Annotated in this window: 49 protein-coding genes (1 of these 49 running past the window's edge); 39 read left to right on the top strand and 10 right to left on the bottom strand. The window is 62.9% G+C overall.

Going from position 1 to position 57671, the window contains the following annotated elements; genetic code table 11:
• From VEZ38_RS00990 to VEZ38_RS00965, 6 genes are all read left to right on the top strand, one after another.
• On the top strand, positions 1-102 hold the final stretch of the coding sequence (locus tag VEZ38_RS00990; protein WP_324891036.1) for an NAD(P)H-binding protein. It extends 597 nt beyond the left edge of the window; the window shows 102 of its 699 coding nt (coding positions 598-699); the start codon falls outside the window, past its left edge; the stop codon is at positions 100-102.
• A gap of 40 nt (positions 103-142) precedes the next feature.
• The gene (locus tag VEZ38_RS00985; protein WP_324891034.1) at positions 143-397 is read left to right on the top strand and encodes a hypothetical protein; all 255 of its coding nucleotides are present in this window, start codon (positions 143-145) and stop codon (positions 395-397) included.
• 23 nt (positions 398-420) lie between these two features.
• Complete coding sequence (locus tag VEZ38_RS00980) at positions 421-1233, top strand: AraC family transcriptional regulator (RefSeq protein WP_324891032.1); 813 nt, start codon at positions 421-423, stop codon at positions 1231-1233.
• A gap of 84 nt (positions 1234-1317) precedes the next feature.
• A complete protein-coding gene (locus VEZ38_RS00975) occupies positions 1318-2211 on the top strand; it encodes a phytanoyl-CoA dioxygenase family protein (protein ID WP_324891030.1) in 894 nt (297 codons plus the stop codon).
• 78 nt (positions 2212-2289) lie between these two features.
• Positions 2290-3093, top strand: coding sequence for a phytanoyl-CoA dioxygenase family protein (locus VEZ38_RS00970; protein ID WP_324891028.1), 804 nt, complete (start codon positions 2290-2292; stop codon positions 3091-3093).
• Positions 3094-3117: 24 nt separating this feature from the next.
• Complete coding sequence (locus VEZ38_RS00965; RefSeq protein WP_324891026.1) at positions 3118-4143, top strand: GntR family transcriptional regulator; 1026 nt, start codon at positions 3118-3120, stop codon at positions 4141-4143.
• 88 nt (positions 4144-4231) lie between these two features.
• On the opposite strand, the gene VEZ38_RS00960 is transcribed toward VEZ38_RS00965, so the two are convergent.
• From VEZ38_RS00960 to VEZ38_RS00930, 7 genes are all read right to left on the bottom strand, one after another.
• On the bottom strand, positions 4232-4996 hold the full coding sequence (locus VEZ38_RS00960) for an SIS domain-containing protein (RefSeq protein ID WP_324891024.1): 765 nt from the start codon (positions 4994-4996) through the stop codon (positions 4232-4234).
• Positions 4993-5727: a sugar isomerase domain-containing protein gene (locus tag VEZ38_RS00955; RefSeq protein ID WP_324891022.1), complete on the bottom strand. Its 735-nt coding sequence runs from the start codon at positions 5725-5727 to the stop codon at positions 4993-4995. Before VEZ38_RS00955 ends, VEZ38_RS00960 begins: the two co-directional genes overlap by 4 nt.
• Positions 5728-5729: 2 nt before the next feature.
• On the bottom strand, positions 5730-6479 hold the full coding sequence (locus VEZ38_RS00950; protein ID WP_324891020.1) for a helix-turn-helix domain-containing protein: 750 nt from the start codon (positions 6477-6479) through the stop codon (positions 5730-5732).
• Positions 6480-6492: 13 nt separating this feature from the next.
• The gene (locus VEZ38_RS00945; protein WP_324891018.1) at positions 6493-8412 is read right to left on the bottom strand and encodes a sensor histidine kinase; all 1920 of its coding nucleotides are present in this window, start codon (positions 8410-8412) and stop codon (positions 6493-6495) included.
• A 45-nt stretch (positions 8413-8457) separates the two neighbouring features.
• Positions 8458-9291, bottom strand: coding sequence for a carbohydrate ABC transporter permease (locus VEZ38_RS00940; RefSeq protein WP_324891016.1), 834 nt, complete (start codon positions 9289-9291; stop codon positions 8458-8460).
• Complete coding sequence (locus VEZ38_RS00935; protein ID WP_324891014.1) at positions 9288-10178, bottom strand: sugar ABC transporter permease; 891 nt, start codon at positions 10176-10178, stop codon at positions 9288-9290. The genes VEZ38_RS00940 and VEZ38_RS00935 overlap by 4 nt, the downstream gene beginning before the upstream one ends.
• 99 nt (positions 10179-10277) lie before the next feature.
• Positions 10278-11612, bottom strand: a complete 1335-nt coding sequence (locus VEZ38_RS00930) for an ABC transporter substrate-binding protein (RefSeq protein ID WP_324891011.1) — start codon at positions 11610-11612, stop codon at positions 10278-10280.
• Between the two features lie 270 nt (positions 11613-11882).
• On the opposite strand from VEZ38_RS00930, the gene VEZ38_RS00925 reads away from it, so the two are divergent.
• Genes VEZ38_RS00925 through VEZ38_RS00895 form a run of 7 tightly spaced genes read left to right on the top strand, consistent with a single transcriptional unit; the run spans position 11883 to position 24597 of the window.
• Entirely contained in the window at positions 11883-13640 is a 1758-nt protein-coding gene (locus tag VEZ38_RS00925; protein WP_324891010.1) for a DUF4091 domain-containing protein, read from the top strand.
• A complete protein-coding gene (locus tag VEZ38_RS00920) occupies positions 13637-15745 on the top strand; it encodes a hypothetical protein (protein WP_324891008.1) in 2109 nt (702 codons plus the stop codon). The genes VEZ38_RS00925 and VEZ38_RS00920 overlap by 4 nt, the downstream gene beginning before the upstream one ends.
• Before the next feature lie 4 nt (positions 15746-15749).
• On the top strand, positions 15750-18065 hold the full coding sequence (locus VEZ38_RS00915) for a glycosyl hydrolase family 95 catalytic domain-containing protein (RefSeq protein WP_324891006.1): 2316 nt from the start codon (positions 15750-15752) through the stop codon (positions 18063-18065).
• Entirely contained in the window at positions 18062-19318 is a 1257-nt protein-coding gene (locus VEZ38_RS00910) for a Gfo/Idh/MocA family oxidoreductase (RefSeq protein ID WP_324891005.1), read from the top strand. Before VEZ38_RS00915 ends, VEZ38_RS00910 begins: the two co-directional genes overlap by 4 nt.
• Positions 19315-21222, top strand: coding sequence for a DUF4838 domain-containing protein (locus VEZ38_RS00905; RefSeq protein ID WP_324891003.1), 1908 nt, complete (start codon positions 19315-19317; stop codon positions 21220-21222). The genes VEZ38_RS00910 and VEZ38_RS00905 overlap by 4 nt, the downstream gene beginning before the upstream one ends.
• Positions 21197-22279: an N-acetylglucosamine kinase gene (locus VEZ38_RS00900; RefSeq protein WP_324891001.1), complete on the top strand. Its 1083-nt coding sequence runs from the start codon at positions 21197-21199 to the stop codon at positions 22277-22279. Before VEZ38_RS00905 ends, VEZ38_RS00900 begins: the two co-directional genes overlap by 26 nt.
• Before the next feature lie 23 nt (positions 22280-22302).
• Positions 22303-24597 carry a glycosyl hydrolase family 95 catalytic domain-containing protein gene (locus VEZ38_RS00895; RefSeq protein WP_324890999.1) on the top strand — a complete coding sequence of 765 codons (2295 nt, stop codon included), beginning with the start codon at positions 22303-22305 and terminating at the stop codon, positions 24595-24597.
• 53 nt (positions 24598-24650) lie between these two features.
• Here the strand turns inward: VEZ38_RS00895 and VEZ38_RS00890 are convergent, their stop codons facing one another.
• Positions 24651-24959 (bottom strand): hypothetical protein, encoded by a 309-nt coding sequence (locus VEZ38_RS00890; RefSeq protein ID WP_324890997.1) that lies wholly within the window; start codon positions 24957-24959, stop codon positions 24651-24653.
• Positions 24931-25545, bottom strand: a complete 615-nt coding sequence (locus tag VEZ38_RS00885; protein WP_324891063.1) for a DUF3990 domain-containing protein — start codon at positions 25543-25545, stop codon at positions 24931-24933. Before VEZ38_RS00885 ends, VEZ38_RS00890 begins: the two co-directional genes overlap by 29 nt.
• 550 nt (positions 25546-26095) lie before the next feature.
• Between VEZ38_RS00885 and VEZ38_RS00880 the strand changes: the two genes are divergently transcribed.
• From VEZ38_RS00880 to VEZ38_RS00755, 26 genes are all read left to right on the top strand, one after another.
• Entirely contained in the window at positions 26096-27715 is a 1620-nt protein-coding gene (locus VEZ38_RS00880) for an extracellular solute-binding protein (RefSeq protein ID WP_324890995.1), read from the top strand.
• 123 nt (positions 27716-27838) lie between these two features.
• Entirely contained in the window at positions 27839-28810 is a 972-nt protein-coding gene (locus VEZ38_RS00875) for an ABC transporter permease (RefSeq protein WP_324890994.1), read from the top strand.
• A gap of 13 nt (positions 28811-28823) precedes the next feature.
• Complete coding sequence (locus tag VEZ38_RS00870) at positions 28824-29696, top strand: carbohydrate ABC transporter permease (protein WP_324890992.1); 873 nt, start codon at positions 28824-28826, stop codon at positions 29694-29696.
• Between the two features lie 77 nt (positions 29697-29773).
• On the top strand, positions 29774-31606 hold the full coding sequence (locus VEZ38_RS00865; protein ID WP_324890990.1) for a PrpR N-terminal domain-containing protein: 1833 nt from the start codon (positions 29774-29776) through the stop codon (positions 31604-31606).
• A gap of 157 nt (positions 31607-31763) precedes the next feature.
• Positions 31764-32450, top strand: a complete 687-nt coding sequence (locus tag VEZ38_RS00860; RefSeq protein ID WP_324890987.1) for an SGNH/GDSL hydrolase family protein — start codon at positions 31764-31766, stop codon at positions 32448-32450.
• Positions 32447-33244 carry an HpcH/HpaI aldolase family protein gene (locus VEZ38_RS00855; RefSeq protein ID WP_324890985.1) on the top strand — a complete coding sequence of 266 codons (798 nt, stop codon included), beginning with the start codon at positions 32447-32449 and terminating at the stop codon, positions 33242-33244. Before VEZ38_RS00860 ends, VEZ38_RS00855 begins: the two co-directional genes overlap by 4 nt.
• Entirely contained in the window at positions 33234-34163 is a 930-nt protein-coding gene (locus VEZ38_RS00850; protein WP_324890983.1) for a dihydrodipicolinate synthase family protein, read from the top strand. Before VEZ38_RS00855 ends, VEZ38_RS00850 begins: the two co-directional genes overlap by 11 nt.
• Positions 34160-35239: a M42 family metallopeptidase gene (locus VEZ38_RS00845; RefSeq protein ID WP_414694633.1), complete on the top strand. Its 1080-nt coding sequence runs from the start codon at positions 34160-34162 to the stop codon at positions 35237-35239. Before VEZ38_RS00850 ends, VEZ38_RS00845 begins: the two co-directional genes overlap by 4 nt.
• Before the next feature lie 70 nt (positions 35240-35309).
• On the top strand, positions 35310-36581 hold the full coding sequence (locus VEZ38_RS00840; protein ID WP_324890978.1) for a four-carbon acid sugar kinase family protein: 1272 nt from the start codon (positions 35310-35312) through the stop codon (positions 36579-36581).
• Entirely contained in the window at positions 36578-37660 is a 1083-nt protein-coding gene (pdxA, locus tag VEZ38_RS00835; RefSeq protein ID WP_324890976.1) for a 4-hydroxythreonine-4-phosphate dehydrogenase PdxA, read from the top strand. Before VEZ38_RS00840 ends, pdxA begins: the two co-directional genes overlap by 4 nt.
• Positions 37638-38834 carry an iron-containing alcohol dehydrogenase gene (locus VEZ38_RS00830; RefSeq protein WP_324890974.1) on the top strand — a complete coding sequence of 399 codons (1197 nt, stop codon included), beginning with the start codon at positions 37638-37640 and terminating at the stop codon, positions 38832-38834. The genes pdxA and VEZ38_RS00830 overlap by 23 nt, the downstream gene beginning before the upstream one ends.
• 58 nt (positions 38835-38892) lie before the next feature.
• Entirely contained in the window at positions 38893-39789 is an 897-nt protein-coding gene (gene dapA / locus VEZ38_RS00825; protein WP_324890972.1) for a 4-hydroxy-tetrahydrodipicolinate synthase, read from the top strand.
• A 23-nt stretch (positions 39790-39812) separates the two neighbouring features.
• The gene (locus VEZ38_RS00820; RefSeq protein ID WP_324890970.1) at positions 39813-40901 is read left to right on the top strand and encodes a sialidase family protein; all 1089 of its coding nucleotides are present in this window, start codon (positions 39813-39815) and stop codon (positions 40899-40901) included.
• 15 nt (positions 40902-40916) lie between these two features.
• Positions 40917-42089, top strand: coding sequence for an N-acetylglucosamine-6-phosphate deacetylase (nagA, locus tag VEZ38_RS00815; protein WP_324890968.1), 1173 nt, complete (start codon positions 40917-40919; stop codon positions 42087-42089).
• Between the two features lie 19 nt (positions 42090-42108).
• Positions 42109-43239 carry an alanine dehydrogenase gene (gene ald, locus VEZ38_RS00810; protein WP_324890966.1) on the top strand — a complete coding sequence of 377 codons (1131 nt, stop codon included), beginning with the start codon at positions 42109-42111 and terminating at the stop codon, positions 43237-43239.
• Between the two features lie 286 nt (positions 43240-43525).
• Positions 43526-45418 (top strand): sensor histidine kinase, encoded by a 1893-nt coding sequence (locus tag VEZ38_RS00805; protein WP_324890964.1) that lies wholly within the window; start codon positions 43526-43528, stop codon positions 45416-45418.
• Entirely contained in the window at positions 45408-47021 is a 1614-nt protein-coding gene (locus tag VEZ38_RS00800) for a helix-turn-helix domain-containing protein (RefSeq protein ID WP_324890962.1), read from the top strand. Before VEZ38_RS00805 ends, VEZ38_RS00800 begins: the two co-directional genes overlap by 11 nt.
• Positions 47021-48313 (top strand): extracellular solute-binding protein, encoded by a 1293-nt coding sequence (locus tag VEZ38_RS00795; RefSeq protein ID WP_324890960.1) that lies wholly within the window; start codon positions 47021-47023, stop codon positions 48311-48313. Before VEZ38_RS00800 ends, VEZ38_RS00795 begins: the two co-directional genes overlap by 1 nt.
• Positions 48314-48342: 29 nt before the next feature.
• Positions 48343-49191 (top strand): stalk domain-containing protein, encoded by an 849-nt coding sequence (locus VEZ38_RS00790; protein ID WP_324890958.1) that lies wholly within the window; start codon positions 48343-48345, stop codon positions 49189-49191.
• Between the two features lie 243 nt (positions 49192-49434).
• Positions 49435-49575, top strand: a complete 141-nt coding sequence (locus VEZ38_RS00785; protein ID WP_324890956.1) for a hypothetical protein — start codon at positions 49435-49437, stop codon at positions 49573-49575.
• A 35-nt stretch (positions 49576-49610) separates the two neighbouring features.
• A complete protein-coding gene (locus tag VEZ38_RS00780) occupies positions 49611-50972 on the top strand; it encodes an extracellular solute-binding protein (RefSeq protein WP_324890954.1) in 1362 nt (453 codons plus the stop codon).
• A 97-nt stretch (positions 50973-51069) separates the two neighbouring features.
• The gene (locus VEZ38_RS00775; protein WP_324890952.1) at positions 51070-51966 is read left to right on the top strand and encodes a sugar ABC transporter permease; all 897 of its coding nucleotides are present in this window, start codon (positions 51070-51072) and stop codon (positions 51964-51966) included.
• Between the two features lie 23 nt (positions 51967-51989).
• Positions 51990-52820: a carbohydrate ABC transporter permease gene (locus tag VEZ38_RS00770; RefSeq protein ID WP_324890950.1), complete on the top strand. Its 831-nt coding sequence runs from the start codon at positions 51990-51992 to the stop codon at positions 52818-52820.
• Positions 52821-52847: 27 nt separating this feature from the next.
• Positions 52848-54584 carry a glycoside hydrolase family 66 protein gene (locus VEZ38_RS00765; RefSeq protein ID WP_324890948.1) on the top strand — a complete coding sequence of 579 codons (1737 nt, stop codon included), beginning with the start codon at positions 52848-52850 and terminating at the stop codon, positions 54582-54584.
• Between the two features lie 877 nt (positions 54585-55461).
• Positions 55462-56412 (top strand): WYL domain-containing protein, encoded by a 951-nt coding sequence (locus VEZ38_RS00760; RefSeq protein ID WP_324890946.1) that lies wholly within the window; start codon positions 55462-55464, stop codon positions 56410-56412.
• A 56-nt stretch (positions 56413-56468) separates the two neighbouring features.
• Positions 56469-57377 carry a hypothetical protein gene (locus tag VEZ38_RS00755; protein WP_324890944.1) on the top strand — a complete coding sequence of 303 codons (909 nt, stop codon included), beginning with the start codon at positions 56469-56471 and terminating at the stop codon, positions 57375-57377.
• Between the two features lie 18 nt (positions 57378-57395).
• Here VEZ38_RS00755 and VEZ38_RS00750 read toward each other — a convergent pair.
• Positions 57396-57671: hypothetical protein (locus tag VEZ38_RS00750; protein WP_324890942.1), on the bottom strand; the 276-nt coding region annotated here is incomplete at its 5' end.

Below are 57671 nucleotides of genomic sequence, written 5' to 3'. Positions count from 1 at the left end.
GACGACGTCGCGGCGGTCATGGTGCGCGTCGCGCAGATGTTCCTGCCGGGGACGCATGTGTACGAGAACGACCAACTGCATCGGATGGCGCCGAACTCTTAGGGCGTCGAGAAGGGAAACGGTACGCAAAGGAGGGAAATCATTGGCTCGAACGTTCAAAGCGGAAGGGCGGCGGATCGCGAAGGGGGTGCGCCTCGCGTTCGTCGTCGTCGCGATGCTGCTGTACGGCTACGCGTTCCCGGAGCTGGACCGCAAATATTTGACGGCGATGCTCGCCGCCGGCTGGATCTCCGCCGAGCTCGCGGCCTGGTGGTGGGTGCGCCGCCGCCGCGTCTCGAGGTCCGCGCGCAGCCCGGCCGGCGGTCGCGGCCGCGAGACGCGGGGGCGCGGAATTTGATAGGAGCGAGGGACGAAGCGCGAATGCCGATGCGAATCAGGAGCTTCATAGGAACGCATGACAGCGAGTGGGAGGACGAGCGGTTATACGCGCACGCGAGCCACGAGCTGACGATGATATTGGAAGGAAGCGGGCGGTTTCGGACGGAGCGCGGAGAGACCGCCGTCGAGAGCGGCCGCGTGCTCGCTATCCGTCCGGGCACCCTGCATTCCTTCCACGCCGTCACGCCGATCCGCTTCGGCGTCATCTTGGCGGACGGGGTCGCCGGGGCGGCGCTCCAGCGGTTCGAGGCGCTGCTCGGCGGCAAGCCGTACGCCGATTTGCGGCTGTCGCCCGCCCACAAGACGCAATACGAAACGCTGTTCCGCCTCTGGCTGCGCGATTTGACGTCGCCGGCTAAGGATCCGGATACGGCGTATTCGGCGTGGCTGCAGCTGTTTCTCGTCTTTCTGTCCGAGCACGGGGACGCCGGCGCGGAGGTGCTGTCCGTCGCCCGGGCGGCGGACTATATTCGCGAGCGGCTGCCCGAGCCGCTGTCGGTGGCGAGGCTCGCCCGGATGAGCGGGTTGAGCGAGGACGGGTTTCGGAAGCATTTTCTGAAAACGTACGGCATGACGCCGAAGCAATACCAGCAGCGGTGCAGGGTCGCCGAAGCGCAATGGATGCTGAGCTCGACGACGCGCAGCGTTCAAGAGGTGGGCGAGGCGGTCGGCTTCGCGACGATCCATGCCTTCTCGGCTTGGTTCAAGAAGGAGCTCGGGGTTTCGCCCAAGGAATGGAAGGCGTCGCTTCGGCTCAACCGGCCGGACGGCGCGCCCTCGTCGGGTTTCGAATAAATCGCGTCGGGTTTCTCGTAAAGACGGCCGACCCTCTGCCTCGTAAGATGAAAGTATTCGATCGACGAAAGGGTGCTGGGCAAGATGAAGCTGCAAATGGGCAAGGCCGAGCTGGACTACGGAACGGAAGTCGTCGAGCTGCGGGATTCGAACGATGTGTTGGGCGACGTCGAGGCGCTGCGCGCGCGGCTTCGCGAAGACGGCTACTTGCTCCTTCGCGATTTCCACGACCGGGCGCAGGTGCTGAAGGCGAGAGGCGAGTTTTTGGCGAAGCTGCACAGTATGGGAAGGCTGCATCCGGATTATCCCGTCGAGGAAGCCGTCGTGCACCCCGACAATAAATCCGGCATGTGGGGCGGTGGCGCGGAGGAGCTGAGGGCGGACTTTCCGACGTTCCTCGAGGTGGTGGAAAGCGAGCGGACGATGCGCTTCTTCGACGAGCTGTTCGGCGAGAAGGCGATGACGTACGACTATAAGTGGCCGAGAGCGATCGCGAACGGCGGCAACACCGGGGCGCACTACGACATCGTCTATATGGGGCGGGGAACGAAAGAGCTGTATACGATGTGGACGCCGTTCGGCGACATACCGCCGGAGCTCGGCACGCTCGCGCTGCTGCTGGGGTCCCAGCATTACGAGAAAATTAAGGCGAGCTACGGACAGATGGACGTCGACCGCGACAATGTGGCGACCGGCTGGTTTACCGAGGACCCGGTCGAGATGATCGAAAATTTCGGCGGCACGTGGGCGACGACGACGTTCAACGCGGGGGACGTCATTATTTTCGGCATGTTCATGATGCACGCGTCCTTCAACAACACGACGAACCGGTACCGGATCAGCAGCGATACGCGGTACCAGCGGGCGTCGGAGCCCGTCGACGACCGCTGGGTCGGACGGAAGCCGAAGGCGCACTACGCGTGGGGCAAGGTGCCGCCGAAGCCGGTGAGCGAAGCGCGCAAGGAATGGGGCGTATAGACGTTCGGGATTGACGGGGCCGTCGTATCGTTGTAAATTTGTATTATAATTAAATACAAATTCGGGAGGGCCTCATCGATGTCTTACGTTACGTTGACGGAAGAACAGAAAGCGTTTTATCATGAGAACGGCTATCTGATCGACCTTGCTCCGGTGTTTACCCCGGAGGAGATGGCGACGCTGAACGAGGAGCTGAAGCAGCTTCAGGCGTACCTCGAGCCGGGCGAGAAGATGCAGCATATTCGGGAATGGCATATGAGCAGCAAGTGGCTGTACGACATCTGCACGCATCCGCAAATTTTGGCTTACGTCGAAGGCATTCTCGGTCCGAACTTCTACATGTGGGGTTCGCAATTTTTCGCGAAGCCGCCGAAGAGCTCCGACACGGTCGCATGGCACCAAGACGCTTACTACTGGCCGCTCTCTCCGCATCATTCGGTCACGGTGTGGCTGGCGTTCACGGACGTCGACGAAGAGAACGGCGCGATGAAGGTCATCCCGAAGACGCATAAAGCCGGCTTGATCAAGCACAACACCGTTTCGAGCGATTCCGTCTTGGCGCTGGAGCTCGAGCAAGGCACCTTCGACGAGCGGGACGCCAAGTCGCTTACGCTGCGCGCCGGGCAGATGTCGCTGCACGACGACAACATCGTGCACGGCTCGCCGGCGAACGGCTCGGACCGGTGGCGCACGGGATTGACGATCCGCTATTCGGGCACGAACGTAAAGTGCGACTTGTCCCGCGCGCCTCAATTTAAGGCGTACCTCGTGCGCGGGGTCGACGAGTTCAAGCATAACCCGGAAGGGATCGTGCCGACGGAGCGGTTCGCCAGATTGCCGAAGGAGCTGCATATCGCCAGCACGGACGAAGTCAAAAGCTAATACACGTTAGGAATGTAATCTTCCATGTCATTGTACGGGACGCTCATCGATCAACTGACGAAAGACATTATCCAAGGCGTCTATGCGGGCGGCTCGCCGCTCCCGACCGAACAGCTGCTGTGCGAGCGGCACGGGCTGAGCCGGGTCACCGTCCGCAAGGCGCTGGAGGAGCTGAAGAAAGACGGCTTGATCTCGAGCGTGCAAGGGCAAGGCACGGTCGTCGCCGACCGCCGCGGGGGCTATGCCGGCTCCCTCGACCTGATCGCGCTCGTCTCGGCTACCCATAACCCGTTCTTCGCATCCTTCATGGAGCACTTCGAGAAAACCGCGGAGGAGAACGGGTCTTTGGTGCTGTTCAAGCAAGATTTCCAGGGCGACGCCTTCCAGTCGGATCAGCTGTTTTTCCGCTTCGTCAAGAAACACATTCGCAACGTAGTGCTGTGGCCGCAAACCGACCGGATCGACTTCGGGCTGCTGCGCCGCCTAAGGACGGTCGGCATGAATCTCGTCTTCTTCGACCAGCCGTTCGAGAGCGACGTCGCGGACGTCGTCAGCGTCGACCACCGCGACGCCGTGCTCTCGCTCGTCGACGATCTGCGGGCGCGCACGGACGGGAAGCTCGTGTTTATCGGTTTCCACGGCGTCGAGCTGCCGAGCGAGACGGCGCGGGAGCGAGCGTTCCGCGACGGGATGCGGCCGGGAGACGAGATCCGGACGATTCCGTGGAGGGGGCCGGTCGAGCAGGAGATCGAGCGCCTGTTCGACGAACTGACGGCGGAGGGAACGCTGCCCTGCGGACTGCTATGCTGCAACGGGCCGGTCGGGATCGCCGCGGCGAAGTCGCTCCGCGCGCGGGGGCTCGAGGCGGCGTGCCCGCTCGCGGCGATCGACCTGCTGCCCGACATGGCGGGCTTTCGGATGACGGCGTATCGGCAGCCGATGAAGGAGCTGGCGGAGGCTTCGTACCGCCGCTTGGCGGTCCAAAGCAATCAGGGCGAGCATTGGCAGGCCGGGACGTACCTGCTGCGAGGGGACGTCGTGCGCCTGTAACGGGAGAGGTGCGATTCCCCGGACGTAAACAAAGAAACCTACGGGCCCGCTTGGACGCCTGTAGGTTTCTTTGTTTGTTCCCGGCTGCCTATAGGTAATGAATTCTCGAGCCGTACGCCTCGAGACGGCGGCGGTTCGTCTCCTCGGCGCCGTCGATGTTTGCGGAGACGAAGACGGGCGGCTCGACGCCGGCTTCGATCAGCAGCTCGAGCGTCCGCGCGACGACGGCGTGCAGCATCGCGACGCCGACGACCGTCGACGCGGGGCCGGTTTTCTCGGACAAGCCGTCGATGGCGAGCACCGCGTCCCCCGGCGGACATAACAGGTCGAGCGTGTAATCCGCCAGCTCGAATAACCGTTTGCCGCCGGCATGGCGGCTTTCGACGCGTTCGGAATACGGCACCGACGTCAGCGCGACGACGGCGACGCCCCGCGCCTTGGCCCACAGCGCCATCTCGATCGGCACGGCGTTGCGGCCCGACACCGAGGCGATGACGAGGACGTCGCCCGGGCGAACCGGCGATTCCTCGAGCACCGCCTCGGCGAGCCCGGACAGCCGTTCGAAGCGAGTCGTGAGCGTGACGGGCGGCTTCTCGAGTGTCATGCCGGGCAGAAACAACGGATTCATGAGCAGGAAGCCGCCCGCGCGGTAAAACACTTCCTGCGCGAAGATGCTGGAATGACTGCAGCCGGTCACGAAGAGCGTGCCGCCGCGCTGCACCGTTCGCGCGAAGAGCGCGGCCGTCTCCTCCATCGCGGTTCGCTGCTCCGCCTGCGCCCGCGCCAGCAGCGCCCGCACCTCCTCGAAATACCGATCGACCGCCGTCCCGGACGGCTTCGGCGCGCCGGTCATAGGGACGTCTCGGCGTAACGCCGGTACATCGTCTGATTGAACGCGTCGCTCCCCGGATAATTAATCGACTTGAGCACGGACGGCGGCTTGCCGAGCGCGAGCAGGTTTTCCGTCGCCTGCGCCGTCACGGCCCACATGATCGCGGCTGCGGCGATGCCCGAGGCCGGGCAGATCGCCGCCTCGAGGCCGGGCGCCTCCACCATCGCGTCGAGCGGAGGGGCGCAGTTGTCGAGCACGAGATCCGCCGCCTCGAACAGCCGCTTCCCGCTTGAATGGTCGCTCTTCAGCATCGAGGAGTACGTGACGCTCGTCATCGCGATCACGTACAGCCCCATGCGCCGCGCGGCGAGCGCGAGGTCGACCGGCAGCGCGGACTTGCCAGACACGCTTCCGATAATAAGCACGTCGCCGGGCAGCGCCTTGCTCGCCCGAAGGGCGAATTCGGCCAAGCCTTCGAGGCTGCGGTCCTTCGCCGCCAGCTCGGGCCGGTCGCGCACCGCGTCGTCCACCTCGAAGCGCACGCGCAGCGCATGGAACGCCGCGAACCCCCCGGCCCGGTTAATCAGCTCGCTGTCGAGCATATGCCCGGTATCGTATACGTGAATGCAGCGGCCTTCGCTCATCGCCGTCGAGACGGCTTCGGCCGCTCGTGCGATGGGCTCCGCCTGAGACGTCTCGATGCGTTCCACGAGCGAGCGCAATCGATCGAAATACGTTCGGACCAACGACATGGCTAGTTCCCTCCGCGTTCCTTGAATTCCCGGGGCGTTATCCCGGTGAGCTTCTTAAACATCTTATGAAAGTAGATCGCGTCGGCATAGCCGACGGTTTGAGCGACCTCGTACATTTTCAGATCGGGATGGTCCAGCAGGAACCGCTTCGCCTTCTCGATCCGCAGCCGATTCAAATAATCGGTAATCGTCTCGCCGGTCTTTTGGCTGAATTGATGGCTGATATAGCTCGGGCTGAAGCCGATCGCGGTCGCGAGCCGTTTGAGATCGAGCCGGTTCGCGTATTCTTGCTCAAGCAGACGGTGAATTTGCGCGACGAGCGTGTTGCCGCCCGGCCCTTCCTCCGCCGCGTCGGCGGCTTCCGGCTGCGGCGGCTTCTTGCCGCACGCCTCGAGCAGCCGGAACAGCTGCGATTTCTCTACCGGCTTCAGCAAGTAATCGGTGACGCCGAGACGGAACGCCTTACGAGCGTATTCGAACTCGCTGTAGCCGCTAAGCACGATCGTCTGCAGTTCGGGCAAGCGCTTGCGAACGTGTTCGATGAGCGAGAGGCCGTCCATGAACGGCATCTCGATATCGGTGATCAGCACGTCGAGATCGCCGGGTTCCATAGCGATGACGTGCGTCAGCGCTTCCCGGCCGTTCGAATACGAGCCGACGATCTCGATTTCCAGCGGCGAACGCTTCAGCACCGCTTCGATGCCCTTGCGGATGCGCTGCTCGTCGTCGACGACCATGACCTTGAGCGCCATATGCGAGCCTCCTTTATGCCTGCTTCTTCCGGTCGGGCGCATCGAGGTAAGCGCCTTGCGCCTCCGGACGCTCCGCAGCCCCCGCCGCTCCCGCCGCGCCCCGCGTACCCGGCAGATGCAGCGTAACGACCGTTCCGCGTCCGAGCTCGCTCGAGACGCGCAGTCCGTATGGCGTCCCGTAATGCAGCTGAATGCGCTCGTGCACGTTGCGAAGGCCGATGCCGTTGGAGTTCACCTCCGCGGAACGGTCGGTCAACCGTTCGGTCAGCCGCTTCAGCTCCTCCGGGCCCATGCCGACCCCGTCGTCCCGAATATGGAAGAGCACGCCGTCGCCCGCGCGCTCGGCGGAGATGCGGATCGTGCCGGAGCCCTCCTTTTGCTTGAAGGCGTGGTAGATCGCATTTTCGACGACGGGCTGGAAGATCAGCTTCAGGCATTGGTAGCGCAGCATCGCTTCCGGAATGTCCTCGACGAGCACGAAGCGGTCGGAGAAACGGAAGTTTTGCAGCGCGAGGTAATTGCGCAGGTGGACGAGCTCGTCCTCCACGGTCACCAGCGGCTGTCCCTTGTCCACGCTGTACCGCAGCAGCCGGCCGAGCACGTAGATCATATCCGCGGTTTCTTCGTCGTCGTTCGCTTCCGCCGTCATGCGGATCGTCTCGAGCGTGTTGTAGATGAAGTGCGGATTAATCTGGTTCTGAAGCGACTCGAACTCGACTTCCTTCTTCCGGTCCTGCGTCCATTGAATTTCCCGGAGCAGCGCCTGAATCCGATCCAGCATCGCGTTGAAGGTGCGGCCGAGCGAACCGATCTCGTCGCTATACTTCACGTTGAAGCGCACGTTCAAGTCGCCGCGCTGCACCTTCACCATAAGCAGCTTCATCTTGCGGAGCGGCCGGGTCAAGGCGTACGTGATGATGATCGAAATGACCAGCGCGAAGGCGACGATCAGGAGCGTGCTCGCGTCCGAAAACTTGCGGACCTCCTCGGCCTGCCGGGTAAATTCCGAGACGGGCACGTAGACGAACATTTTCCAGCCGGTGCGATTCGACTGCTCGTAGATGACGCGGTAAGAGACGCCGTCCTCGTCGAACAGGAACGAGCCCTTGGGCTCCAAGGCGCGCTGCACGAGCGGCGAAGACGCCGGCAGCGTCTCCGAAATGCGGCCCCGGTCGCTATGGTAGACGACCCGGTTTTCCGCGTCGACGAGCATCGTCTTTCCCTTCGTCACTTCGTCGAGGTCCGTAATCCATTGCTCGAACGCGCTAAGCCTCGTATCGAACGCGATGAAGCCGATCGGCAGCCGGGTGTGAAGATCCTTCAGCTCGCGGACGACCGTGAACGCGTAATACGAGTACCGGCTGTCGTCCGCGGAAAGCTCGGTAGGCACCTTCTGCGTGCTGATGAGCCGCGGCGAGCCGCTGCCTTGCGCGGCCGCCTCCCGCCAGAGGGGGGCGACGTCCGCGAGGTCGATGCGCTTGCCGTACGATTTCACGTTGTAAAACACGTTGCCGTAGTTATCGAACAAATAGACGGAGACGGTGTCCGGTTTGATTTTGTTCAAATATTGAAGATACGCGTTCAAAAAATCGACCTTCTCGAGGTTCGTGCCCGGGGTCGCCAAATACCGCATGACGTTTTCGCTAAGGCGCGGGGAAGACATGTAGAGCGGCATGGCGGACATATTGAACAAATCCTCGACGTAGTCGTCGAGCCTTCCCGTGTTCTTGTGCGCGATCTCCGACACGTACGAGACGGTCTTCGCCTCGCTCAGCCCCGCGTAATGGCGATAGGCCATGAAGCTGACGGCGAGAATCGGGAGCGACAACAGGAAGACGAAGACCGCGATCATCTTGGTTTGCAAGTTCATGTTGAACGCGACGGACAGCATCGCGTTCCAAAGCCGTGACATCGACGCGCGGAAGCTTCTCATCCGGTCCGACCCCCCCCTCGTGCCGACGATCCATTAAAGGTGAGACTATTTTACTGCACCGGTCACGATTCCGGCAAACACATATTTTTGGGCGAACAAAAACAGCGCGATCAGCGGCAGCATAATAATCAGAATGGATGCGGAGATGTATTGCCACTCCGTCGTCCGCCCGGCGACGAACCGCATCAAGGTCGTGGAGACGACGCCCAGCTCCTGCGCGGGCATATACAAATACGGAATGTACATGTCGTTGTAAATATTGATCGACTTTATAATCATCATCGTCGTCACGGCGGGCATGAGGAGCGGCAGCACGATGGACCGGTAAATCCGGAACAGGGAAGCGCCTTCCACCATGGCGGCCTCGTCGAGCTCGTACGGGATCGTCCGGATAAATTGCAAATAGACGTAGAGCTGCATGATATCCGTGCCGATGTACAAGACGACCGGGGCGTAGATCGTGTTAAACAAACCCAGCGACTTGATGACCGTAAAGATGGCGACCTGCGTCGTGATGGTCGGAATGAAGGCGATGGCGATGTAGATTGCCATGACGTATTTCTTCAGCCGGAATTCGAACCGGCCGAGCACGTACGCGGCCATCGTGCCGATCAGAAGATTCGCGGCCAGCGAGAGCGCCATAATGTATCCCGTGTTGCCGAACGCCTGCAGCATATTGCCCGCGGACAGCACATACTCGAAATTTTCGAAATTCAGGAAGCTGCGGGGCCAATCGAACACATGCGACTGCGCGAATTCCTGCTGTCCCTTGAAAGCGTTCAAGAAGACGACATAGGGCGGGAACAGAATGGATAACACGCCCAGCCACAGGAACGCGTATTTGAGCCATTGCACCGGGCGGAACAGACGGGCCGTCATGAATCCCACCTCCGGATGACGAGACGCTGCGCCAGCAGCACGACGGCGACGATCAGGATGAGGACGACGCTCATGCTCGAGGCGAGGCCGAAGTTCGCGAATTCGAACGCCGTGTCCACCGTCTTCGTCACGAACGTCTCGCTCGAGCCGAGCGGACCGCCTTTCGTAAGCAGGAAGGGCAGCTCGAACGCCTCCAGGGCGCCGATGACCGTCAGAAACAGGTTGAGCTCGATGACTTTCACGATGCTGGGGAGCGTGATCGACCGCAGCAGCTGAAGCCGATTGGCGCCGTCCATCTTCGCCGCTTCGACGATGTCGGACGGAATGGATTGCAGCGCCGCCAAATAGATGACCATATTGAACCCGACGTTTTTCCAGAAGCCGACGAAGGCGAGCGAATGGTTCACGAGCTCGGGGCGGCCCAGCCAGCTGATTTTAACCGGCTCCGAGGCGAACAGCGACAGCAGCGCGTTCAGCGAGCCGACCTGCGAATGGTACAAATAGTTGAACATGAACGCGACCGCCGTCCCGTTCATGATGAACGGCAGGAAGAGCAGCATGCGGTAGACGTTCCGGCCGCGAATGCGGGAATTGAGCAAGACGGCGAAAAACAACCCGACGACGTTTTGGAACAATCCCCAGACGAAGTAGACGGCATTATGGCCGAAAATGGTGAAGATCTCCGGATTCGTGAGCACGTTCCGGTAATTGGCGAAGCCGACCCACGGCATGTCGGGCAAGTAGCCGTTCCATGCCGTAAAGCTCAGGCGCAGCAGCTGCAGCGTCGGATAGACGCCGAAGACGGTCACGAGCGTAACGGGGACAAGCAGAAAGCCGAAGATCAACAATTTTCTCTGCCATTTATAGGACAACGAAACGTGCGGCATAGTCGCTCCTTTCTCCCGGGGTGCGCGGACGGCACGCCGGGGGACGGGGAGTCGTTCCCCCCGTCCCGGCGTCGAACCGCCGACCTCAAGCCTGTTGGATTAGAAGCCTAAGCTCTTCTTCGCATCCGCATATTTCTTGCCGTACGCGTCGAACACGGCCGCCATATCGGGGGAGGTGACGGCTTCCTGCATAAACTTGATCGCGTCGAACTGCATGTGCTGCTCGACCTTCGTCGCGTCCTGGCTCGGCGGGTCGTACGGCAAATACGTCGGATTGAAGCTGTTGAACTCGGCAAGCTGCGGAATGTTGGATTCCCGCGTCTTCAGCGTCGGCAATAAGCCGGAATCGTTCGCGTAGTCGCTCTCCTCGAGCAAAAATTTCACCCAAGCCTTCGCGGTCGGGATATTGTCGCTCGTCGCGCTGACGGCCCAGTGATAATCGCCGCCCAGCACCGCTTTATACGTGCCGCTGTTGTCGTACGGGAACGGCACGAAGCCGAAGTCGGCGGGATTGCCTCCGCCCGTCGTCTCCATCTGCGGGAGCAGCCACTGGCCGATGAAATACATGCCGGCGCGGCCTTGCGCGATGTCCCGAATGCTGCCCTCCCAGTCGGTGGAGAACAAGTCCGGCTCGACGTAGCCGCCGTCGATCAGCTTCTTCAGCACGCCGAGGCCTTGCCCGATCGGTCCGTCGATTTGCAGCGGCGGATCGCTCTTGAAAATCAAGTTATGGTAATTGATCCCGTCGGGGGTGAGGAACGTCGCGATGTCGTAGTAATACTGCGCCGTCCAGCCGTCCTTGAAGTCGGTGTTCATGGCGACGAGACCGGCCTTCTTCAGCGCCTCGGCGGCCGCCCAAAATTCGTCCAGCGTCTTCGGCGGACCCGAAAGACCCGCGGCGGCGAACGCCTTCTTGTTGTAGATGATCCCGTTCGTTCCGGCACCGGACGTAACCGTGTACAGCTTGCCTTCGTACATCCCGGTCTCCTCGAGATGAATGTTCCCTTTGAGCCCGAGGTCGTCGAGCGGCACGTACAAGGACGGGAAATTTTCGAGCACCATGTCCGGCGGCGACAGCACGTCCGGCACCTCGTTGGCGGCCATCCGCACGCGGATCGTCTGGCCGTAGTCCGGGAGGCCTTCGATCTTCACGTCCGTCACGTTCGGATATTTTTCTTTAAACTTAGCGACATACGCGTCGAACAAGCCGCTCTCGACGAAGTCCGTGCGGTGCGTCGCCCACGTAATTTCGCCCTTGATCTCGGAGTCGGCCGCTGCCGGCTCCTCGGAAGCCGCCGGCGTCTCCGAGGCCGTCGCCGCCGGCTTCTCTGCGGGCTTTTCCGCGGGCGGATTCGACGTGCCGGCGCCGCCTGCGCAGGCGGTCGTTACGAGTAGAAGGAACGCCATGACCCATGCTGCCGATTTTCTTCGCATACTGAAAATCCTCCTTTTTTGACGTTACTGATTTCATCTTTGATTCCGCCGCTGCGATGCGGCTCCTTTAACTGTAGACGAGTTTTCCGACGATTCTAAATGGTTTGCGTTTTAATTTCTTGTCTTTGGTTTCGATTTCGGCGGTTTTTTTGTTAGCGCTTCCACCCCCTGCGGAAAATAGCGAAATTAAAGACAAGAAAAGAAAATCTCGTTCATTGCTATCCGCGGGTCGGCTTCCTATAATAGGCAACGACGGGAGGTGCGGCCGCAATGCCGGTCATGGGATTGAAAGACGCTTATTTCAAGTACGTATGGCATCACAACGCTTGGGACGAAATCGCCCGCGCCGCCGAGCGGCGCCGGATCGAGGTCGTGTGCGGCAGGCGGGACAGCGCCGCCTTCCAAGCGGTGGTCGGCGACGCGGAGGCGCCGTTCTCGCTGACCGTGGGCGGGGATCCTTACTTTTATAAAGGCGGCAGACGGAAGATCGCCCGCCTCGAAGTCGCGCCGGAGTCCCCCGGCCTCCGTTGCGAGGTCGCGTTGATCGGCTTCGCGGACGACGACGAAGGCCGCAAGACGGCGGATCCGATCCTCGAGGCGCAGGCCGTCGACGTGGAGCAGCGCCGGCTGCAGTCGGTTTGGATCGAGTTCCATGCCGACGCGTCGACGCCGCCGGGCGTCTATCGCGGGACGGTCCGCTTGTACGTCCGGGAGCTGTTCGAGGACGAGACGCTCGCGAGCGAGTGCGACTACGAGGTGCGCGTCGTCGCGCGCACGCTGCCGGAGCCGCGGGATTACCGCTTCGATCTCAACCTGTGGCAGCATCAATCGAATCTGGCGCGCAAATACGGCGTGCCGTATTGGTCGGAGGCGCACTTCGCCTTAATAGAAGCGTATATGGAACCGCTTTCGCGCCTCGGGCAAAAGACGGTGACGACGATCGTCTCGGAAGCGCCTTGGTCCGGTCAGAACAGCCATCGCGACCGGGAGCCGTCCGATTTGTTCGAGTATAACATGGTTCGGGTCGTCCGGCGCGCCGACGGCGCGTTCCATTACGACTATTCCGCGCTGGATCGGATCGTCGAGCTGGCGGACGCCCGCGGCATGGCCCGTTACATCGACGTATTCGGCCTGCTCAGCATTTGGCAGGACCCGGCGGCCGGGTACGGCTCCGTGGCGGAGGGCGACCCGGACGGACTCCGGGTTCGCTACTACGACGAGGGCGCTCGCGTCTACCGCTTCATGCGGGAGCTGTCGCAGCTAGACGACTATATTCGCGCGCTGGAGCGCCATTTCGCGTCGCGCGGCTGGACCGATCGGGTGCGCATCGTGGCGGACGAGCCGGACGACGTCGAGCGGTTCGAGCGGCGAATGGCCCGGCTTCGCCGGCTCGCGCCGTCGCTCAAGCTATCGGTGTGCATCAATCATCTGACCTTCCTCGAGCATCGCTTCGAAGGCATTACCGACTACGTGCCGTATCTCGGCTGCGCCGCGGAGAAGTACGACCGGCTGCAGGAGATCCGGGCCGAGACGCCGGGGCGCTTCCAGTTTTACGTGTGCTGCCAGCCGAGGCGGCCGAACAGCTTCCTCGTCTCGGAGCCGCTCGAGAGCCGCGCGCTGCCGTGGCTCGTCGACCGGCTCGGCCTCGACGGCTTGCTGCGGTGGAGCGTCTACGCGTGGCCCGACAGGCCGAACGAGAAGGTCTCGTACCGGCCGTCCGAGTGGATGGCGGGCGACACGCTGCTGGTCTACCCCGGCGCCTCCGGCAGGCCGATGCCGAGCCTGCGGCTGAAGTGGTTGGAGCGGGGCATCCGCGATTACGAATGGATGCGCCTGCTTCGCGACGAGGGCTACGGCGACGAGGTCGATGCGGCGATGCGCGAGGTGTTCGCCTTCGAGCATCCGCGCGAGCTCGCGCCGCTTCTCGCCGGCGGCCCCGCGCGGCCGCCGTGCGCGCTGCGGACCGAAGCGTACGATCGATTGTTCGATATCGGGCTCGGAGCGGCGGAAGAGGAGGCGGCGCGATGAGCTGGGATCCGTTCGCATACCGGCTGCGGTTCGCCGTCCAGCCCGGGCACCGCGAGGACGAAAAGCTGGATCGGCTCGTTCGGCTGTGCGAGGCCGCGGCGGTCGACGACGTGATGTTTTTTATGAATCAGGAGGAGCTGAACCGCGGCCATCTAACGCTCGAGGAGACGAAGCCGTGGATGGACGTCGTCGCGAAAGGGAAGGCGCGGCTCGACGCGATCGGCGTGACGACGTCCTTGAACCCGTGGACGAGTTTGCTCGGCGCGGACCGCGGCCGTACGCTGCGCCCGTCGCAGCGCTTCCGGCTGATGGTCGATCCGTACGGAAGATCCGCGACGGCGCAGGCTTGCCCGCTGTGCGAGGACTTCCGCGGTTATCTCGCGGAGATATATGCCTGCTACGCGGAGCTGAAGCCCGACACGATCTGGGTCGAGGACGACTTCCGCTTCCATAACCACGCGCCGCTCGAGTGGGGCGGCTGCTTCTGCGACGCGCATATGGCGCTGTTCGCGGAACGCGCCGGCGTCCCCTCGCTCGACCGGGCGTCGTTCGTCCGCGCCGTGACGGCGCCGGGCGAGCCGCATCCGTATCGGCGCGTCTGGCTTGACGCGAATCGGGAGGCGCTCGTAGGCCTTGCGGGCGTCATCGCGTCGGCCGTGCACCGCGTCTCGCGGGAGACGCGGCTCGGCCTCATGACGAGCTGCCCGGACATTCACGCCGCCGAAGGGCGGGATTGGCGCGGCATCTTCGAGGCGTTCGGCGGCGGGCGGAAGCCGGCGGCGATCCGCCCGCACCTGCCGGCTTACACGGAGGACAGCGGTTATAAATATTGGTGGCGCTTCAATGCGGTGTCGCGGCCGACGGCGGCGCTCGTCCCGAGCGAGACGCCGATCTACCCCGAGCTCGAAAACTACCCGTATACGCTATACAGCAAGTCGGCCGCGTTCCAGCGGTTCCAGACGGAAACCGCCCTGCTGCTCGGCAGCGCGGGCATTACGATGAACATCCTCGAGATGGGCGGCAACGGCACGTACCCCGCCGAGCGGCCGGAGGGGTGGATGCGCGAGACGAAGCCGTACTTGAACGCTGTCGCCTCGCTCGGCCTGCATGCGCAGCGGCAGCGCGGCGTACAGACGCTGTTATTCGAGCGAAGCGCCTACACGCTTCGTACGGCGTCGGGCGAACGGCTGGAGGAGCTGTACCCGCAGGAGACGTTATGGGCCAGCCTGTTGTCGGCGTACGGCGTCGCGAACCGATTCGCAGCGAACGGCGCGCTCGACGAGGAGGCGGTCGCCGTCTCGGGGCAGGCGCTGCGCAACGCGGCGGAAGCCGGGGACGGGGACGCGCTCGCGGCGTTGTTTCGCGGACGGTTCGTATTGCTGGACGGCGAAGCGGTGGAGACGCTGCTCGACATCGGCCGTGGAGATTTGCTCGGCATCCGCGGCGCCCGGTGGCACGAGCCCGAAAGCGGATTTCAATCTTACGAACAGGTGACGAACGGGGAGACGTACGCGGAACTCGAGGAGGCGCGAATGATCGTGCAAATTTTCGCAGGCTCGCACCTCGAGATCGACTACGACGAGGCGCCGGACGAAATATCGGCGGTGATGAACCCCGACGGGCGCCGCGTGTCCGCGGGCATGGCGGTCGCGCGCGGGAACGTCTTCATCTTGCCGTACGGCCGGTTCGGCGGCGGCGTCGCCGGGTCCCATGCGCTGCTGAACCCGATTCGCAAGGAAGCGGTCCAGCGGGCGATGGAGCGCTGGGCGGCTAGCGAAGGCGAAAGCGCGCGGCTGCCGGCGATGGTGACGAGCTACAGCCCGCACTTGTCGGTGTACGCGTTCGAAACCGCCGCCCGCGGCCGGGTCTATGCGCTCGTCAACGCGTCGATGGACGAGATCGACGGGTGGGAGCTTCGCGTCGAGGACGAGGCCGGCGCGGCGCGGTGGACGATGTACAGCCGGTCGGCGCCCGAGGGGGCGCCTGTCGAGGCGTCGCGGGGCGGCGGCGGGCGCGTGGCGTTCGCGGGGCGCATCCCGCCGCTGTCGACCTGCGTGCTTGCCTGTGCGCTTACGAACGACGGAAACAACGAGGAAGGGGGCTAAGGGGATGCCGATGCATACGAAGAAGGAAGACTGGAAGCCGCTCGAGCGGATGCCGACTCACGAGCTGCGTTTCGACGAGGCGATCCGGCGTTGGGACGAGGCGCTGCCGCTCGGCAACGGGATGGTCGGCTGTTTGATTTGGGGCGACGGGGCCCCCTTGCGCTTCAGCCTAGACCGCGGCGACGTGTGGGATTTGCGGCGGGCGCCGGAGACGCTCGATCCCGGGTTCACGTATCGGGAGATGGTCCGCCTCGCGCGGGAGGGCGATCAGGAGGGGCTGCGCAAGCGTTTCGATGACTTCTACGGCGATTATCCGTACCCGACCAAGCTGCCGTCCGGCGCGCTCGAATACCGGCTCGCCGCTCCGGCGCGCCGGGTCGTCAGCCGCCTGCCCGTCGCGACCGGCGTCGCCGAGGTGCGGCTCGCGGACGACGAAGGCGAGGCGGTCGTGCGCTGCTTTCTGCATGCCGAGAACGAGCTCGGCTATTTGCGCATTGAAGGAACCGGCGCCGCAGCGGCCGGCGAGCTCGCCGTGCTGCCGCCGGATTACGCGGGCAAGCGGGAGCAATCGTACGCGGAAGACATGGTCGTCTACGGCAATCTGATGCAGCTCGGCTACCCGGCCGCCGACGAGCGGGCGGAGGACGGCATGCGCTGGTTCGAGCAGCAAGCCGCCGAGGGGCTCGCGTACGCGATCGTGCTCGCCGAGCGGCGCGCGGCGGACGGCGCGCGGGAAGCCGTATTCGCCGTCGCGACGAACGGCGCGGGCGACGGCTGGCTGGCGGAGACGAAACGCCGCGTCGCGGCGGCGCTCGAGACGGGCTTCGAAGCGGCGCTCGAAGCCCACGCCGCCTGGTGGGCGCGGTATTGGGCGCGCAGCGCGCTGTCGCTGCCGGACGAGGAGGCGGAGTTCCAATGGTATTGGAACAATTACCTGTTCGCTTCGACGTCCCGCAAAGGGTGTCCGCCGATGCCGCTGCAAGGCGTCTGGACGGCGGACGACGGCAAGCTGCCGCCGTGGAAGGGCGATTATCACCATGATCTGAACGTGCAGCTGTGCTATTGGCATTATCCGAAGGCGAACCACCTGGAAGAAGGCGAAAGCCTGCTTGATTTCCTGTGGGCGCTCCGTCCCGAGGCGCGAAAATTCGCGTCGGATTTCTTCGAAGCGCCGGGCATCAACCTGCCGTCGGTCATGACGCTCGACGGCGCCCCGATGGGCGGCTGGCCGATGTACAGCTTCAGCATCGCCAATCAAATTTGGCTGTGCCAATGCTTCGACCATTACTGGCTGTATACGGGAGACGTCGATTTCCTTCGGGAGAAAGCGTACGTCTACTTGTCGGAGACGGCCGAATGCATCGCCGCATGGCTGAAGCCGGGGCCGGACGGCTTGTTGGCGCTGCCGGTGTCGAGCTCGCCCGAAATTTACAACAACTCGCTCGACGCGTGGCTGACGCCGAACAGCAACTACGACCTGTCGCTCATGCGCTGGCTGTTCGGCCGCCTCGCGGAGCTGGCCGTGCGCCTCGGATACGCCGAGGAGGCGGCGCGATGGAACGGACTGCTCGCGCAGCTGCCGGAGCTCGCCGTGAACGAAGCCGGCGTGCTGATGCTCAGCCCGGACGACACGCTGACCGAAAGTCACCGCCATCATGCGCATCTCATGGCGATCTATCCGCTGAAGCTCGTGCAGCCGGACCGGTCCGAGCGGGAGAGGTTCATTTTCGATGCGTCGATTCAGGATTTGGAGAAGTATGGCCGAGGATTGTGGACCGGCTACTCGTACGCTTGGGCGGCGGCGATCTATGCGGCCGGCGGGAACGGCGAGGCGGCGCTGTACCATCTGCAGCAGATGTGGAGGCATATGTGCTCGCCGAACGGCTTTCACGTCAACGGCGATTTCCGCCATACGGGGATGAGCTTCTTCCACTATCGTCCGTTCACGCTCGAGGGCAACTTCGCGGCCGTCGACGCGCTGCAGGAGATGCTGCTGCGCACCGACGGCGAGACGATCCGGCCGCTCCCCGCGCTGCCTCGCGCTTGGGCGCGCGGCGCCGTCGCGTTCGACGACTTCCGCGGCGAGATGGGCGCGCTCGTCTCGATCCGCGCCGAGGGCGGCGCGCTGCAGGCCGTACGGCTGTACGCGGAGCGCGACGGGGCCTATCGGCTGCGGAACGCGTTCGGCGCCGAGCGGCTCTGGATCGAGGGGCCGGAGGGCGGCCGCATCGTCGAGACGCCGCGGGGCGGCGAGCTCGTCGTCGCGCTGGCGGTCGGCGAAGCGTGCCTCGTGCGGCCGGCAGGGGAGGCGGACCGATGAGCGGCGGCGGCATCGTCAAGCTGGCGATTCTCGGCGCCGGCGCCCGGGGGCGCATCTACGCGAACTACGTGCTCGCGCATCCCGAGGAGGCCGCCGTCGTCGCCGTCGCCGAGCCGAACGCCGAGCGGCTCGCGGCGATGCAAGCCGACTTCGGGCTGCCCGCGTCGGCGTGCTTCGCCGATTGGACGGAGCTGCTCGACGCGGCGCCGGAGGCGGACGGGGTGCTGATTTGCACGCAGGACCGCATGCATGTGGAACCGACCGTGCGGGCGCTCGACCTCGGCTATCACGTGCTGCTCGAGAAGCCGATGGCGACGGAGGCCGGCGACATTCTCGCGATCGGCCGCAAGGCGCGCGCGTCGGGGCGGGTGCTCTCCGTCAGCCACGTGCTGCGTTATGCGCCGTTCTTCCAGACGATCAAGCGGCTGCTGGACGAGGGCGCGATCGGGCGGCTGATGACGATTCAGCACAACGAGAACGTCGGCTATTATCATCACGCGCATAGCTTCGTGCGGGGGCCGTGGCGCCGCGCGGACGAAGCGAGTCCGATGATCATGGCCAAGTCATGCCACGACATGGACATTCTTTTGTGGCTCGCGGGCGCGGATTGCGCCGAAATTTCCTCGTTCGGGGCGCTCTCGCATTACCGGGCGGACCGCGCGCCGGAAGGCGCCGCCGACCGCTGTCTCGATTGCCCGTTGCAGGACGAGTGCATCTACAGCGCGCCGAAATTTTATTTGAACCCGGAAAACCTCGGATACACCGCTTATGCGACGCAGGATTTCAGCCGGGAGGGCATTCTGAAGGCGCTCCGGGAAGGGCCGTACGGCCGTTGCGTCTGGCGCTGCGACAATGACGTGGTGGATCATCAAGTCGTCAACCTCCGGTTCGAAAACGACATCACCGCCGCCTTCACCATGACGGCCTTCACAGCCGCCAACAACCGCACCATCAAGCTGATGGGCACGGAAGGCGAAATTCGCGGCTCGATGGAGCGCAACGAGCTGGAGCTCATCCGCTTCGGCGGGAGCGGTCCGGTCGCGGTCGAGCTGCCTCGCGTCGACGGCCCCGTCGGCCACGGCGGCGGCGATCAGCTTCTGCTCGGCGACTTCCTGCGCCTCGTGGCGCAGGGCGGGAAAGAAGAGGGGCTCACCTCCGCCGCGAAGTCGGTGCAGAGCCATCTCATGGCGCTGGCGGCGGAACGCTCCCGCGTGGAGGGACGCATCGTGCGAATGGAGGAATACGGGCGATGAACGAGACGAGGTACGTATTGGCCGAACGGGGCCGCACCGATTGGACGATCGTCGTCGGAGGCGGGGCGACCGCGGCCGAGCGCCGCGCGGCGCGGGAGCTGCAGGCGCACCTTCGCGAGATGTCCGGCGCCGAGCTGCCGATCGTCGACGGCGCTTCGGCGCCGCGAGCGGCGCGCGAAATTCGCGTGGGCTTCTGCGAGGGCGCCGCCGAGCTCGGCGATTTCGCGCCGGAGGAGCTGGCGTTCGGCGCCGAGGAATTCGCCTTGCGATCGGCCGGCGGCGCGCTGTGGATCGTCGGCGGCCGCCCGCGCGGCGTGATCTACGGCGTCTATGCGTTCCTCGAGCGGTATTTCGGCTGCCGGTGGTTTACGGCGACCGTCAGCCGCGTGCCGAAGCGGGAGACGCTCGAACTCGCCGGACCGATCGACGTGCGCGACAAGCCGCGTCTCGAGTATCGCGAGCCGTTCTTTACCGAGGCGCGCGACCCGGATTGGGCGGTCCGCAACCGGGTGAACGGCCATTTCCCGCCGCTCGACGAGGAGCGGGGCGGGCGCGTGCGTTACGTCGAGCCGTTCGTTCACACCTTCGACGCGCTCGTCCCGGTCGCCGAGCACTACGACGCGCATCCCGAATATTTCTCGGAGGTCGGCGGCGTGCGGCTTCGCGAGCAGACGCAGCTATGCTTGACGAACGAGGACGTGTTCCGGCTGGCGCTCGCGAAGCTGCGGGCGTGGATCGACGAAAACCCGGAGGCGAGCATCGTATCGGTATCGCAGAACGATTGGGAGCATCCGTGCGAGTGTCCCTCCTGCCGGGCGATCGACGAGGCGGAGGGCAATTACAGCGGCACGCTGATCCGATTCGTCAACCGGCTGGCCGAAGCGCTCGAGGTGGACTACCCGCGGCTCGCGATCGACACGCTGGCCTATCAGTACACGCGTAAGCCGCCGGCGCTGACGCGCCCGCGCCCGAACGTCATCGTGCGGCTGTGCAGCATCGAATGCTGCTTCTCGCATCCCTTGGCGGCTTGCGGCGAGAAGCTGCTGCTGAAGAACAGCAAGGGGACGGGCGACTCCTTCACGGCCGACCTGATCGCATGGGGACGCATCTGCGAGCGGTTGTACGTCTGGGATTACGTGACCAACTTTTCGAACTACGTGCTGCCGTTCCCGAATTACGGCGTGCTGCAGCCGAATTTGCGGCTGTTCGCCGAAAACAACGTGAAGGGCGTGTTCGAGCAGGGCAGCTATTCGGAGGGCGGCGGCGGGGAGTTCGCCGAGCTTCGCGCTTACCTGCTGGCGAAGCTGCTGTGGAATCCGGACGCCGACGCCGAGGACATCGTCGACGACTTTCTCGCGGGCGTCTACGGCCCCGGCGGCCCGCGCCTTCGCGTCTACCTCGACGAATTGACGCGCGTCGCGTCGCGGCCGGAGCTGCACGCGAGCATCTACGACCGGCCCGACGCGGGCTACTTGACGCCGGAGCTGCTCGCGCTCGCCGACCGGTGCTTCGAAGAGGCGGAGGCGCTCGCGCCGGACGAGGCGACGCTGGACCGGCTGCGCCGGGCGCGGCTGCCGATCCGCTACGCGAAGCTGTGCTTCTTGCCGCCCGACGCCCCGGGGCGGGACGATGAGCTCGACGGGTTCCTCGCGGACGTGGAGCGCGCCGGCATTCGCCAGCTGACGGAGCACGTTCCCGCGCGAACGACGATCGAGCGGCTGCGGGACGGCGTCTGGTTTACGCACTTCGCCCGGTACGAGGGCGGCTGGAGCCCGTTCGACGAGGCGCTGGCGAAACCCGCGGGCGCGGCCGGCGCCGCCGAGGCGGCCGCCGCGAGCGCCGCGGGCGATTCGGGCAACGCCGGGGACGCCCGCGTCGATGATGCGAACGATTCCGCTCGATGACCGCCGCCAGGGCGCGGCCGGCGCGATCGAGGCGGGGCGGTTCGCCCTCAGCGTCGACAGCGGCGGCACGAAGATGCGCGCGGTGCTGTTCGACGCCGATCTCCGCTACGTCGCCTCCGGGGAGGGCGGCGGCGCCAACGCGAACTTCGACGCGGCCGCGTCGATCCGCGAGCAGTCGCTGCGCTGTCTTGCGCCTTGCCTCGAGGCTTGCGCCCCGGGCTCGATCGCGCGCGCGTACGTGACGGCCCTCGGCGCGGCGGACGCGATGAAGGAAGCGCTGCTGCGTCACAGCCCCGGCTGCGAGGTGCTGCTTCTCTCCGAGGGCGAGGCGTGCCTTCGGGCGGGACTCGGACGCCGCGAAGGGACGGTGGCGCTCGCCGGCACGGGCTCGATCGCCTTCGGCATCGAGGGCGGCGCGCAGACGGCGCTCGGCGGCTGGGGCAGCTGGATCGGCGACGAGGGCAGCGGCTACGACATCGGCCGCCGGGCGATCGCGGCGGCGATTCGCGCGGCGGAGGGGCGAGGCCCGCGGACGGCGCTGACGGAAGCGATCGTCGACGGCCTCGGCTTGGGCGCGCTCGAGGAGCTGCTCGGGCGGCTGCACGGCGCGCCTTCGCCGCGCGCCTTCGTCGCCTCCGTCTGTCCGATCGCGGCGGCCGCGGCGCGGGGCGGCGACGCCGTCGCGCTCGCGATCTTCGAGGCGGCCGGGGAGGAGCTCGCCTCGCTGACCGCGGCGATGCTGGACGGCCGCCCCGCGCTGCGGAGCCGTCCCGTCACCGTGGCGGGCAGCGCTTGGAAAGGCTGCCGCGCGATGTTCGAGCGCTTCGAGCGCGAGTTGACCGCGAAGCATCCGGGCGTCGCCGTCGCGCTGCCCGCGTTCGAGCCGGTCGTCGGCGGCGTCTTCGAGGAGGCGTTCGCCCGGTTCGCCGAACGAAGCCGCGGCGCGCGGACGGACGCGTCGCCGCCGGAGCCGCCGGCGAACGCGCTGCCGGCGGAGGCGCGGCGAACGATCGAGGCCGAGTTCGAACGGTTCCGGTACCGCACGGCGTGGAATTAAACATCATTCGAGGAGGGCGCCTCATGACGGAACAAATGCGAGAGTCCCTTGGCGACGGCCCGAACGTGCGGCATCGGCTGCGCGCGACGCGCCCGATCGCCGGCTGGGACGAGGCGATGCCGCTCGGCAACGGGCGGCTCGGTTGTTTACTGTGGGGGGACGGCGACCCGCTCCGCTTTAGCCTAGACCGGGCGGACCTGTGGGACACGCGCGTGCCGCCGGAGACGCTTGCCGAGGATTACACCTACGCAGAGTTGATTCGCTTGGTTCGCGAGAAGGATCAAGCGTCGATTCTGCGCCGGTTCGATACGTTCTACGGACGGCCGACGCCGACCAAGCTGCCCGCGGGCAAGCTGCACCTGCGGTTTCCGGCGGCGGCGGATCGCGCGGAGAGCGAGTTGGACGTGCGCCGCGCGGTCGCCGGCGTCTCGCTCGCCTTCGGCGATCGATCGGTTCGGGTCGAGAGCTTTCTTCACGCGACCCGTCCGCTCGGCTTGATTCGGATCGACGGAGACGCGGCGTTCCCTCGTGTCGATATTTTGCCGCCCGACTACGACGGCCCCGCGGAAGCGACGGGCCCGCAATCGATGGGCGGCCTCGGCAGTCTCGGCTACGAGAAAGCCGTCGTCCGCCGGGAGGGCGAGCGCCTCTGGTTCCGACAGCTTGCGGCGCAGTCGTTGGAGTACGGCATCGTGGCTCATGCGCGCGCACCTGCCGGGGGCGGCTTTACCGTCGCTTATACGGTCGCGTCCAACCGGGACGGCGAGGCGTGGCACGACGACGCCGACGCGCTGCTGCGGCAGGCGCTTGACGCCGGCTGGGACGCAATGCACGCCGAGCACGCCGCCTGGTGGGACCGGTACTGGGCGAAGAGCGCCGTCTCGCTGCCCGAGTCGGCGCTGGAGCTGGAGCGGATGTGGTATCTTGCCAACTATTTCTTCGCGAGCTGCTCGCGGCCGGGCAACCCGGCCATGCCGCTGCAAGGCGTCTGGACGGCGGACGACGGCGGCTTGCCGCCGTGGAAGGGGGATTACCACGGCGACCTGAACGTGCAAATGAGTTATTGGCATTACATGAAGGCGAATCGTCTCGAGGAAGGCGCGGTGTTGACGGATTTCCTCTGGTCCCTGCGCCCCGCGGCGGAACGGTTCGCGCGCTCCTTCTTCGACGCGCCCGGCCTCTGCCTGCCGTCGGTCATGGACATCGAAGGACATTCGCTCGGCGGCTGGCCGATGTACGCCACGAACCTCGTCAATCAAATTTGGCTGTGCCAAGCGTTCGACCATCGTTGGCGGTACGGCGGCGACCCGGCGTTCCTGCGCGAGCGGGCGTATCCGTACTTTGCGGAGACCGCAGCCTGCGTCCTGCGGTGGCTGTCGCCCGGCGCGGACGGAAAATTGTACCTGCCGCTCTCCAGCTCGCCGGAGATGTTTAACAACAGCATCGAAGCCTGGCTGCCCCCGAACAGCAACAATGACCTCGCGCTGCTGAAATATTTGTTCGCGACGCTCGCCGAGATGGCCGAGGAGCTGGGGAAGGGTTCGGAGGCCGACTTCTGGCGCGACAAGCTGGGGCGGCTGCCCGACTATGCGACGGACCCGGCGAAGGGGCTGCTCCTCGCGCCGGGGATGGAGGTGCCGGAGTCCCATCGCCACCTCTCGCACGCGATGTGCATATACCCGCTGCGGCTGCTCGACCCCGAGGACGAAGACGAGCGCGCCTTGATCGACGCGACGGTCGGCACGATCGAAGCGTTGGGGACGGGGCTTTGGGGCGGGCATACGTTCACCTGGATGGCCGCCCTCTACGCGATTCAGGGTAACGGAGAAGGGGCGGCTTACCAGCTGCAAGTGTTTTGGAACCATCTGTGCTCGCCGAACGGGTTTTGCCTGAACGTCGACTTCGCGCGCAAAGGCATTACTTCGCTTCACGGCCGCTACTTCACCCTCGAGACGAATCTATCCGCTGCGGACTCGCTGCAGGAGATGCTGCTTCAGACTCGCCGCGGCCGGCTGCTATTGTTCCCCGCCGTACCCGTAGGGTGGCTGGAAACGGGCGTCGCCTTCCGGGATTTGCGCGCCGAAGGCGCGGTGCTCGTCTCGTCGGCGGCCGAAGGCGGGCGCATCCGATCCGCGACGCTCCAGGCGGAGCGCGGCGGCACGTTCCGGATTCGCAACGACTTCCGGTCGACTCGCTTTCGGCTGGAGCGAACGCATGGCGGGACGGCGGTCGAGGAAACCGTCCGATGCGGCGCCGGCGAAGAGCTGGCGGTGACGCTGCAGGCGGGGGAATGCTGTACGATTCTGCCCATCGGCTAGGCGGCAGGGCAAGTAAAACAAAAAGAACCGCCCGTCGGGGCGGTTCCTCACATTTATTGAAGCATGCTGCCTCGCGCCTTCCCGCGGGGCTTCTTCGCGTCGGCGGCGCTCCGGGCGGCCGGCCGCTCCAGCTCGCGGATGCGCGCCATCCACCGTTCGGGCGTCAGGCCGTTCGCGCGCGCCTCGTGCAGCCGTTCCGCGTAATCCTCGCAGTTGTAGTGCTTCTCGAGCTGCTCCAGCACGGGGGCGTATTCGTCCAACAGGCGGAGCGCGTCGTCATGGCCATACCGGTAGCGGTCGACCAAATGCTCCACCATGCCCTGCTCGAATAGGTCAAGCTCTTCGTACGCTTTGGTTGTCATGATACTTCCACCTGCCTTCCGTTCGGAGGTAGTAGCCTACAAGCTTCAAGCTGTCTTCCAACCGCTCGTGGGCAAAGACGACTTGGTTGCCGAGCTTCAGCGGATCGAGCCGCCGGCCTCTGCGGTCGCGCGTAATCTTGTCGCCGAACCAAGCGGCGTCTTTCCCTAATTTTACCGCATCCCGCACGATTGCGCCAGTATCATTGTCGGCCATCGGGCCGATGAGCAAGTCCGGATGCCTGCGGCACGGATCCCACCCCTTCCGGTCGTTGACGCGGTGCCGAAAGACGAACTCGATCCATTCGTCCTCGGGCGACATAAAGATGCGCGGCAGCACGTCGATCTTCTTCGGGAGCAATTGGATTTTCAGCACGCAGGGCACGGGCGTCCGCAGCCCCGCATAATGCTTGGCCCCTTGAACCGCCCACTTCATCGCCTGCTGCATGCTGATCGTCGTGTAGAACCCTTCCCCGAAGTCGCGCCCCGGCCGCCAAAACGTCCGGTTCAGCAGCCGCTCCGTGAAAGATTCCAAATATAGATCCAGCGTCCCGTGGTACAGCGTAGTCGGAAACCCGACGCGATCCATCAACGTCCCCCGTTCCTCGTATAGGCTAGACCCATATTATAACAGAAAATGGATCTCCAGACGAACAAGTTTTCGGTCGCTTGGAGCTTTTCCCTTCGCTTGCGGCAACGCGCAGCTTCGTACCGCTGTCCGAAGACGAGCTCGACCGTTCGTAATTTTGAACCAAGGGCATATCCCGAAAATAGGGGTATGTCCTTTTGTTTGTTTCCGCAACAGTAAATGACGTTGATGTTTGCTTTCAATGAAGGAAAATATGGAAGGCGATCTGAAATTGTGGAAAAAAGCCCTAATTACACGCTGAAAAAATGCAACAATCGCAAAATCTCAAGTTATAGTGTTGAAAAAATAAACTAAATAACGTATAATCAAAATCGTAGAGAAACGGAAGTTGTGAAAGTGATATTATTTGCAATAGAAAATTGAGGAAAAAGCCCGCAACCCTCCAGAGATGACCGCTTCACCTCGATTGGGATTGTTTAAAAGTGAAACATCCGATGACTTAGGCTCTCGCCTTTTTCATACTCATCACAATACCCCGGGAGGGAACGCAATGATTACAGGTCTTAAGAAGGGTAGGGTCTCGCTTCTCTTGTCGTTGTGCTTCGCATTACTTGTAACCGCTTGCTCCGGCGGAGGGGCTGCGACGGAGCCGACGCCGACGCCGGCGCCAGCCGAAAGCAAGCAGGGCGAAGCGTCTGCGGACGCAACCGACGCGGTAGAGCCGGTCGCCTTCTCGTACTTGGCGCACACGCGGATTATCGGTTGGATCAAAGACAGCAATTGGTTGGAAGAGACGATGAAGCGTACGAATACGACGATCGAATACGTCGACGGGGGCGAGGATCCGTCCTACACCTCCAACGTGGACCTGCGAGTCGGCGGCTCGAACTTCCCGGATGCCGGCATTGTAACGCCTGCGCAAGCGCTGTTGTACGGGCAGGAAGGCGCGTTCCTGGATTTGAAGCCTCTGATCGATCAGTATGCCCCGAATATTAAGAAGTATATCGAATCGGATGCGACCTATCGGAAGTTGGTCACGAACGAGAACGGCCAAATTTACGGCTTGACCTTCATGAACTTGGCGGCGCCGATGACGATTCTGTACCGGAAGGACATGTTCGACAAAGTAGGCGTGACGAGCGAGCCGAGAACGATCGACGAGCTTACGAATGCGTTCCGCAAGCTGAAGGCGGAGTACGGGGCGACGAACAACACGTTCTATCCGTATACGGGCCGCGGAGAGTTCACGCGCTTCTTCCTGGACGCCTTCAACGCGTCGGCGAAGGTGGATGCGGACGGCAAGGTGCACGGCGTGCTCGGCGCGTTCGATGCATTCGACTTATACGCGCCGGGGTACAAGTCGTGGGTGGAGTGGCATAACCTTCTGTATAAAGAAGGGCTAATCGATCCGGAATTCGCGACGAACACCCAGAGCGAAGAGACGTGGCAGACGAAGATGTTGACGGGCAGCGGCGCGTTCAACTACGATCACTACTCCCGCCCGGAGTGGTTTATGATCAACGGCGGTCCGGAGAACGACCCGAATTACCAGACGGCCGTTATGACCCCGTTCCTCGACTTGAAAGGCGAACAATCCAAGCAGACGATGAGCTTGAAGTACCTTCAGGCCTACAATTTCGTCATCAACGCGAAAGCGAAGGATAAAGCGCCTGGCATTCTGCGGTACCTCGATTACATGTGGAGCGACGAGGGCCAGACGCTTAGCCAGTGGGGCATCGAGGGCGAGACGTTCGCGGTCGCGAACGGCAAGAAGCAGCATACGGTCAACTACAAGGATGAGGTGACGAAGGTCGCCGGACAGAAGCGCTGGGAATTCGGCGTCGGCTTCCCGACGTTCCCGCGGGCCTACAACGTCGATGACGCTTGGCAATGGAGCACGGAGCAGACGCGCGAATTCGCGACGAGATTGTTTAACGAGAACTACACGAAGCCGATTCCGTTCGTAAAGTATACGACGGAGCAAAGCGCGGCGAAGCAAGAGCTGGCGGCAAGGGTGCTGGAGGAAGTGAAGAGCAACGTCATCAAGTTCGTGAGAGGCGATCGCCCGATGTCCGAGTGGGACGCGTTCTTGGCCGACATGGAAAAGTTAGGCTACAAGAAAATCACGGAGATCGACCAAGCCGCATACGACGCCACGAGCGCGAAATAACGCGGGTCGTCCTGCGGAATAGCATCGGAGAAGGCGCTCGCGTCGAAGCTTGGGCGGAGCGCCTTCTCGCTTTCCTTGCCGAGTCGGTTCGCAACATTTATTCACAAAGGCGGTGTCGTATTCATGATGGTGAAGTTTGGGAATCGCGGCGGCGCGCAAGCGAACGCGACGGCTTACCAGGAGCCTTACCTTAAGCACGTATGGCGCAACCGGATTCTCTATTTGCTGCTGTTGCCCGGCTTGATTCATCTTCTCGTCTTTAAAATCGCGCCGTTGTTCGGCCTCGCCATCGCATTCCAGGATTTCAATATGTTCCTTGGCGTGCTGCACAGCAAGTGGGTGGGCTTCAAGCACTTCATCGCTTTCGTGAACGATCCGTACATTCCGAGGGTGCTCGCGAATACGGTGTTGCTTTCATTATACACGTTAATTTTCGGGTTCCCGGCGCCGATCCTATTCGCGCTGTTCCTGAACGAGGTGCGGAACGCGTTCCTTCGCCGCACCGTGCAGACGTTGACTTTCTTTCCCCACTTTATCGCGACGGCAGTGTTGGTCAGCATGATGTATTTAATGTTCTCGCCGCAGACGGGCATCGTAAACGTGGTTTTGTTGAAGCTCGGATTTGAATCCATCTTCTTCTTCGCGGAGCCTTCATGGTTCCGAACCTTGTTCGTATCCTCGGGGATTTGGAGCAGCTTCGGGTACGGCGCCGTCATTTACTTGTCCGCGATGGCCGCCATCGACCCGCATTTGTACGAGGCGGCGGATATGGACGGGGCGAATCGCTGGCACAAAATTTTCCACATTACGCTGCCTTCGATCGCGAATACGGTCATTATTATGTTTATCTTGGAAATCGGCAATATTTTGACGGTCAATCTCGACAAAATTTTATTGATGTACAACCCGAGCGTATTCGAACGAGCCGACGTCATTCAATCTTATGTGTATCGGGTCGCTTTCGCCGGCGAATTCGGTCTTCCGAAATACAGCTACGGCATTGCGGTAAGCTTGCTGCAGTCGATCTTCGCATTCATCTTAATCTTCCTAGCGAATCAGGCGGCGAAGAAGTATTCGGAATCCAGACTTTTCTAGGGGGGCGCCGACCATGCGGAACATGAAAATCCAGCCGTTCGATCTTTTCAACGCTATCGTGCTGCTCGCCGTCTCGGCGATTTGCCTGCTCCCTTTCCTGCACTTGGTCTCGTTGTCGGTCAGCGACGGCATGCGCGTGTTTTTCGGGGAAGTGTATTTTTGGCCGAAGAGTTTTAACCTCGAAGTGTACAAGTACATCTTTAACAACCCGCACCTGAACATTACGAGCGGTATATGGAATTCCGTGCGATACGCGGTCGTCGGTACGGTCGTCGCCTTGGCGCTCACGTACATGACGGCGTACGCGCTTTCGCGCAAGCGGCTCCGGTATCGTTATGCGATCATGTTCGTATTTTTGCTTACGATGATTTTGGATGCCGGCATTATTCCGGGGTATTTGATTAACAAAACGCTCGGTTTGGTCGACTCGTTCTGGGTCATGGTCGTGCCCGGCGCGGTGAACGTGTTTTTTCTGATCATCACGCGCACGTTTTTAGAAGCGATCCCCGACGAACTGGAAGAGTCCGCTTTCATGGACGGCGCGAACGATTTTCAGATTATGTCGTACATTTACTTGCCGGTATCCAAACCGGTGCTTGCCGTGGTCGGGCTGTTTACGGCCATCGCCATTTGGAACAGCTTTCTAACGCCGCTCATCTATTTGATGGACAGTAAGATGTTCCCGATCCAATTGATCATCTATAAGATGGTCATTATATCCGGGGATACCGTATTCGAAAATACGGTCATGAACGGATATCACGTGACTCCGAAGAATATTCGGCCGGCAGCCGTCATGCTGGCTATGATTCCTATATTGTTCGTCTATCCGTTCGCCCAAAAGTATTTCACGAAGGGGTTCTTGGTCGGATCGATTAAAGGGTAAGATGTCGAATTTTGCGACATGCGAGAGGCTGCTTTATAATAGATGGAAAATGTTAGTTCACGCGAAGGAGGTGGCTTATGGGTATAAAGACATTGGTCATCGCGCCGTATCGCGGCTTGATGGAGCTCACTCTGAGCTTGTCTTCGGAATTGGAAGGCTTCGATATTACGGTCGTGCAAGCCGACCTGGACGAAGTGCTTCCGTTAATCAAGCAGTACGAGGATGAGGGCTTCGAGATGATTATCAGCCGCGGCGGCACGGCGCGCTTGCTTCGGAAACATTCCGAGCTGCCGGTGACGGAAATTAAAATTTCCGGATACGATATTATGAGGCTGCTGACGCTGCTGAAGGGATATCAGATGCAAGTCGAGATGATCGGCTTGCCGAACATTATCGAAAGCGTCGTGACCGTTTCGAACTTGATGGGCATCGATATCCCGTATACGGTCATACATCATGAAAGCGAGACGGCCGCGGCGATCGAGCGGGCCAAGCAGCGAGGCGTGAAGGTGATCGTCGGGTACTCCAGCCAAGTCGCCATCGCGAAGGAAGCGGGGCTGCAGGGCGTGTTGATTACGTCGGGCCGGGAGGCGGTATTGGCTGCGTTCTATGACGCTAAGCATGTGTACGAGACGCTGAATCGGAACAAGAAGCGATATGTCGCATACGAACGAATGCTGGAAGGGCTGGAGACGGGCATCGTCGTCGCGGACGCGCAGGGCGGCATCGTATATTCGAACGAAGCGTTCCACACATTGTTCCAAAGCCCATACCAAGACCTTAGGGAACGCGGATTGTTCGAGCGCTACCCCGGGTTCCAGCGGCTCGTGTACGACCTGCGCTTCTCCGATCGGCCGATCACGATGTACGATCCCGAACGCTCGGTTTCTGTCTCCGGGGGCGTCGTTCCGGATGAGCCGGGGAAGGAATTGTATTACTTTCAAATCAAGCGGACCGACGGCACGGACGAAGACATTAATGTCATCTATCCGAATGCGTCCGTCGACGCGTTCCCGCAGCTGTTCCTCTCCGGCGGGGAATACCATGCGTTCGTGGAAGACGCGATCGGCTGCCTCGAGAAAGGGAAGCCCGTCGCGATTTGGGGCGAGCAGGGCGCGGGCAAGCGGTTGTTCGCCGACGCCGTGAACGCGCGGCTGGGCGACCGGGAAGAAAGCTTCGTGCAGATCGAAGTGAAGCAAGGGACGGATTCCGCCTTCGAGCGATTGTACGCCCAGCTGCAGACGGCGAAGCGGGAGTCGATATACTATATTACGGGGATTGAACGGTTTCCGCCTGCGCTGCAGCGGCGCATTCGCGAGCTGCAAGCGGAGACGCAAAGCCTGACGATCTACGCGTTCCTATCGGATCCGGCGGAGCTCAAGGAGGAACGGAAGCTGGAAAAATCGTTCTACGAGTCCTTCAAGGCTTGCGTCATTCGGATCGCGCCGCTTCGGGAGAGAGCGGAGGAGCTCGGCGAGTTTATTCGAACGTTCATCGCCAAATATAACGAACGGTACGGCAAACAAATCGTAGGCATAAGGCCCGAGGCTCTGGAGGCGCTAAAGCGTCGCGCGTGGCCAGGCAACCTCTCGGAGCTCGAGCAATGCGTGAAGCAATTCGTGAAGCATGCGAAGACGGAATATATCGAGGCGGACGCGTTGGAGCTTGTCGGCGACGATACGGCCTGTTTTGCCGCCGCCTCCGAAGGGGACATGCGGATGGTCAATCTGAACCAACCGCTGGTGCAGATCGAAAGAGACATTATTCGAATGGTTCTCGAAGAAGAGGAAATGAATCAGTCCAAGGCGGCCGCAAGGCTCGGCATCAACCGGTCGACGTTGTGGCGTCGGGTGAAGGAATTGGAAGAGACGGATCGCGCCGAAGCCCAACGCAAGAAAGCCTTCCCTTAATGGGAAGGCTTTCTTGTTTAAAAATTAAACATTAAGTCGAAATACGAAAAAGTAATAAACATAAGTGTTGCCATAATGAACATTTTATTATAAATTATTAGTGAGAGAACTCCTTATTATTTATATTTTCAACATTTTGTTTCGGTGAGGTGATTCGGTGCTCATTGCGAAGCGGTCTAAGGTCGTATTTATCGGGGATTCCATTACGGATTGTTCCAGGGTACGTCCGATCGGCGAGGGCAGGGAGAACGCGTTGGGCAGCGGGTACGTCGCCCTCGTCAACGCGATCGTTGAAGCGACTTGTCCTTCCGCCGATTTGCGTATCGTGAATATGGGGGTCGGGGGCGATACGAGCCGAGAGCTCAAGTGGCGTTGGAAGAGCGATGCGCTGGACTTGCGGCCGGATTGGATCTCCGTGATGATCGGCATTAACGACGTATGGCGCCGCTTTCACCATCGGAGGAATGTGACCGAGGATCAGGTGTCGCTCGAGGAGTACGAGGACACGTTGGACGAACTCGTCGCTTCGGCGAACGCCGCCGGCATCAAGGTCCTGCTCCTCTCGCCGTTCGTGATCGAAGAGAACGCGTCGGATCGGATGCGATTGCTGACGGCGGCCTTCGGCGAAGCGGCGAAGCGCGTATCGGCTCGCCGCGGCGCTATGTTCGTAGATATACAGCGCGTATTCGACCGTTATTTGTTAGACAGTTACCCCTCGGAGCTGAGCGCGGACCGCGTGCATCCGAACCTTACGGGCCATATGCTCATCGCTCGCGCTTGGCTCGCCGCCGTCGGCTTCGAGCCGGAACCATTTTCAATGAAAGAAGGGAATACTGCGCTATGAGACCGAGCCGCGTATTGCATAAACTGCGCAACGGGGAGACGGCGATTTGCACGAAGCTGAATCTTGCGGATTCGCGCATCGCCGAAATCGCCTCGCTGGCGGGCTTCGATTGCGTCTGGACCGATATGGAGCATGTGCCGAACGATTTATCCGTCGTCGAGCGGATCGTGCTCGCCACGAAGGCGTACGGCGTCGACAGCTTGATTCGGGTTCCCCGGGGCAGCTATAGCGACTTGATTCGCCCGCTCGAGATGGACGCGACGGCGATTATGGTGCCGCACGTCATGAGTCTCGCGGATGCGAAGGCGATCGTGCGCCACACGAAATTTCATCCGGTCGGCCTTCGTCCGCTCGACGGCGGGAATGCCGACGGCGCGTTCGGGAACTTGGACTTTCAGGAATATTTGCGACGGGCCAACGAGGATCGGTTCGTCGTTTTGCAAATCGAAGACCCGGAGCCGCTGGAGGAGCTTGATGCGATCGCCGCCTTGGAAGGGGTCGACATGCTGTTTTTCGGGCCGGGCGACTTCAGCCAAGCGATCGGCGCGCCGGGGCAGATGGATCATCCGCGGATTCGGGAGACGCGCGAGCGCATCGCCGAAGCATGCGCGAAGCACGGCAAGCTGGCCGGCACCGTCGGAGACGCCGCTTCGTTGCCGGAGCTGAACCGGATGGGATACCGCTTCGTCAGCATCGGCGCCGACGTCGTCGGATTAAGCAACTATTACAAGCAATTGCTTGGCGCGGCGAACCGCCCCGCCTTCGAAGGGAGAGATGCCTCGTATGGGTATTGAAAAGCGCTTTCCCAGTACGATTCTTCCGACGGCGGTCGTCCCCTGGACGGAGACGCTGGCGTTCGACGACGAGACGTTCCGCCGGCAAGTGCGCCACTTCGTGAAGGAAGGCATCACGCATCTGTACGTATTCGGCACCGCCGGCGAAGGCCATGCCGTCACGGACGAGCAATACGCCGAGATCGTCGAGACGTTCGCCGAGGAGATGGCGGCGCCGGGGCTTCATCCGATGGTCGGACTGCTCAGCTTTTCGTTGCCGGCGATGCATAAGCGTCTTCGGATCGCATACGACCGGGGCATACGCGACTTTCAGTTCGTGCTGCCGAGCTGGGGGGCGCTCAACGCGAGGGAGCTGTTCGCGTTCTTCCACGATCTGTGCGATCCGTACCCCGACTGCCGGTTCCTGCATTATAACTTGATGCGGGCGAAGCGGCTCGTTACCCCGGAGGAATATGCCGCCTTGGCGGCCGAAATTCCGAATTTCGTCGGCGCTAAATATACGACGATGGATATGCTCGCGATCCATAAGCTCGTTACCGACGACTCCCCGCTGCAATTTTTCCTGGGCGAGCTCGGCTACGCGTACGGCAGCCGGCTGGGGGAATGCGGGCTGTTAAGCTCCATCTCCAATATTCGTCTCGAGCGGGCATGGGATTTCTTCCGCGCCGCGAAGCGAGGGGACTCGGCGCAGGTGACAGGGTACGCGTCGGAGTTCGCGACGCTGTTGTCCGTCATCATGAAGCATCTCACGACGGAGCGCATGGACGGCGCCTACGACAAGGCGCTTGCGAAGCTGATCGACCCGTCGTTCCCTCTGCGCTTGCTGCCTCCGTACGAGACGGCGACGGAGACGGAGTTCGAGGGGCTCGTCCGCGAGCTCGAGGAGCGTCTTCCGGCGTGGCGCAAGGTGTACGCATGACCGACGCGCGGATGGCGTTATGCCGGGAACTGACCGAGCTGCCGGGCGCATCCGGCTTCGAGCACGCCGTTCGGGACGCCGTACGCCGTCACCTCGAGCCGCTCGTCGATACGATCGAGGCGGATCGCCTCGGCAGCTTGATCGGGAGGAAGGTCGGGCACGCGGAAGGGCCTCGCGTCATGCTTGCCGCACATCTCGACGAGCTCGGCTTCCTGGTCACGCAAGTTACCGAAGAGGGCTTTCTGCGAATTCAGCCGCTCGGCGGGTGGTGGGAACAGGCGATGCTGGCGCAACGGGTGACCGTCCATACCCGCAGCGGCGTATTGTCCGGCGTCATCGGGTCGAAGCCGACGCATATCATTCCGGCGGAAGAGCGCAAGCGGACGGTGCCGATGAACGAGATGTTCGTCGACATCGGCGTTAGCGGCAAGTCGGAAGCCGTCGCCGCGGGCGTGCGTCCCGGCGACGCGGTCTTGCCGGTCTGCCCGTTCACGGTCATGCAGAATCCGAACTATTGGATGGCGAAGGCGTGGGATAACCGATTCGGCTGCGTAGTCGCGATCGAGGTGCTGCGTCGACTGCGCGACGTACCGCACCCGAACGTCGTCTATGCGGTCGGCACCGTCCAAGAGGAAATCGGGATGCGCGGCGCCGAGACGTCTGCGAACGCGGTGCGGCCGGATATTGCGATCGCCCTGGACGTCGGCGTGGCGGGCGACACCCCCAATATTCGCTCCGGCGAGGCGGCCGCGAGGCTTGGGGGCGGCCCTACGTTATGTTTGCTCGATCGCTCGATGTTGCCGCACAAGGAATTTCGGGATTTGGTCATCGATACGGCGGAGGAAGAAAATATCCCGTTGCAATTCGAAACCATGCCGGGCGGTGCGACCGATGCGGGGCGCCTCCATCTGCATGGGACGGGGGTACCGTCGATCTTCTTGGGCGCCGCGGCGCGGTACATTCATAGCGCGGCGTCCGTACTGCATCGCGACGACCTCGAGGCGACGATTCGCCTCGTCACCGCCGTCGTTAGGAAGCTCGACCGATCGACGGTGGAGACGTTAACCCGGTATTAGTCGCTGCCGTACCGACTTTTCGCCGCTCCGCCGCCAGCGACGCGGGACGAACCGAAGGAGGACACGAAACATGACGATCGTCATCATCGCCGACGACTTGACCGGCGCGAACGATAGCGGCATCCAACTTGCGAAGGCTGGTCTCGAGGTTTCCGTCGCGATGGATGCGGCCGATATTCCGACCGCAGCGCCCGACGTCATCGCTTACGACGCCGATAGTCGAGGGGACGATGCCGAAACCGCGTACCGCAAGGTGCGGGACGTCGCGGATCGCGCGGCCTCGCTTCGCCCCGCCCTCGTGTTCAAGAAGCTCGATTCTACGCTGCGCGGGAACGTCGGCGCGGAGATCGACGCCGTCTTCGACGCCTTGCGTCCGGACATCGTAGCGATCGCTCCGTCGTATCCGGCAGCGGGGCGCATCGTCCGCGACGGTTTCCTCTATGTGCACGGAAAGCTCCTGCACGAGACGGAGACGGCGAAGGATCCGAAGACGCCGGTCGCCACCTCGGACGTCGCGGCCCTCGTTCGCGCGCAATCGAAGCGGCCGTCCTCGCGTATCGTGCATGTCGGTCTCGCCGAGCTGGACTCGGAGGACGCACTATTCGCGAGGCTGCGCGAGCTGCTCGGGCAAGGGGGCGTCTACGTCGTCTTCGACGCCGCTTCGGACCGGGATTTGCGTACGATCGCCGGCGCCGTGGAACGGTTGAACGCGCATACGGTTTGGGCGGGCTCCGCGGGGCTTGCGGCATGCTTGCCTACCGGCGGACGGCTGCTGCAGCGCGCGGCGCCGCGTCCGAATTCCCCGCCCAGGGGGCCGGCGCTGACGGTCGTGGGCAGCTTGAGCAGACGCAGCCGAACGCAGCTGGAGCGGCTGCTGGCGCAGCCGGACGTCTACGGCATCGAGGCACGGTCGGTTGCGCTGGCCGGGAACGACGTCGAACGGAGCGCCGAGGCGGAACGGATTGTCAGCGCGGCGGCGGCGGCGCTCGGGGGCGGGCGAAGCGTCGCGGTGTATTCCAGCGAACCCGACGCGCACGCCCCCGCGCGGGAAGGAGCTAGCGATCGCATCGCGCAAGCGCTCGGCGCGATCGCTTGGGAAGCGGTGCAGCGCGCCGCGCCGGCCGGGGTCGTCCTGACGGGAGGGGACGTCGCGAGGCGGTTTTGCGACGCGGCGGGTCTCGGTACGTTCCGCTTGGCCGACGAGGTAGAGCCCGGCATGCCTGCCGGTTGCTTTCTAGGCGAATTCGCGGCCGTACACGGGATTACGAAGGCCGGGGCCTTCGGCTCCGATGCGGCGCTGGTGAAGGCGCTGCGATATTTTCAAAGGGAGGGGCCAACATGAACTTACCGATTGTCGGCATCACGATGGGGGACGGCGCCGGGGTCGGGCCGGAAATTATCGTGAAGGCGCTGGGGCATGCGGAGGTGTACGAACGCTGCAGACCTCTTGCGATCGGGGACGCCAAGCGGCTGGAGCAAGTTGCCCGCATTTGCGGCGCGGACGTCGCCGTTCGCCGCATCCGGGAAGTGGAGGAGGCGGCTTTCGCGCCCGGCGTATTGGATTGCATCGATCTCGACCTGCTGCCGAACGACCTGCCCTTCGGACGCGTTTCGGCCGAAGCCGGACGCGCCGCGTACGCCTATCTGGAAACCGCCGTAGGGCTTGCCCTAGACCGGCGCATCGACGCGATCTGCACCGCGCCGCTGAATAAAGAAGCGCTTCATGCGGGCGGGCATGCGTTCCCCGGTCATACGGAAATATTGGCGCACCTCACCGGAACAGAGAAAGTGTCCATGATGCTCGCGACGCCGAAGCTGAAGGTCATCCACCTCACGACCCATATCGGGTTGATCCAGGCGATCGAATCGATCACGCCGGAGCGGACCTACGAGGTCGTCAAGTTGGCGCACGGCACGCTGTCCGCCGGCGGCGTCGCGCATCCGCGCATCGGCGTGTGCGGCATTAATCCGCACGCGGGAGAGAACGGGCTCTTCGGCTACGGAGAGGAAGCGACGAAGCTGGCGCCCGGCATCGAACGGGCAAGGCTCGAAGGCATCGACGTCACCGGACCGTATCCGGCGGATACGTTATTTTATCGGGCGGCGCGCGGCGATTTCGACGTCGTCGTAGCCTGTTATCACGACCAAGGGCACGGTCCGGTGAAGGTGCTCGGCATCGAAGCGGGCGTTAACATCACGGTCGGCCTGAAGGGAGGCGTCGTCCGAACGTCCGTCGACCACGGCACGGCGTTCGACATCGCGGGGACGGGCGTCGCCGACGAGCGCAGCTTGCTCGAGGCGATCCGCATGGCGGCCGAGCTCTCGCCGAAGCCGTCGTCGGCCGCCGCCGCTACGCCGGCGGTCGACGGGCCGAACGAAGGAAAGGGGCGAATCGCGGATGACAAGAGCGCAGATCGATAAACCGCCGACCGTCTACTCCTTCTCGACGGCGCGACGCATCGTCGCGGGCGCCCGTTCGCTCGATACGATCGGTACGCTCGCGAAATCGATCTGCGAGGACGTACGCCGCGTGCTGATCGTGACGCAGCCGAGCATGACGAAGAACGGCGCGGCTGCGCGGACGGCGGCCTTGTTGGCTGCGGAAGGCATCGAGGCCGTCGTTCGAACCGGCATCCGTCCCGAACCGACGCAGGAGAACATCGAGTCGTTCCATCGCGCTCTGGACGGGGAGTCGTTTGACGCATACATCGGCCTCGGGGGAGGCAGCGTGCTGGACGCGACGAAGCTGCTTGCCGTCCTTCGGACGAACGCCGGCGGCATCGAAGGAATGTTAGGGGCCGATCGGGTGCGGTGCGCCGGCTTGCCGACGCTGCTCGTCCCGACGACCTCCGGAACGGGCTCGGAGGTAACGCCGAACGCGATCGTCACCTTGCCGGAACAAGAGCTGAAGGTTGCCGCCGTCAGCAGTCACCTATTACCGGCTGCGGCCATCCTCGACCCCGAGCTGACGCTCGGCTTGCCGGACGCGATCACGGCGGCGACCGGGATGGATGCCTTCACTCACGCGTTGGAGTCGTACCTGTCGAACAAGGCGAATCCCATGAGCGACATGTTCGCCCTGGAATCGATGCGCCGCATCTCACGCGGTATAATTCGAGCGTATCGGCACGGCGACGACTTGGCGGCTCGGGAGGATATGCTCATCGGATCGATGTACGGCGGGATGGCGCTCACCGGTGCGGGGACGGCGGCCGTTCACGCGCTCGCGTATCCGCTCGGAGGGAAATTCGGCATCGCCCACGGCGTCGCGAACGCGATGCTCCTCAGACATGTCATGGAGTTCAATATGGATGCCATCCAGGACCGGATGCGCCCGGTAGCGCAAGCGATGGGCATTCCCGGCGCCGACGACGCGGAGTCGGAGGCGCTGGCCGAACGGGTCGTCGACCGCATCTCGTCTTGGACGGAGCAGCTTCGCATCCCGCAGGATCTTTCGGCTTACGGCATCGCGGAGAGGGACATCCCGGAGCTGGCTGCCGCTGCTTCGAAGGTCACCCGCCTGCTGCAGAACAACCCGAAGCCGGTGTCCGTCGGCGATATGGAGCGAATGTATCGGCGCTTGTTGCCGCGATAGGAACGACCGCCTCGCGCGGTCCTCCGCGGACTTACTTCTAAGAGAGAGGGTTGACCTTATGTTCAAACCGGAAGGCATCGTCCCCGCCATGGTGACCCCCTTGCGCGACGATCAATCGCTGAATGAACCGGTGCTCCGCCAGCTGGTGCGCCGTTATATCGCCGCCGGCGTCCATGGCTTGTTCTGCCTCGGTACGAACGGCGAGTTTTTTTCCTTATCGTTCGAGGAGAAGGTCAAAGTGATCGAAATCGTCGTCGAGGAGGCGGGAGGGCGAGTTCCGGTATACGCCGGTACGGGCTGCGTCTCCACGCAGGAGACGATCCGGCTCACCGGCGAGGCGCGTCGCGTCGGCGCGGACGTCGCCTCGATCATTACGCCGTATTTTCTCGCCTATACGCAGCAGGAGCTGAAGGAGCACTTCCTTAGGGTCGCCGACGCGGCAGCCTTGCCCATTATTTTGTACAACATTCCGGGGAGGACGGGGAACGCCTTGCATCCGGCAACGGTCGCGGAGCTTACGCTCGTCCCGAATATCGTCGGCGTGAAGGACAGCAGCGGACAATTCGACAACCTCCTTCAATACATCGGCCTGTCCGGCAGCGGGTTTAGCGTATTGGCGGGCACTGATTCCTTAATATTGCCCTCGCTCTTCGCGGGCGGGAGCGGCGCGATCGCGGCGACGGCGAACGTCTTCCCCGAGGACGCCGTATCCGTCTACGAAAGCTGGAAGCGGGGAGCGTTCGAGGAAGCGAACGAAGCGCAAAACCGGCTGAACGCGTTCCGGAGCGTACTGTCGATCGGCACACTGCCTTCTGTATTGAAAGAAGCGATGATGCTTGCCGGCTACGACGTCGGTCCGCCCCGGTCGCCGGTGGCGCCTCTGGACGACGCGCAGCGGGAGCTGTTGAAGCGGGTCTACGGTTCATTGACATCGCCGATCGGGACTCATTCGTAAACGAACGACAGGAGGAACTGAACATGAACGATACGCGGACGACGACGCCCGCGCCCGGCGCGATGGAGCACTTTACGATTTATCGGAACGACCGGGAGTTTTGCTCCTGGCCCTTCAATGGGGGCATGTGGAAGCTGAAGAACGAGGAATTGCTCGTGGCCTTCGTGAAGACGCCCTGCGATTATTCGGTAGCCGCCAACCTAAGGCATACGCGCATCGAGACGTTCGGCAAGCTGGCGGCCGCGCGGTCGTCCGACGGCGGAGCGTCCTGGGGCGAGCCCGAGCCGATCGCCGACCAGATTCAACTCAGCGACGACTTGGTGTACGGCAAGCCGGGGAACTATTCGACCCCGTACGACTTCTCCGATCCCGATACGATCATAAGCTGTTTTTCCACCCCGAACACCGCCGATCCGAACGCCAAAGCTTGGATCCGAATATCCGGCGACGGCGGCCGGAATTGGGGGCCGGCGGTGTTGCTTCCGCATTGCCAAATTCCGCGTTACCAAGGCAGACCCTCGTATGTCGTTCGGCCGGACGGCGCCATCCTGTTATTTCTGACGGCGAAGCCGACGCATGCCGCTTACGACATGCCGCTCGTGTTTATCTCTTTTACGGGCGGCTGCCAATGGGGCTTGTTCTCGTTCATGCCGGGGAGCGATCTATATCGTACGATTTGCCCGTCGCCGGTCGTACTCGGCGACGGGCGCATCGCGGTCGCCGTGCGCTGCAAGCTCGACGTGAACGCAGTGTGGGACGAATTATACGTCTCCGACGACGGCGGCGTCAGCTGGTCCTTCGTCTCCCGGATCAACGACCACGGAGACACGGTGCACCTGACCGCGATGAAGGACGGACGGTTGTTCGCGATTTACGGCTTCCGCCTTCATTCTTATGGGCTTCGTGCGAAAATCAGCGAAGACGGCGGCGTCACTTGGGGACCCGAAATGATCATTCGCGACGACGGGGGCAGCTACGATCTCGGGTATCCGAGAGCGGTCGAGCTGTCCGACGGCTCGATCCTCGCGTCGTATTATTTCAACGATCGGACAGATCCGGTTCAAATAAACGGCGGCGTGCGGTACATCGCCGGAACGAAATTGAAGGTGTAAAGGGGATGCATGCGAATGGCGCGAGCGGCACGTCTGCTGATTACGAACGCGGATATTTACGTGCCGGGCTCGATTGTCCGCCGAGGCAGCATGCTCGTCGACGAGCGCGGGAAGATTGAAGCAGTGACGGAGGCGGGCCGCCTTCCGTCCGCGGACGGCGCCGTAACGATCGATGCGGCCGGCATGCGCTTACTGCCCGGTTTCGTGGATGTACACGTACATGGGGGCAACGGGTTTCGGATGATGAACGCGACGCCGCGGGATGTGGACGAGATGAGCCGCTTCCATGCGGAACGGGGCACGACGTCCTTTCTCGCGACGACGGACGCGGACGCCGAGGAGCGACTCGCCGCGGCGCTCGGGAACGCGGCGGATGCCCGGCGCCGGACGCTCCCGGGCGCGGCCTTGCTCGGCGTCCATCTGGAGGGGCCGTACCTTGATGCCGGGCGGGGCGGGGCGATGGACCGACGGAGCCTGCGGCCGCCCGATCGGAACGAGCTGCGGCGGCTGCTCGCCGCGTCGGAGGATTCGATTCGGCTCGTGACGATGGCGCCGGAGCTGCCCGGCGGGATGGAGACCGTCTCCTGGCTTGCGGACCGGGACATCACCGTGTCCATCGGTCATTCCGACGCTACGTACGACCAAGTCATGGAGGCGGTAAGTAGAGGCGCAAGGCATACGACGCATCACTTCAACGGCATGCGTCCGCTGCACCACCGCGAGCCCGGCGTCGCGGGCGCGGGGCTCGCGAATCCGAATCTCACGACGGAGCTGATCGCGGACGGCTTTCATGTTCATCCCGCCGTGGCGAAGCTGTTGTTCGACGTGAAGGGACCGGAGGGCGTATGTCTCGTCACGGACGCGGTGCAATGCGCAGGGCTGCCGGACGGCGAGTACGGCCACTGCCGGATGGTCGGCGGCATGGTGATGCTGCAGGATGGTTCCAGTTTGGCGGGAAGCTCGCTGACCACGATCCAGGCGCTGCGGAACATGGCGTCGTTCACCGGTTATTCGATTTCGCGCCTGCTGCCCGCGATCACCGAGACGCCTGCGAGGCAAGCCGGGGCGGCCGATCGGAAAGGATCGCTCGTCGCGGGCAAGGACGCCGATTTTTTGTTGGTCGACGCGAACCTTACGATCGAGGCGACGTACGTCGAGGGGCGCGAGGTGTACAGGAAGCCAGTTTAAAAATGGGGGAAGCCGCAGTATGATCATCGGAGTGCCGAAGGAATTGAAAAGCAACGAAAGCCGAGTCGCCTTGACGCCTACCGGCGCCCATACCCTTGTCGAAGCGGGCCATCAAGTCATCGTCGAGACGGGGGCCGGGGCGGGAAGCGGCTTCGCCGACGACGATTACGCTTCGGCGGGAGCGATCCTCGAGGAGAAGGCCTCGGACGTCTGGTCCCGTTCGGAGATGGTCCTGAAGGTCAAAGAACCGCTGCCTTCCGAATACGGCTATTTCCGCGAGGGCTTGCTGCTATTCACGTACCTGCACCTTGCCGCGGACCCCGAGTTGACGACCGCGCTGCTGGGAAAGGGCGTGACGGCCGTCGCATACGAGACGGTGGAAGTCGGTCGCAGCCTCCCGCTGTTGACGCCGATGAGCGAAATCGCCGGCCGCATGGCCGCCCAAATCGGCGCTCAATATCTAGAGCGCGTCAAAGGCGGAAAGGGCATTCTGCTCGGCGGCGTGCCCGGCGTGCAAAGGGGGAGGGTGACGATCGTCGGCGGCGGCGTCGTCGGGACGAACGCGGCGCGAATCGCCGCCGGACTCGGCGCGGACGTCACGATCCTCGATCAGAACGCGGAGCGGCTTCGACAGTTGGACGACTTGTTCGGCACGCGCGTGCAAACGCTCGTATCCAACCCGTCCACGATCGCCGAGTCGGTAGCTCAGGCGGATCTGGTTATCGGAGCGGTGCTCGTACCGGGCGCCAAGGCGCCTAAACTGGTGACGGAACGCATGATCCGCACGATGTCGCCCGGCTCCGTCGTCATAGACGTCGCGATCGACCAGGGCGGCATCTTCGAGACGGTCGACCGCATTACGACGCATGAGCGGCCCACGTACGAAAAGCACGGGGTCGTCCATTACGCCGTAGCGAATATGCCGGGCGCCGTGCCGAGAACGTCGACTTTGGCGCTGACCAACGCGACGCTCCCTTACGCGCTCCAGCTGGCGAACAAAGGCATCCGCCGAGCCATCGCGGAGAACGTAGCGCTTCGACAAGGGGTCAACGTCGCCGCAGGTCAGATTACGCACGCCGCCGTTGCGAATGCTTTGGGGTACGGCACGCTGCCGGTCGAAGAAGCGTTCGACGTAAAGATTACTGCGTAAACGCGGCATTGAGCTGTAGCCGATAGCGGCGAAAAGCAGGCGCAACAAGAAGGGGCCGACGGCCGGAAGCAGCATGGAACGCTGCCCCCGGCCGCCGGCCCCTCGCCGTGCGGCGGCGGAAGCGCGTTGCCGGTCTGCGCGCTCCAGCACCGTTCGACGTAGAAGCGGCAGCGTTCGGGGGAAAGGTTGAGCGATTTGTCCTTGTCCTGACCTTTGCAACGCGGGCACTATTTACAGAAAGTCCGGGTTCTGGCAAGATGGGAGTAACCTACCCGAGGGTGATGCGATGAAGCACTTGCTGCAGCGCTGGCTGCTCCGCCAGCTGTCGACGAAGCTGATCTTTACGATTTTGCTCCTCCTGTCGTTCGCCATCGCCTTCATCAGCACGCTGTATTCCTGGGCGTCCGCCCGCATGATCGCCGATAATGTAAGGGCTTCCACGAAACAATCCGCAAAGCAATCTGCGGATTATTTGTCGCTCCTCCTCGCGATTGGCAGCGACATGGGCCAACAAATATCCCGCGACGCGCGCATCCAGCAGGTCATTCAGGAGGAAGCGCAGGGGGGCCTGACGGTCGATCAAAAGTTCGATCATAAAGATACGGTGAACAACATTTTGAATAACGTAATGTATACGAGCTCCTTCGTACGCAGCGTCTATTTGCTCCGCGCGGAGGGAAGCAGCTGGGGGAGCGGCATGTTCAACGCTTCCAAGGTAATGCGGTATACGCTGACCGAGCACGCCTGGTACAACGACGTCGTCAGCGGCCGGACGGACGACCTGTGGCTGCCGCTTCAGTACGATCCGTTCAGCGGCGGCGGGGAAAACACGGAGCTCGTGCTGACGTTCGTGAAGCCGCTGCGCAACTTCGCCACGCGGGAGGCGGTCGGGGCGATCGTCGTCAACCTGGACGGGCAGCGTATTTTGCAGGCGGTCGACCGGATCCGGCTCGGGAAGACCGGGCGGTTCTTCGTGGTCGACGGGCGCGGCGAGGTCGTCGTCGCGTCGGAGCCGTCCTCGTGGGAACGGGCGGCGTCGAACGCCGAGCTGGACCGAAGGCTGCGGGCCGTCCGCGCCGAGGAAGCGGAGTTCGAGACGGACGTCGACGGCGCGCGGACGTACGTCGTGACGCGGAAGCTCGACAACGGCTGGACGATCGTGGGCACGGTGCCGGTGGCCGAAATTATCGGCGACATCGAGCGGATCCAGCGGACGATTTGGCTGTACGCCGGCGTGCTGCTCGCCTTCGCCTCGCTCGTCGGGTACATGTTCTCCAGACGAATCACGTCGCCGCTAAAGCATCTGATGAAGCAGATGAAGGAGATCGAGAAGAGCAACTTCAAGGCGCTCTCCGAGGTCGCCTCGCAGGACGAGATCGGGCAGCTCAGCCACCGCTTCAATCAGATGGTGCGTCAGATCGAAATTTTGGTCGAGCAGGTAAACCGCGTCGAGGCGAAGAAGCGGGAGGCGGAGATGCGGGCGCTGCGGCATCAGATCAATCCGCATTTCCTGTACAATACGCTCACCTCGATCCGTTGGATGATTAAGTTCGGCCGCAAGGAAGGCGCCTACGACGGCATCTCCGCCCTCGTGCAGCTGATGGAGGCGAGCATGGAGAAGAAGGGCGTGTTTTACCGTATCCGGGACGAGCTGGAGCTGCTGGAGAAATATATGGTCATTCAGCGGTTCCGGTACGGGGACGGCATTCGCCTCGAGGTCGAATGCCCGGAGCATTTGCTAGACGTCTCGATTCCCCGCATGCTGCTGCAGCCGATCGTGGAGAACGCCGTATTTCACGGGCTCGCCCCGAAGACGGACGGAGGGACGGTGAAGGTCATGATCGAAGCTTCGAACGACGCGCCGGAGTCGAACGCCGAGATCGCCGGAGACAGCGGGAAGAGCGGAAAGAGCGGCGGGAACGGCGAAAACGGCGGGAAGCTCGTGCTGCGCGTCGAGGACGACGGCCTCGGCATCCCGGCGGAGCGGATCGGCGGCTTGCTGCAGCGAACCGGTCAGCCTCGCTCGGGCGCGTTCGGGATCGGCCTCAACCACGTGCACGAGACGATCCAGCTGTATTACGGGGATCGCAGCGGCGTCTCCATCGAAAGCGAGCCGGGCGCGGGGACGCGCATTCGGCTCGAGCTGCGGCGAGCGGCGGGCGAACGCGATGCCGTATAACGTGTGGATCGTCGACGACGAGCCGATCATCCGGTTCGGCCTCGCCTCATGCGTCGACTGGGCGTCGGAGGGGCTCGCGCTCGCCGGCGAGGCGGCGAACGGGCAGGCCGCGCTGGCGCTCCTCGAGGAGCGCGGCTTCGACGCGGACATCTTGATCACGGACATCAAGATGCCGCTCATGGACGGCATCGAGCTGATCCGGCGCGTGAAGGCGCGGCGGCCGAACGTGAAGGCGGTGCTCGTGAGCAGCTACAGCGACTTCGAATACGCGCGCGAGGCCGTCAAGCTGGGCGTCGTCGTCGATTATTTGTTGAAGCCGACGATGGAGCCGGCGGACCTCGTCCGCATGCTTCGCGCGTGCAAGGAGCGGCTCGAGGAAGATCGGCTGCGCCATGCGAAGGAGGCGTGGATCGCGACCGAGGAGCGCCACCGGCGCATGCTCGGCTTCGAGGCGAAGCTGAAGGCGTACCTCGACGGCGCGGCGGAGCCTTCGTTCGATTGGAAGCCGGAGTGGGCGCAGGCCGACCTGACGATCGCAGTCTGGAAGCAAGACCGGACCGCCCTGCGGGAAGGTGCGCTGCATCGGATCGTGGCGCTGGAGACGGCGAGAGACAAGCTGAACGCGTGGTGCGAAGGCCGCGGCGCGGCGCTGCTCGCCGGCGAAGACGAGCTCGCGACGCTGCTCGCCGACCGGGGCGGCGGGGCGTGGGACGACCTCCGCGCGTTCCGGCAGCGGCTCGAAGACGAGGAAGGCCTTCGCTTTACGGTCGGGGTCAGCCCGCCGTTCCGCCGGTTTCCGGCGTCGCTGCGCGAGGCGTACGGCTTGGCGTCGGCCGCGCTCGAGCAGGCGTTCTTCCGCGGGCGGGGAGCATGCTACCTTGGGGGGATTCCGGCGGCGGCGACGGGCGTCGACGCGGCGTCGGCGGAGCGCGCGGAACGGCTGCGCGAGCAATTTTCCAAGGCGTTCGCGTCCGCGGACCGGGATCGGTGCGAAGCGATCTTCGAGACGCATGCGGCGCTGTGGACCGAGCCGCGGCGGTTCGCCCGCGCGGACATCGTCCAGCAGGCGCGCGGCCTTCTCATTATGATGTGGTCGCATCATTTCCGAAACAACACCGAGGAGACGATGCGCGCGATGATCGCGAAGCTGGAGGCGGTCGAGCGCGCGCCGACGCTGACGGAGCTGACCGCGTTCGTGCGGCGCGAATTGACGCGGCTGTGGGAGCCCGACAGCTTGCGGATCGTCGCGGACGACGCCGGCGGGGCGCATGTCATTCAGCTGGCGCTGTCCTACATTCAGGAAAATTACCGGAGGGACATCTCGCTGCAGGAGGTCGCCGATACCGTGCACATGAGCAAAAATTATTTCAGCGAGCAGTTCAAGCGGCGCACGGGACTGGGCTTCATCGATTTCGTCATCCGGCTGCGCATCCATTACGCGAAGCATCTGCTCGAGCACACGGGCATGCGCGTGCACGACGTCGGACTCGAATCCGGGTTTAACAGCCCGAAGCATTTCCTGAAGCTGTTCAAGCGCATGGCCGGCTGCACCCCCGCCGAGTATCGGGAGAAGCGGGCGAAGCCGAAGGAGGGGGACGACTAATGCGCATATTCCGAAAATGGTCCCCCGCCGCGTTCTTCCTCCTCGCCGCGCTGTCGCTGTCCGCCTGCATGCGCGTTTCGCTCGCGCCGGACGACGCGCCGCCGGCTCCCGCGCCGGAGGCGGCGCCGCATGTCGCGACGCTGGAGTTCTGGCACACGTATAGCGACCTCGAGACGAAGGTGTTTCTCGAGCAGGTGCTGCCGCTCTTCCATCGGCAGTATCCGCATATCCGGATCGACGCCGTGCGCAAGGACTATACGGATCAGCTCAAGGATACGGTGCTCGCGGCCGTCGCCGACAACAAGGCGCCGGACGTCATGCGGATGGACATTATTTGGGTGCCGGAGTTCGCGAAGCGCGGCGCGCTCAGCGACGTATCGGCGCTGCCCGGCTTCCAAGACATTCGCGGTCAGTTTATCGGCTCGCTCATCCAGACGAATCAGTACAAGGGCTCTTATTACGGATTGCCCGTCAACGCGAACACCCGCGCCGCGATTTTCAATACGCGCCTCTTGCGCGAAGCCGGGCTCGACGCGCCGCCGGCGACGTTCGACGAGCTCGCGGACGCGGCTCGGCGGCTGAAGCGGACGCATCCCGACGCGTACGGCATCGGGATTTGCTGCTCGAACGGCTGGGGGTCGCTGCCGTATTTCTGGACGCTCGGCGGGGAGCTGACGGACGATGCGTATGCGCGGGCGACCGGCTACTTGAACGGGGAAGGAAGCCGGGCGGCGCTCTCCAAGCTGAAGGCGTGGCTCGACGAAGGCATCGTCAGCCCGTCGATTACCGGCGGCACGCCCGGCACGTGGGACGGCATCCTGAAGGGGCAGCTGCTCATGATCGACGACGCGCATTGGTTTTATACCGTGAACGAGACGGGGCCGAACCGGCCGCTGCTGGCGGACGTCGTCTCGTCGCCGTTCCCGGACGACGTCCGCGTCGGCACGTCCGTGCTCGGGGGCGAAAATTTAGTGTTGTTCGAAAGCAGCGGCAACAAGCAGGAGGCTTGGACGTTCATGCGCTGGATGACGACGGAGGAGCCGCAGCGGCTGATGGCGGAGACGGGCCTCATTCCGACGATCAAGCACCTGCAGGCGAAGAACGATAACCCGCTGTTCGCGACGTATCTCGAGCAGCTGAGCGACGCCCGTCCGCGCCCGCCCGTGCCGGCCTGGACGGACATCGAGGACGTGTTCGCGCGCATGATAGAGCGCATCATGACGGGCGAGCAGTCCGTCGAGGCCGCGACCGACGAAGCCGCGAAGCGGATCGACGCGTTGCTGCGGGAATAGCGGAAACTAGGATAGGAAGGAGCATATCGATGGGAAAAGGAACTCGAAAGAAGGTTGCATGGCTGCTTGCTCTTCTCTCGCTTGCGGCCGCGGTCGGCCCATGGGGCGCCGCGGCCGCCGCCGAGGCGAACGTGCGGGTGTTTCTCGACGGCCGGCCGCTCTCCTTCGAGAAGGCGCCCGTGCTGGCGGACGGCTATACGCTCGTCCCCATGCGGGCGATCTTCGAAGCGTTGGGCGCCGCGGTGGCGTACGAAGCCGATACGAAAACCGTAACGGCGGTGAAGGAATATACGACGATTCGATATAAGATCGGAGAACGGGAAGCGACAAAGAACGGAGACCTTGTCGCGCTTCCCGTCGAAGGGCGGCTCCTCGACGGCGTCACGTACGTTCCATTGCGCTTCGTCGCCCGAAGCTTCGGGTCGTTCGTCAGTTGGGAGGGCGGGTCGAACGCCGTAATCGTTTCGACCCCGCCCAAGCACGCGGCGACGGTGGAGGAGGTCGTGGACGCGAGGACGCTCAAGGTCTCCTTCGAGCAGGAAGGCGTCTATACGGTCCGACTGATCGGCGTCTCCCCGCTCGAGACGTACCGGGAAGAGGCCGACGCTTACGCGGCGGAACGGCTGGCGCCCGGCAGCCTCGTGTGGCTCGAGACGGACGAGCGGGAGAAAGAACTCGACGGAACGATTCGGGCGTACGTATTTTTTACCGAAGGGGCGTTCTACAACGCGGAGCTTGTGGCGCAAGGGTACGCGTCGGCGCTTGCCGAAGCGCCCAACTCGCGTTGGGACGCGCTATTCGCCGCTTTGGAAGCCGACGCGCGGCGCGCCAACCGCGGAGGCTGGGCGGTCGAGCCGCCGTCTCCGCAAGCCAAGTGAACAGTGACCCGTAAGATGGACACTTTGAAAGAAGTGACCCTCTTACGGGTCATTTGTTTCTAGGCGCCGATTACGGGTTCGCGCGATACCGGATGCGGTCGTCAGCGGGACTTGGCTGTTCTACCTATTAGGAAGGGCAGCTTTGGGGTTTCCGTCGATTAGGCAAATTCCTCGATTTACGCGGTTGGCCAATTTGCCGAACCTGCCGGGTCCGCTTGGGCAGATTCCGGCGAGGCGCGCAAGATGTCGCTTTATTTCCGGATCGACCGGAATATTCTGCACCAAGCGCAGCGAATCGAGTCGATGGCGCGCGAAGAGAGGAAGATCGCGCACCTATCCGGGAAGTTCGTCAATCGGCGCGGCGCCTCCCCCTCGCTACAATGAAAGCGTAACCACAAACCGCTGGAGGGGAAAAAAGAATGAGAGCATCAAGTACAAAGATAACGAAGCTCGCAATGCTGCTGCTGGCCGTCGCGCTGCTGCTCGCGGCATGCGGCGGAGCCGCGGAGACGGGGTCGTCCGGTACGGACGCGCCGGCGAACGGCGGCAACGCGCCAACCGAGACAAAGACCGCCGATTCTGCGCCGGCGCCGCAGGAGAAGCCCCCGGAGCCGGTCACCGTCGAGTTTTGGCATGCGTACGGCGAAGGGGAAGAGAAGGTGCTGCTCGAGGAAGTGCTCCCGAAATTTAAAGAGCAGTTCTCGCATATTACCGTGAACGCGACGCGGATGCCGACGGAGAACCTCGATCAGCAGGTCATTACGGCGGCGGCGGGCGGCGCGGTGCCGGACATTATGCGCATGGACAACACGTGGATCGCGCGCATGGCGAAGGAAGGCGTGCTGCAGCCGGTCGACGGCTTCCCGGGCTTCGATCAGATCGTGGCGGATTCCTTCGAAGGGCCGATGTCCACAAACTACTACAACGGGCAGTATTACGGCGTGCCGCTCGACACGAACACGAAGATCGCCATTTACAACAAGGAACTGCTCGCGGAGGCGGGCGCGGCCGAGCCGCCGAAGACGATCGACGAGCTCGTGACGCTCGCTCGCAACCTGAAGGCGAAGGGCAAGTTCGGCATCACGATCGGCGGACCCGACGCATGGAACATGCCGCCTTGGTTCTGGACGCTCGGGGGCCGCATCACGGACGACAAATACACGGTGGCGACCGGCTACCTGAACGGCGACGCGAGCGTGAAGGCGCTCGAGACGATCGTCGCGTGGAACGACGAAGGGCTGCTCGCGCCGCCGATTCTCGGCGGACAGCCGGGCACATGGGAAGGGCTGCGAGGCGAAGAAGGCAAGCCGGCTTCGTACATGATGATTAACGAAGGGCCGTGGTTCTTCGGCATTCTCGGCGACGCCGTCAAGGATACGATGATTCCCGCGAAGATGCCGAACGGCCCCGACGGGAAGAGCCACTCGGTCATCGGCGGCCAAGACCTCGTGCTCTTCAAGGGCGCGAAGCAGCCGGACGCGGCATGGGCGTTCGCCCAGTTCATGCTCTCCGAAGAAATTCAAACGCTCATGGCGGTAAAGACGGGCGCAATCCCGACGAACAAGGCCGCGGCGTCCGCGGAGGCGCTCAAGGAAGTGTACTACTTCGACGAGTACGTCGCCGAGATGGAAACCGCGCTCGCCCGCACGCCGAGCGCCAACTGGAATCAAATCGGCGATCTGTTCGGCAAAGCGTTCGAGCGGGCGCTCCGCAAAGAAGCGACGCCGAAACAGGCGCTCGACGAGGCGGCGGCGGAAATCGACAAGCTGCTGAAGGAATAACCGCGGCGGCGCGCGCCGCGCAGCGACGAGGACGGCCGGCCCGAGCGCCGGCCGTCTTTCGATTCGCCGCCGCCCGCAGGAAGGAGCGATCCATGCGATGGCCAAAGCGTTGAGGCAATATCTCCAGGCGGCGCCGTTCCTCTCGGTCGGCTTCGCCATGACCTGCGTGTTCGTCCTGTACCCGCTGGTTAAGGGCATGTATATCAGCTTGTTCGAGTATAAGGTCGTCGATCCGTCGCTGAGCGTCTTCGTCGGCTTCGAGCATTACGCCCGCGCGCTGCAGGACGCAAGCCTGCTGACGGCGCTGCGCAACACCGTCCTGCTCGCGATCGTCACCGTGCCGGGCCAATGGGCGCTCGGCATCTTCGCCGCCATGCTGATCAATCTGCAATTCATCCGGTTCAAAGTGTTCTTCCGCCTCGTCTACTACTTGCCGGTCATCAGCTCATGGATCGTCGTGAGCTACCTGTTCCAATTTCTGTTTTCCGACGGCCGCAGCGGCATCGTCAATTACTTGCTCGTCGACGTGCTGCGCCTGCTGCCGGAGCCTGTCGCCTGGCTGCAAAACACATGGACGGCGAACGTCGTCGTCTGGCTCGTCAGTATTTGGAAAGGCGTCGGCTGGGTCATGATCATGTACCTCGCGGCGCTGCAGTCGGTGCCGAAGTCGCTGTACGAGGCCGCGCAGATCGACGGCGCGAAGGGCGTCGCCTCGTTCGTGAACATTACGCTGCCGCTGCTGCGGCCGATGACGGCATACGTCGTCATCAACCTGATCGTCGGAGCGTTCCAGGCGTTCATCCAAGTGTTCCTCATTACGAAGGGCGGGCCGCTCGATTCGACGCACCTGCTCAACACGTACATGTTCAAGCACGCCTTCGAATATTTCGATTTCGGCTACGGCGCCGCGCTCAGCGTCATGATGGGCCTCCTCATCTTCGTCTTCACGTACAGCCAGCAGCGAACGTTCGGCAAAGACCGAGTTGAATACTAAGGCGAAGGGGGCCAACAACGAAAATGAAACGAACGACGACCTCCTGGCTCGTCCACATTGTCCTCTTGCTCGGCATCGGCTTCGTCATCGGTCCGTTCGTCTACATGATCTTGACGTCGCTGACGACGGACAATTTCAGCCTGCCGAGCCCGTATAAGCTCATGAACAGCGAGAAGACGCTGACAAACTATTTCGAGGCGTGGAACAAAAACCACTTTTCGCGCTATTTCGTCAACAGTCTGTTCGTCTCGGCGACGACGATGGTTTGCTCGCTTGCGGCGGCCACGATGACGGCCTATGCATTTGCAAGACTTCCATTTCCCGGGAAAGAGTGGCTGTTCAAGCTGTTTCTGTTCTCGATGTTCGTGCCGGGCATCCTGAACTTGATCCCGCAGTTCACCATCCTGAAGTCGTTCGGGCTCGTAGACACATACGCCGGCCTCATCCTGCTGTACGTCAGCACCGGCGTCGTCGGCAGCACGTTCTTCCTGCGCGGCTTCTTCGAACGCATCCCGACGGAGCTGGAAGAATCGATCGTCATCGACGGCGGCGGGCGGTGGACCATTTTCCGAAAAATATATATTCCGCTCTCGCTGCCGGCGATCGGCACGCTCGGCATCTTCGCCTTCTCGGGCACCTGGGACGAATTTATCGCGGCGCTGACGCTCATCAAGACGCAGGAGCACCGAACGCTGCCGATCGCGCTGCAGCTGTTCCGCGGCCAGTACGCCACGTATTACGGCCTGTTTTTCGCCGCGTCGATGATGGCGCTGCTGCCGATCATCGTTATCTTCGTCATTTTCCAGAAGCAATTCGTCAACCCGAACCTGTCGGAGGGCAGCGTGAAGGGATAACCTACAACACCCAAGGAGTGGAAAACGATGCCAACGCCGCAATCCATTCTCATCGCGCCCGATAAGGCCCAGTACCTGCCGGGGGAGCCGGCCAACCTCGCTTTCCGCCGCGCCGACGGGCGTCCGCTCGCCGGCTGGCGCTATGAACTAACGGTGCTCGAGCTCGCTCGTCCGGCGTACGAGGCGCAGGGCGCATGGCCGGCGGATGAGCGGGCCGAGACGTCCGTCGAGATCCCCGCGTTTCCCGCCGGATCGGGCGCGTACGGCGTTTTTGCCGTTCTCGTCGACCCGGACGGGGAGCGGCACGAAGCCGAAACCGCGTACGACGTCGCCGCGCACTGGCGGGAGGCGCCGCGGTACGGCTTCCTGAGCGACTTCGCGCCGGAGGAGGCGGGCATGACGGAGGACGCCGATTTTTTGCGCCGGCACCATATCAATCTCGTCCAGTTTTACGACTGGATGTACCGGCACGACCGACTGCTGCCGGACGAGGACGAGTTCGTCGACCCGCTCGGCCGGCGCATGTCGCTCGAGGTCGTGCGAGGGAAAATCGCGGCGCTGCACGAACGCGGCATCGCTTCGATGGCGTACGTCGCCGTGTACGGCAGCTTGCCGGACTATATCGAGCGCCACCCGGAGCAAGGACTGTACCAGAACGACGGGAAGGCGCACGCGCTCGGGAACTTTTTCTATATCATGGACATCTCCGAGGACTCCGCGTGGACGGCGCATATGCTGGACGAGTACGAGCGCGCGGTGAAGGCGATGTTTTTCGACGGCGTGCACCTCGATCAGTACGGCTTCCCGAAGAAGGCGATTCGCCGGCGGGGGGGCGGGGCCGACGTCGTCGCGCTCAAGGAGCTGTACCCGCGCTTCATCGATCTCGTGCGAGAGCGGATGTCCCGGCTCGGCGAGGGGCTCGGCGTCGTGTTCAATAACGTCGGCAACTACCCGACGCACACGACGGCTGCCGCAGGCCAGGACATCATGTATATCGAGGTGTGGGACCCGGCGACGCATCTGCGCGACTTGAAGGCGATCATCGATCACGCCCGGCAGCGCTCCGGCAAGCAGACGGTGCTAGCGGCATACTTGCCGTGGTTTCACCCGGACCGCTCGCACGAGGCGGAGCAGGCCGAGATCGGCGGAACGCTCGCCATGGCGACGATCTTCGCGAGCGGGGGCTACCATCTGCTGCTCGGCGAAGCGGGCGGCGTGCTCGCGGATCCGTATTTCCCGAAATACGGCCGCCCGTCGGAGCGGTTCTTGTCGACGCTCGGGCGGTACTACGACTTTATCGTCATGTACCGGGAGCTGCTGTTCGATCTCGCGCTCGACGACGTGTCCATGGCGTTCACCGGCGGCATCAACACGGAGGTCGTCTTCGCGAAGGACGGCGTCGGCTTCGCGCCGAACGGACGCCCGAACGCCGTCTGGACGTTCGTGAAGGAGAAGCCCGGATTTTTCGTAGTGCACCTCATTAATCTGCACGGCGTCGACGACGACGTCTGGCACGCGGGGAAGACGCGGCCGCCTGAGCCGCTGCGCGACATCGAGGTCAAGGTCGAGCTGTGGGAGGACATCGAGGGCGTCTACTGGGCGTCGCCGGACGGCGGCGGGTTGCGCCCGCACCGGCTGGACTACGACTTCGTCCCGAAGGGCGGGGGCGTCGGCAACTATGTCCGCTTCACGCTGCCGCGGCTCGACTATTGGACGCTTGCGTGGGTGCAGCTGCGCGCCGGCGTCCCGGCGGCGGCGTTATGATGACGAGGCGCCGCGCCTCGCGAGACGGGCTTTCCGCCCGGTCGCGAAGCGCGGCGTCTTTGTTTTCGCGGCGTCGGAAAAAACAGTACCCAAATCTCAAATTATCGGACTACCTTTTCCAAATCGCCGGAATTAGTATGGAGTGACGCGAGAGCCTACCTCTATTCGGGCAGCGCGTATGGCGGAAACAAGGCGAGTTAGCGGAAGATGGAACGCTTTTCCGTGAAAGACGGAACGCCCTCCCAAGAAAGTCGGAAGTGCGTTCCTAGTTTCGGGCGAACGAGGTGCCCGGAGTCGGGTGGGGCGCGGCCAAGTGGGAACGGAGTTCCCCGAAAGAAGGAACGCCTTTCCGAAAAAGTGGGAAGTGTGTCCCCGCTTGTGTTATGAGGTGGTGAGTCCAGACGCCGGCGCGCACGGAAAAGTGGGAAACGAGGCGAGTTAGCGGAGAACTCCGGTAAATCGGCGGGAAAGCGGGGAAAACGGGGCGAGTTAGCGGAGAACTCCGGTAAGTCGGCGGGAAAGCGGGGGAAACGGGGCGAGTTAGCGGAGAACTCCGGTAAATCGGCGGGAAAGCGGGGGAAACGGGGCGGCGGCGGTCGCCTCCGGCAGCGGGAGATCGCCGACAGACGGCGTTGAAGATGCCGAGGGGGTTCATTTTCGAGGAAGGTAATGACATTCGGGCAACCTCACTTTAGAATGAAATTATTACTAATGCGGTCCGAAGTTTTGCAGGATTGTCCGAAGGGCGGGGAAGGCGTGTACCTCGATCATTTCGTGTTCCGGCTGCGGCTGCAGTTCGCGGATCACCTCATCGCCACGACGACCCGCACGATCATCGCCATCGCACCCGATTCCGAATTCCGGAAGGAGCACCCTTATGAGCGACAAGCTGATTCGCATTTTCAATATTTTGACCGCGATCCAGGCGAACCCCGGCATCTCGGCGGCGGACCTCGCGTTCAAATGCGACGTCGACGTACGCACGATTTACCGCGATATGGAGCTGATCTATTTAATCGCGCCCGTCACGAACGAGGGCAAAGGCACCGGCTACCGCTTCATGGGCCGCTTCGCGCTCACGCCGCTCAACTTTACCGAGCAGGAGTCGCTCGCCTTCTCGATGCTGCCCTCCTTCGTCGACAAGGACAAGCTGCCGCCGGGGTTCGAATCGGCGTACGACAAGGTGATGGCGACGCACCGGAAAGAGAAGGCGCGGCGCAGCGACGTCATCGGCGACATCGCGGGCATTATTCAGATGGGCACGCCGGCGTACCGCAAGGAAAGCAAAAATTTCCTCGAGCCGATCATCAAGGCGATTCTCGAGCAGCGGACGATCGAGACGGTGTACCATACGCAATCCCGGAACGAGACGACCGAGCGCAGCATTGACCCGTACTACCTCGTCCCGCGCAACCAGCAATTTTACCTAATCGGGTATTGCCATCTGAAGAACGAGGTGCGGACGTTCCGGCTGAGCCGGTTCCAGAAGGTCAAGCCGACGGACGCGTTCTTCAATAAGAGCGATTTCAGTATTAAGAAACATCTGAAAAACACCTGGTCGATCGAGCAGGGCGACAAGAACATTACGTTCAAGGTGCGTTTCAGCGCCGACATCGCCCGGTACGTGAAAGAAGAGGAGCTGTTCGTCCATCCGCGCATGAAGGACCATAAGGACGGCAGCATGACGTTCGAGGTGACGGTGAATAACGAAAAGGAGTTCCTGCGCTGGATTCTCCAATACGGACCCGCCGCGGAAATTCTCGAGCCGAAGTCGGTGCGGGAGTCGATGCGAAGCATGCTGAGCGAGTGGATGGACGTGTATAAATAAAGGTTGATGCTGTAATGAATGCAGGAATCTGTCCCCGCGGAAGGAGAGCGAAACAAGTGGCGAAGAGAACGGTTCTGGTGGGAACGGACTGGTGGACCGATTGCGACGACGTCGTCGCGATGCGAGTTCTCGTCTGGGCGGAGAAGCGAGGCATGATCGACATCGCGGCGATCGGCATTAACGCTTGTATGGAGCATTCGGTCGCTTCGCTGGATGCGTTCCTAACGGCGGAGGGCAGACCGAACGTCGCGATCGGCATCGATCGGGAAGCGACGGATTTCGGCGGGAATCCGCCGTATCAGCGCAATATGCTCGCTTATCCGCATGCAAGGACGTCGAACGACGAGGCGGAGGATGCGGTGCGGTTGTACCGCAGAGCGCTTGCCGAAGCGGCCGGGACCGTGGACGTGATCGAGATCGGTTATCCGCAGGTGTTGGCCGGGCTGCTCCGCAGTCCGGGCGACGACCTCTCTCCGATTACGGGGGCGGAGCTGGTCGCGGCGAAGGTCGGCAAACTGTGGATGATGGCGGGCAACTGGGAAGACCCGGCGGGCGGCCTCGAAAATAACTTCGCGAGGAACGCGCGGTCCCGAGCTGCAGGCAGCTACGTCTGCGAGCATTGGCCGACGCCGATCACGTTCCTGGGTTGGGAAACGGCGAACGAAATTTTGACGGGCGGAACGCTTCCTCCCTCGGACATCGTAGCGCAAGCGCTTCGCGATCATGGCTCCGCGAACGGCCGAAGCTCTTGGGATCCGATGCTGGTGCTGCTCGCCTGCATCGGCGACGAGGAAGGCGCCGGATACGGGAGAGTGTTCGGTACGGCCCGTGTCGACGCGGAGACGGGAAAGAACCGTTTCGTCGCCGCGCCGGACGGCAAGCACGCATATGTAACGAAGGCGAGGAAGAACGAATATTACCGGGACGCCATCGATCGAATTCTGGAAGAGGTACATAAGCGTTAGGGAGGGCCGGCGCCGCGATCAGGAGCCCTTGCCTGTATCGGAAATTACGATGGATTTGTTCGCGGGTTCCGGGTAGACCGGGGCGGCGCTGTCCCGATTGGCGTCGACGAACCTCGCCATATCCGTCACGACGTTGTCGTCCCAATTGTGCCCCATGCCTTTGTAGACCATGAAATTCGCGCTGCCGCCGTGCGCAAAAAATAACAACTTCGATCGCTCCCAGCGATTCGGGTACATTTTCTCGCCGAGAACGACTTTAATCAGTCGATTTTCTTCCGGTCCGAACGTATCCGG

Origin of the sequence: Paenibacillus sp., from assembly GCF_035645235.1 — a bacterium.
Lineage (GTDB): Bacteria > Bacillota > Bacilli > Paenibacillales > YIM-B00363 > Paenibacillus_AE.
Note: the sequence above shows the minus strand (reverse complement) of the source record. Positions and strands in the feature narration are given on the sequence as shown.

What these genes read in the sequence shown, in the direction of transcription:
- VEZ38_RS00895 (WP_324890999.1), top strand. Translation starts at nt 22,303, where the DNA reads ATGACGGAACAAATGCGAGAGTCCCTTGGCGACGGCCCGAACGTGCGG.
- VEZ38_RS00970 (WP_324891028.1), top strand. Translation starts at nt 2,290, where the DNA reads ATGTCTTACGTTACGTTGACGGAAGAACAGAAAGCGTTTTATCATGAG.
- VEZ38_RS00890 (WP_324890997.1), bottom strand. Translation starts at nt 24,959, where the DNA reads ATGACAACCAAAGCGTACGAAGAGCTTGACCTATTCGAGCAGGGCATG.
- VEZ38_RS00920 (WP_324891008.1), top strand. Translation starts at nt 13,637, where the DNA reads ATGAGCTGGGATCCGTTCGCATACCGGCTGCGGTTCGCCGTCCAGCCC.
- VEZ38_RS00855 (WP_324890985.1), top strand. Translation starts at nt 32,447, where the DNA reads ATGAGACCGAGCCGCGTATTGCATAAACTGCGCAACGGGGAGACGGCG.
- VEZ38_RS00795 (WP_324890960.1), top strand. Translation starts at nt 47,021, where the DNA reads ATGCGCATATTCCGAAAATGGTCCCCCGCCGCGTTCTTCCTCCTCGCC.
- VEZ38_RS00900 (WP_324891001.1), top strand. Translation starts at nt 21,197, where the DNA reads ATGATGCGAACGATTCCGCTCGATGACCGCCGCCAGGGCGCGGCCGGC.
- VEZ38_RS00775 (WP_324890952.1), top strand. Translation starts at nt 51,070, where the DNA reads ATGGCCAAAGCGTTGAGGCAATATCTCCAGGCGGCGCCGTTCCTCTCG.
- pdxA (WP_324890976.1), top strand. Translation starts at nt 36,578, where the DNA reads ATGAACTTACCGATTGTCGGCATCACGATGGGGGACGGCGCCGGGGTC.
- VEZ38_RS00765 (WP_324890948.1), top strand. Translation starts at nt 52,848, where the DNA reads ATGCCAACGCCGCAATCCATTCTCATCGCGCCCGATAAGGCCCAGTAC.
- VEZ38_RS00925 (WP_324891010.1), top strand. Translation starts at nt 11,883, where the DNA reads ATGCCGGTCATGGGATTGAAAGACGCTTATTTCAAGTACGTATGGCAT.
- VEZ38_RS00885 (WP_324891063.1), bottom strand. Translation starts at nt 25,545, where the DNA reads ATGGATCGCGTCGGGTTTCCGACTACGCTGTACCACGGGACGCTGGAT.
- VEZ38_RS00905 (WP_324891003.1), top strand. Translation starts at nt 19,315, where the DNA reads ATGAACGAGACGAGGTACGTATTGGCCGAACGGGGCCGCACCGATTGG.
- VEZ38_RS00770 (WP_324890950.1), top strand. Translation starts at nt 51,990, where the DNA reads ATGAAACGAACGACGACCTCCTGGCTCGTCCACATTGTCCTCTTGCTC.
- VEZ38_RS00850 (WP_324890983.1), top strand. Translation starts at nt 33,234, where the DNA reads ATGGGTATTGAAAAGCGCTTTCCCAGTACGATTCTTCCGACGGCGGTC.
- VEZ38_RS00955 (WP_324891022.1), bottom strand. Translation starts at nt 5,727, where the DNA reads ATGTCGTTGGTCCGAACGTATTTCGATCGATTGCGCTCGCTCGTGGAA.
- VEZ38_RS00880 (WP_324890995.1), top strand. Translation starts at nt 26,096, where the DNA reads ATGATTACAGGTCTTAAGAAGGGTAGGGTCTCGCTTCTCTTGTCGTTG.
- VEZ38_RS00840 (WP_324890978.1), top strand. Translation starts at nt 35,310, where the DNA reads ATGACGATCGTCATCATCGCCGACGACTTGACCGGCGCGAACGATAGC.
- VEZ38_RS00830 (WP_324890974.1), top strand. Translation starts at nt 37,638, where the DNA reads ATGACAAGAGCGCAGATCGATAAACCGCCGACCGTCTACTCCTTCTCG.
- VEZ38_RS00800 (WP_324890962.1), top strand. Translation starts at nt 45,408, where the DNA reads ATGCCGTATAACGTGTGGATCGTCGACGACGAGCCGATCATCCGGTTC.
- dapA (WP_324890972.1), top strand. Translation starts at nt 38,893, where the DNA reads ATGTTCAAACCGGAAGGCATCGTCCCCGCCATGGTGACCCCCTTGCGC.
- VEZ38_RS00975 (WP_324891030.1), top strand. Translation starts at nt 1,318, where the DNA reads ATGAAGCTGCAAATGGGCAAGGCCGAGCTGGACTACGGAACGGAAGTC.
- VEZ38_RS00780 (WP_324890954.1), top strand. Translation starts at nt 49,611, where the DNA reads ATGAGAGCATCAAGTACAAAGATAACGAAGCTCGCAATGCTGCTGCTG.
- VEZ38_RS00940 (WP_324891016.1), bottom strand. Translation starts at nt 9,291, where the DNA reads ATGACGGCCCGTCTGTTCCGCCCGGTGCAATGGCTCAAATACGCGTTC.
- VEZ38_RS00875 (WP_324890994.1), top strand. Translation starts at nt 27,839, where the DNA reads ATGATGGTGAAGTTTGGGAATCGCGGCGGCGCGCAAGCGAACGCGACG.
- VEZ38_RS00945 (WP_324891018.1), bottom strand. Translation starts at nt 8,412, where the DNA reads ATGAGAAGCTTCCGCGCGTCGATGTCACGGCTTTGGAACGCGATGCTG.
- VEZ38_RS00865 (WP_324890990.1), top strand. Translation starts at nt 29,774, where the DNA reads ATGGGTATAAAGACATTGGTCATCGCGCCGTATCGCGGCTTGATGGAG.
- VEZ38_RS00760 (WP_324890946.1), top strand. Translation starts at nt 55,462, where the DNA reads ATGAGCGACAAGCTGATTCGCATTTTCAATATTTTGACCGCGATCCAG.
- ald (WP_324890966.1), top strand. Translation starts at nt 42,109, where the DNA reads ATGATCATCGGAGTGCCGAAGGAATTGAAAAGCAACGAAAGCCGAGTC.
- VEZ38_RS00980 (WP_324891032.1), top strand. Translation starts at nt 421, where the DNA reads ATGCCGATGCGAATCAGGAGCTTCATAGGAACGCATGACAGCGAGTGG.
- VEZ38_RS00965 (WP_324891026.1), top strand. Translation starts at nt 3,118, where the DNA reads ATGTCATTGTACGGGACGCTCATCGATCAACTGACGAAAGACATTATC.
- VEZ38_RS00820 (WP_324890970.1), top strand. Translation starts at nt 39,813, where the DNA reads ATGAACGATACGCGGACGACGACGCCCGCGCCCGGCGCGATGGAGCAC.
- VEZ38_RS00960 (WP_324891024.1), bottom strand. Translation starts at nt 4,996, where the DNA reads ATGACCGGCGCGCCGAAGCCGTCCGGGACGGCGGTCGATCGGTATTTC.
- VEZ38_RS00805 (WP_324890964.1), top strand. Translation starts at nt 43,526, where the DNA reads ATGAAGCACTTGCTGCAGCGCTGGCTGCTCCGCCAGCTGTCGACGAAG.
- VEZ38_RS00950 (WP_324891020.1), bottom strand. Translation starts at nt 6,479, where the DNA reads ATGGCGCTCAAGGTCATGGTCGTCGACGACGAGCAGCGCATCCGCAAG.
- VEZ38_RS00785 (WP_324890956.1), top strand. Translation starts at nt 49,435, where the DNA reads ATGTCGCTTTATTTCCGGATCGACCGGAATATTCTGCACCAAGCGCAG.
- VEZ38_RS00930 (WP_324891011.1), bottom strand. Translation starts at nt 11,612, where the DNA reads ATGCGAAGAAAATCGGCAGCATGGGTCATGGCGTTCCTTCTACTCGTA.
- VEZ38_RS00870 (WP_324890992.1), top strand. Translation starts at nt 28,824, where the DNA reads ATGCGGAACATGAAAATCCAGCCGTTCGATCTTTTCAACGCTATCGTG.
- nagA (WP_324890968.1), top strand. Translation starts at nt 40,917, where the DNA reads ATGGCGCGAGCGGCACGTCTGCTGATTACGAACGCGGATATTTACGTG.
- VEZ38_RS00845 (WP_414694633.1), top strand. Translation starts at nt 34,160, where the DNA reads ATGACCGACGCGCGGATGGCGTTATGCCGGGAACTGACCGAGCTGCCG.
- VEZ38_RS00915 (WP_324891006.1), top strand. Translation starts at nt 15,750, where the DNA reads ATGCCGATGCATACGAAGAAGGAAGACTGGAAGCCGCTCGAGCGGATG.
- VEZ38_RS00790 (WP_324890958.1), top strand. Translation starts at nt 48,343, where the DNA reads ATGGGAAAAGGAACTCGAAAGAAGGTTGCATGGCTGCTTGCTCTTCTC.
- VEZ38_RS00910 (WP_324891005.1), top strand. Translation starts at nt 18,062, where the DNA reads ATGAGCGGCGGCGGCATCGTCAAGCTGGCGATTCTCGGCGCCGGCGCC.
- VEZ38_RS00935 (WP_324891014.1), bottom strand. Translation starts at nt 10,178, where the DNA reads ATGCCGCACGTTTCGTTGTCCTATAAATGGCAGAGAAAATTGTTGATC.